The sequence below is a fragment of the Chitinophaga ginsengisoli genome (assembly GCF_003014595.1).
In the GTDB taxonomy this organism is placed as follows: Bacteria; Bacteroidota; Bacteroidia; order Chitinophagales; family Chitinophagaceae; genus Chitinophaga; species Chitinophaga ginsengisoli.
This window is the reverse complement of sequence record NZ_PYGK01000019.1, coordinates 98664-151209: the sequence shown is the minus strand read 5'-3', so window position 1 is coordinate 151209 and position 52546 is coordinate 98664. Positions and strand designations below refer to the sequence as shown.

Sequence of the window (52546 nt, the reverse complement as noted above, 5' to 3'; positions counted from 1 at the left end):
ACTATTTTGATGTGCCGCCGTATACGGACCCGTACGTACGGTGGCTGGAGGGGACGGCATGCGAAATAATCTCATGCCTCCTACTCACTTGTAGCGCGGGGTGCAACCCCGGGGAAACGGAATGGTGCAACCCCGGGGAAACGGAATGGTGTAACCCCGGGGGGACGGAATGGTGTAACCCCCGGAAAGCGTAATGCCGTCACGTGGATTTGATATTAAATAAAATTATCTATATCTTTGCCCCCGTTTATAAACAACGTATTTCAGCGCAAAGCACCTAAGATCCTTATACCCCCGTATCCCGGCTAAGACAACAGTATCAGCAGGCTCCTTGCAGGACTGGAAAACACGACAGGCAGTACTCCTGTTTAAAACTAAATTTATTACCAAAAAAACAATTTGACATGGCCTATATAATGGTTGATGTGGAAAGCGATGGGCCTATTCCCGGAGATTATTCAATGATCTCATTGGGCGCCATTAAGGTGGACAACGCCCTCGATAAAACGTTCTATGGCAGATTAAAGCCAATATCAGACAAATTTGTTCCGGAGGCACTGGCCGTATCCGGGCATTCCAGGGCGGAAACCCTTACATTCGGTGATCCCCGTAAAGTGATGGCTGATTTCAGACAGTGGATTGGCGACGTATGTACAGACAGACCTATTTTCATCAGTGACAATAATGGTTTTGACTGGATGTTCGTTTGCTGGTATTTCCATCATTTCCTGGGTGAAAATCCTTTCGGGTTCAGCTCTCAGAACCTGGGAAGCGTATATAAGGGAATGGAGAAAGATATGTTCAAAACCTTTAAGCACCTGCGCCGGTCAGCACATACCCATCATCCGGTAGATGATGCAAGGGGAAATGCCGAAGCCCTGCTGACTATGAAACAAACAATGGGTTTGAAACTGAAACTCTAGTTTTTATCTTTACATCAAATAAGGCTGACTGCAGTATATGTGCCATTAATGCTACATGTATGCAGTCATTTTTATTTAACAATAATTTCATGTCACTGGTAGTACGATAATATTTTAAATTGACTACCTCGCAGAAAATTTAAGGAGATGGGTATAATACGATCCTGCCTGCTGGTGGGCATTTTAATGACAGGCAGCCTGACAGCCGCAGCACAGTCTGAGGAAGAACCAACCGTATCGCTGATCCGCGGACCATATCTGCAGTCCGGATCAGCTCATAGTATGACTATACGCTGGCGTACCAATACCGCCACCAGGAGCAGGGTACAGTATGGGGAGACTAAAGAAAATACCGATCATACTGTCAACGATTCTACCCTGACGACAGAGCATATTGTACGACTGGAAGGATTGCAGCCACATACCCGTTATTACTATAAAATAGCCGATTTCACTACTATGTTGCAGGGAGACAGTGCCAATTACTTTTATACGCTGCCGGAACAGGGTAAAGAAGGAATGTACCGTATTGGTGTATTTGGCGATTGTGGAAATAATTCTGTTAATCAGCGTAATGTAAAACAGTCTGTCCTGAAGTACCTGGATGGAAACTATATGGATGCCTGGATACTGTTGGGTGACAATGCCTACAACAGCGGTACAGATGCTGAGTTCCAGGCCAAATTCTTTAATGTATATAAGGATGACCTGTTAAAACAATATCCTATGTTCCCGGCTCCGGGTAACCACGATTATAACGACAGGGACTTCCCGGGTGCAGTTGCGCAGGCACAGCGTACACACCAGACAGCCTACTATCAGAACTTTTCTATGCCCACACAGGGGGAATCCGGTGGTGTACCCTCCCATACACAGGCATTCTATTCCTTTGATATAGGCAATATCCATTTCTTGTCACTTGATTCCTACGGAAAGGAAGATCAGCAATATCGTCTGTATGATACGACCGGTCCGCAGGTACAGTGGGTAAAACGTGACCTGGAAGCGAATAAGAACAAACAGTGGGTAATAGCTTACTGGCACCATCCGCCTTATACGATGGGCTCCCACAACTCCGACAACGAAATGGAGCTGGTACATATCCGTGAGAATTTTATCCGTATACTGGAACGTTATGGTGTAGACATGGTGTTATGCGGTCATAGCCACGACTACGAGCGTACCCGTCTGATGAAAGGTCACTATGGTATGGAGGCTACTTACAGCGCTGCGCAACATAACCTGAGTCAGTCTTCCGGACTGTATGATGGTAGTGAAAACTCCTGTCCCTATGTAAAAGATAGTTCCAACCAGGGAACTGTCTATGTGTTGAGTGGTTCAGCAGGTAAGCTGGGCGGCACACAGCCTGGTTATCCGCACGATGCCATGCAGTATGCAAATGCAACGGACGGTGGCGCTACTATGCTCGAAGTACAGGGCAATCGCCTTGATCTGAAATGGATCTGCGCGGATGGTGTGATCAGAGATCATTTTACAGTGATGAAGGAAGTCAATAAACACACCGTGTTACATGTTAAAGCTAAGAGCAAAATAACGCTGACAGCCTCTTTTACTGGTAATTACAAGTGGAGTGAAAAAGGCCAGCAAACTAAAAGTATCACGGTAGTAGCCCGCTCAGGTAAAAAAGAATATACCGTGCAGGATAACGAAAGTTGTCTGAAAGATACATTTACGATCATTACTACAAAATAAAATAGATGCATTGGAGAATGGCGTTCCCCGGTCTTTGTGTATTGCTGTTGATAGCAGTGATATTTACATCCCAGGGGGAACGCCATGCTTCTTTGTCAGATGGAGTAGTCGCGTATTTTAAGCGACAGCAACCTGTTTTTGCAAAGAAGACATTACAGCTTCAGCAACGTATTGAACAGTTACATCCCGGCGACAGTATAGCTTTATCGGCTGCCAGACAGGCCCTGCGGGAATGCAGGATCAGTTACAAATCTATCGCCTTCTTTCTCGAATATTTCTTTGCAAGCGAAGCGTATGTTTTTAACGCACCTGCCAAATATGAAATAGAAGAGCCTTATATCGAATATGAAGAGCCTGTAGGTATGCAACAGATAGAAGCGCTGTTGTACGATCCACAGGTTTACAAGCATCAGCGGGAACTGGCAGCAGAGGCCACCGTGCTGGTACAGACGGCGCAGGACCTGCATGCGTTATTGTATCAATTTTCTGTTACCGAACCGCAGGTAATGGAAAGTATCCGCCAGGAGCTGATCAGGATCATGACGCTGTACATTACAGGATATGATGCACCGCTGTTAAAAAGTGGTATAGCAGAGGCTGCGGCCGCTATGAAAGCTATTGATACTATCCTGACGCCTTACCCCGATCTGGATAAAAAAGACAGCATTAAATATTATCTGCAACAGGGTATCCGCATGCTGACTACCCAGCCGGATTTTGACTCATTTGACCGGCTCTCTTTTCTTGTAAACAACGCTCTGCCTTTACAGCGTTTGTTACTGAACAGTGACCATGATCTTTTTAGTCCTTCAACACTGAAAAAAGATGTTTTTCCACATAATGGCATAACAGGTGATACTGCACTCGGCAGACGCTTATTCTTTGAAAGAGCACTGTCGGGAAATACTACCCGCAGCTGCGCCACCTGTCATCAGCCGGAGCGTTATTTTACGGATGGCCTGGTACGAAATAGGAGCCTTACGGGGAAAGAGGAGTTACCACGGCATACCCCCGGACTATTATACGCCGGCTACCAGTATTCGCAGTTCTGGGACGGTAGGGTGCAAAGCCTGGAAGAGCAGGTAAAAGCGGTGATGCATAGTCCGCAGGAGATGAATGCTAATGATGACACTGTGCTGTACAGGTTGCGCAATATGCCGGGTTACAGCGGCATTTCCCTCTCAAAGATACAGGCTGGGCTGGCTGCTTATCTGCGTACCCTGACGCCTTTCAATTCACCCTTTGATCGTTATATGGCGGGCAATAAGCAGGCATTAACTGGTGAGCAACGGGAGGGAGGGAACCTCTTCATGGGAAAGGGGCAGTGTGCTACCTGTCACTTTGCTCCCTTATTCAATGGTCTGATACCACCACTCTATAACAGAACAGAATTTGAAGTATTAGGCACACCGGCCAATGATGATCTTGCCCATCCACTGCCAGATGGAGATAGTGGTCGCCTCGCATTCTTCCCGATAGATTTTTACAAAGGTGCTTTCAAAACGCCCACCATACGTAATGCTGCAGTAACAGCACCTTACATGCATAATGGCGCTTTCAGGAATATGGAACAGGTGATTGATTTTTATGATAAAGGTGGTGGGAATGGCATCGGACTGTCCATGACAAATCAAACATTATCTGCTGTGCCGCTTCAGCTCACACCAAAGGAGAAGAAGGCGCTGATTGCTTTTATAGAAGCATTGACAGACAAAGATCCTATCGCGCATTAGAAAGTAAGTGTGATAACAGTCAACCACTACAACACTAATACTACAGATACGCTGACAAACAAGATATCGACGCGGTATATCTAGGCGTGATAACACTTATCAGCACAACCTGTTAATCTGTGCTAAAACGGTATAGATAAGGAGTCTCAGCTGTATGAATATTTTCATGATCCTATTTGTTGATGTAAATTTTCCTGCGTATAAATACGTAATACTTTTTTCCGTGATAATACGGTGCCACGCTGAAATGCTTGTCAGCAGATAGTTTCAAATAATGAACAGTGTTAGGCGATTATTCATGTTCATACGGAGAGGCAATAACGTCATAGCAGCTTTTGGGAAAATTCCTACCTTTAAAGGATGAGTGAGGTTTTGCGGTCTTATATTAATACCTATGCTTCAACTACTTTAACCGATGCGGAGTTCGAGATAGTCATGAAAGCATTTACATTTAAAAGGCTAAGGCGAAAGCAATATCTTTTGCAGGAGGGAGATGTCTGCAAATTTTTTGGCTTTATACTCAAGGGGGCGATGCGACAGTATAGTGTTGATAGCAAAGGAACAGAATATGTTATCAATCTGAGTCTGGAAGAGTGTTGGGTCGGCGACCGTGAAAGTTTTTTTATGTTGACGCCCAGTCGTTATAATATTGATGCATGGGAGGACACGGATCTTTTACTCATCACCAACGAAGATTTCCAGCGCCTACTGGACACTGTACCTGCCGTTGTTACAATGGTGCGGATCATGGACCAGCGTTACCATATCACCACACAACGCCGTCTGCACAGCAGTATTGCTTACACCGCCAGAGAACGTTATGAAGAGCTGGCGAACACAGACCCTGAACTTATACAACGTTTCCCACAGCAAATGATTGCTTCTTACCTGGGTATTTCCCCTGAGACATTAAGCCGTATCCGCAGGCAGAGTATTGAGAGATAGTGAGACTACTCTCCATCCGCTATTACCCCTCTTTTCCCCTCTTTTCTCCAACATTTTAATTATATCTTATTTTATAACACTTTGAAAGATTAACATTTAAGCATAAATTGCCTCCCATTATTATTTTAAATAATAGTATAAAGATTTACCAATAAGATAATTGGATACCAGTCGGCTGATTTAGAGGCTGTTAGTATCCATCAGTAACAGTATAGAAAATAACAACAAGATCTATGAACAGTTTTTCCTGGAAGAAGATCATCCCGCATGTGATTGCAATTGCTGTCTTTTTGATAGTTGCGATGGTTTATTGCAGCCCGGCGCTGGAAGGCAAGGTCTTACAACAGACCGATATTGTACACTGGAAAGGGATGGCGCAGGATGCTTTTAACTATAAGGCGACGCATGGTCATTTTCCCCTGTGGAATACCCACCTGTTCAGCGGTATGCCCAATTACCAGGTGACGATGGACACCAAATCCCTCCTGCCTGATTTTGGTCGTATGCTGCAGTTTTACCTGCCTAAACCGGCCAGCTACTTTTTTGTGGCCTGTTTATGTTTCTACATCCTGGGAATGGCCTATGGTGTGAATGTATTGGCCGCCGTATTGGGTAGTCTGGGTTTTGCCTACGCAACCTATGACCCTATCATTATTTCGGTGGGCCACGAGACTAAAATGATGGCTATCGCCTATATGCCAGGATTACTAGCCGGACTGGTACTGATCTACAGAAAGAAATATATACTCGGGCTGGCTGTGGCAGCATTGTTTGCCACACTGGAAATAGGAGCAGGCCATCCGCAGGTAACCTTTTATCTGTTGATCACTCTCGGTATTATGACCCTTGGCTATATCGTGATGTGGATAATGCAGAAAGAATATAAGCATATGCTTATCGCATTAGGGCTCGCCCTTATCGGCGGACTGATTGGAGTGGCCAATACTTCCCAGAGCTTGCTGACCACCTACGAGTATTCAAAATATACCATGCGTGGTGGTAAGACAGTAGACCTCTCAGAAGATGGCAAACTGACACAGACAAAAACCGAAGGACTGGACGAGAGCTATGCATTCTCCTATAGCCTGGGTATGAGTGAGGCATTTGTTTTGATGATGCCGAACGCTTTTGGTAGTGGTTCCGGAGAGCACCTGAACCCTGATTCAAAAGTTGTTGCAGCACTTGCACAACAGAATGTTCCCGAAGCACAGGCCAGCCAGGTAGCAGCTACCTTACCTAAATACTGGGGTGGTATTGCTCCGTTTACCGCCGGCCCTCCCTACAGTGGTGCATTGGTCTGCTTCCTCGCCATCATCGGCCTGGTGGTGCTCGTCGGAAATGGCAGTGGCAAGGTGGATATGGTGACCCGCTGGTGGATATTGGCTGCTACAGTTTTGATGATCTTCATTGCCTGGGGTAGTTATTTCGCCGGGTTTAACAGGATATTATTTAACCATGTGCCGCTGTTTAATAAGTTCAGAGCCCCTTCCATGGCGCTGATCATCCCTCAGTTACTACTGCCACTGATGGCCGTATTAACGCTGGACAGGGTATTCTTTGCTGCTGATGCAAAGGAGTTCCTGCAAAAGAACTTTAAGCAGATCCTGTATGTCAGTGGTGGTGTGATCGTGTTGGCAGGTCTGGTATATGTATTCAACGATTACAGAGGCAGCTACGATACCCAGATCCTGGATGGCTTTACACAACAGGCCAACTCCACCGTGGCCAACAGCATTCTGCAAGGTATGATTGCTGACAGAAAGGCCATGTTTGCCGCAGGTATCGGACACATCCTGTGGATATGGATACTGGTCATTATCGGATTGTATTGCTATATGAAGAATATCGCAAAGCCAGTGGTGATCCTTTCTGCATTCATATTCGTGAATACAATAGACCTGTTGGTTGTAGCTAAAAAATATCTCAACAGCGAAAGCTACCAGGATGAATCCAGCTATCAGGCAGGTAACTTTGCCCCTACACCTGCTGATCAGCAGATCCTCCAGGATACCGATCCGCATTACAGGGTATTAAATCTGTCTACAGGCGATCCTTTCAATGATGCCATCACCTCTTACTATCACCGTTCAGTGGGTGGTTACCATGCTGCCAAACTGCGTATGTACCAGGATATCATCGAAAACCAGTTTGCAAAAGCAGGTGGAGGTCTGAATATGGGCGTGCTGAATATGCTGGATACGCGTTATGTGATCACCCGTTCACAGGACCAGCAACAGCCGATGCCGGTAGTACAGCGTAATCCTGACGCATTAGGGGCTGCCTGGTTCGTTAAAAATATCCATTATGTAAATGGTCCGATTGAAGCCATTAAAGCCCTGGATCACCTGAATCCAAAAGATACAGTGATCATAGACAACGCATTCAAAGCAATTACCAGCCAGCCTGTTTTTGACTCTGCTGCTACTATCAAACTGGTAAGCTATGATAACGATGCTATCAAATATGCAACAAATGCAAAGAGTAACCAGTTTGCCGTATTGAGTGAAGTGTATTATCCGGAAGGATGGAATGCCTATATCGACGGCAAGGAAACAGGGTATGCAAATGTAAACTACATTCTGCGCGGTATTGCAGTACCAGCCGGTCAGCATACTATCGAGTTCAAATTTGAACCTGCTTCCTATTATACCGGTCAGAAGCTGGTATATATTGCAAACATCCTGCTGTGGTTAACAATTGCAGGTAGCATCTTTGTATTGTGGAAACAGAACAGGCCTAAAAAAGCATAAACGAAAGTATTTCAATAGCAAAGAGGGTATCTCGTTATTACATGAGATACCCTTTTTGTTTGGCTATATTTGCAACTATACATTTGAAAAGCACCCACCATGACACCATTCAATTTTTCAGATAACATCCGGTTAGAAGATGAGCGGGTATTACTCCGCCCTCTCACATTAGCTGATGATGAACACCTCATACCCTTTACACAGGAAGAACCTAATATCTGGCGTTATGCAGTTATACCGCCTAACAGCCCCGGTATTATGCGGGAATACATCCGCGCAGCTGTAGATGGCCGCAATGCAGGAAAAGAATATCCTTTTATCGTCTTTGATAAACAGACGCAGAAGTATGCCGGCAGCACGCGCTTTTATGATATCCAGCTGGCACATAGCATGTTACAATTGGGGTATACCTGGTACGGTAAAGATTTCCAGGGTACAGGATTGAACAAACACTGTAAGTACCTGCTGTTGCAATTTGCTTTTGAACGGATGGATATGGAACGTGTGGAATTCAGGGCTGCTCATACTAATGAGAGGAGTATAGCTGCTATGAAGAGCATCGGTTGTACTGTAGAAGGGATCATGCGGAGCTGTGCCGCCAATCCGGATGGCACCAGGAGAAGCACTATCATTTTAAGCATATTGAAAGAGGAGTGGTTCGCTACAGTAAAAGAAAATCTGCATAAACGCTTATGATCATGATAAGATATTATGAAGAAATATCAATTAAAAGTACCTTTGTAAACCGTTGATTGGTGTGAGAATGCAGGGAATTTCCCAACCCTTTTATATCTGACTGTAATAGTAATTGAAACACAATATCCTATGAATTTAAAAGCTGGGTATGACCGGCTGGTAACACTGTGCAGGTTACTTTTTCTATACTCCATTATAAGTGTTTTGATGATGCCAGCCAACCTTATGGCGCAGGACATAGGCATTCGCAATCCTTCACTGGAAGGGGTGCCTTCTCAGTATCGGGCGCCTGGCCAATGGCTGGTTGTTTCTTCAACGCCTGATATTCAGCCGGGAGTAACGGGCGTGTATAAACCGGCCTCTAACGGAAATACCTATTCCGCTTTCAGAGGTGGACCACACTGGCTGGAAGCAATTGCCCAGAAACTAAATACTGATTTGCTGCCAGACAAAACTTACAGGATTTCATTTGACCTCTATTTCGCCAGGGGATATGATTCTGCCACCTGCTACGGTGCACTGGCTATCTACGGCGCAACAACATTGACGGATACACTGGAATTGCTATGGCAGTCAGGCGCTTTCTATAATACGGAGTGGCAACGGTTCACCGCAGAATTTACGCCTCATGGTGAATACAGTTACATCGTATTCGGAGGAGATGTGCGTGTGGCCTGCGACAACGCCTATGGAATAGCATTGGCGATTGACAATCTTTCAGATACGCTCAGGGAGGTGCCTAAGATATCCTATGACATCATACCCAGTTGCAAAGGTGTGAGCACCGGCTCCGTCAGGCTTTCGGTAGAGGGGACCTATCCACCGTTTACCTACGAATGGAAGGATAACGGCAGTACCAGCAATGAAAGAGATAAACTTCCCTCCGGGGATTATATTGTAACCATACATGCAGGTAATGGAATAACTGTACAGGATACTATTACGGTGCCCGAAACTGAATTTGACGGCCATGCAGCCGTTACCCTTGCCGGTTGTACGGGGCAAAACCGGAATAAGATTCAGCTCAATACCACTGGTGGTATAGGTCCTTATGAATATTTTCTGAACGGGGACACACAAGCCAAATTATCACCAGAATTTGATAACTTGTATGCGGGCAAGTATGACATTATCATCAAAGATGCCAAAGGCTGTCTGGATACCCTTTATGACCTCTTAATAACAGACCCGCCGTTGTTTACTTTTCTGGGCAGTTCCCTGCAGGGAATGAGTTGTGCCGTTACCAACGACGCAGTGTTGACACTTGCAGCAACAGGCGGAGTACCGCCGTACATTTACAGTATTGCAGGTCTTGTTTCGCAATCAGATAGCATCTTCCGGAATCTGAGTGGGGGCAGTTATGCATATCATATTACGGATGCGCAGGACTGTGATATTTCCGGTAACGTTGATGTGTCAGTGGCGGCCAATAAATGTGCAGTCTTTGTGCCGAATGCATTCAGTCCGGATGGCGATGGTGTGAATGATGTATTCCGGGTAAAGGTGTTTGACAGGATCAGCGATTTCAGGATGTCTGTTTATAATCGCTGGGGACAATTGATATACGTAAATACAGATGTGAATGACGGATGGAGGGGCGATTTGAAAGGGCAACCTTTGCCTCCGGGTACTTATTTATGGACGATCACTTACCTGGATAATACACAGCAGGCCATACAGCAGCAGGGCAGTGTTGTCCTGATAAAATAACCGGCAGCCTTATAAGGCTACCGGCTACTGTTAATTTTATTCCAGTCCCCGGTGTTGTAACAAGTACTTTACATCGGGTTCTCTTTTACGGAAAGCGATATACAATTGCATAGGTTCTTCCGTACCTCCTTTTTCCAGGATATTCTTTCTGAAAGATGTAGCGATTGCCGGATCGAAGATGTTGCCCGCTTCCCTGAAAGCCGCAAAGGCATCGCTATCCAGTACTTCTGACCAGATATAACTGTAATATCCTGCTGAATAGCCACCAGAAAAAATATGCTGGAAGTAGGTACTGCGGTATCTGGGTGCAATCTCGGGGATTTGTCCGATCTTTTCCATTGCTTCTTTTTCAAATACCAGCGGTTCGATAGTCCTGTCTGGTGCAAGCGTATGATAACTCATATCCAGCAGGGAGGCTGCAAGGTATTCTACCGTAGCAAAGCCCTGGTTGAATTTGAATGCAGCTTTCATCTTTTCTACTAATGAAGCAGGAATGAGTTCTCCTGTTTCATAATGTTTTGCATACTGTTCCAGTACCTCCGGTTCAAAAGCCCAATGCTCCATCACCTGCGAAGGCAGTTCTACGAAATCGCGGGGAACAGCGGTGCCGGAAAGCATTTCATAGGTCACGTTGGACAACAGTCCATGCAACGCATGTCCTGCTTCATGGAAGAGGGTTTCTGCCTCATCCGGCGTCAGCAGGGACGGCTGTGTATTAGTAGGTCTGGAAAAGTTACAGACAATAGAGATGATGGGGGCCACACGTCCGTTTTCATCAATGGACTGTTTACGGTAAGAAGTCATCCAGGCACCGCCACGTTTGGAACTGCGGGGATGGAAGTCCAGGTACAACAAGCCTATCAACTGGTTTTTATCATCTTTTACTTCGTAGGCAGATACTTCTTCATGATATACAGGAATATCTTTTAACGGATGGAAGGTCAGCCCATACAGCTTTTTCGCTACAAAGAAAAGTCCTTCACGCACATTGTCCAGTTTGAAATAGGGGCGTAATGCCTCTGCATCGTAGTTATATTTTTCCTTTCTTACTTTATCTGCATAGTAGAACCAGTCCCAGGCTTCCAGTTGTTCACCTTTGCCAGCCCTGTCCATGAGCGCCTGCATTTCTTTCGCTTCCTGCTTCGCTACGGGCAGTGCAGCCGTCCACAGTTGCTGTAAGAGTTCATTTGCTTTTTCAGGCGTTTTCGCCATGTTTTCTTCCAGTACCAGATGCGCATGAGAGGCATATCCCAACAAGGCCGCCTTTTCTGCTCTTAAAGCTGCCAGCTGCGCTACGCTCTCTTTGTTGTCGCGTTCATCATTATGATTGCAACGGTTGATATAGGCAGTATAGATCTCTTTCCGCAGATGTCGCTGATCTGCATATTGCAAAAAGGGCATAATACTGGCATTGTGCAATGTGAAACGCCAACCCTCTTTACCAGCTTCCTTTGCTGATAGGGCCGCTGCTTCAACAAGAGAAGCAGGAAGTCCTGCAAGGTCTTGCTGGTCGGTAATCAGCAGTTCGTAATGATTGGTCTCCGCCAGCAGGTTCTGTCCGAAACGAACGGTAAGCAGGGAAAGATCTTTATTGATCTCCCGGAGCCGTTCCTGCTTGGCTGCGTCCAGATTAGCGCCGTTACGTACAAAATCTTTATAGAATTTCTCCAATAACTTGCTTTGTTCTCCTGTCAGTTGAAGCGCGTCCTGTCGGTCATATAACGCTTTTATCCTGGCAAACAGCGCTGCATTCAGGTAAATATCATCAGCATGTTTTGCCAGTACGGGCGCTATCTGGCGGGAGATCTCTTCCAGTTCGGGAGAAGTATTTGCGGAAGTGAGATTGAAGAATACACTGCTGACATTGCGAAGCAGTTTACCGCTTTTTTCAAGCGCTTCCACCGTATCTGTAAAAGAGGGTGGTGTTGTCAGGCTTGCGATCAGCTCAATATTTTTACACTGTTCCTTCATGCCCGCCTCAAAGGCTGGCAGATAATGTTCATGTGCAATCCTGCCAAACGGGGGAACATCAAAAGGTGTATTATAGGCCTGAAGTAGTGGATTAAGGATGATTGTCTGCTCCATATCTTCGTTGATTAAAATGTACTCCGGCAAAAATAACTATTCTAATCATTGTGAATGAATTTATTGTATTAATCTATCCGGTTAGATGTAAATAAGACGGATTGTATTATTTTAGTGGCTATGCATGCGACTTTTGTATTGTACATTGGCCTCATACTGGTAATCCTGCTACTGGTGATGCTGGCACAACGTCTGAAGATTTCTTATCCTATTGTGCTGGTATTAGGTGGTTTGGGAATCAGTTTCATTCCTGGTCTCCCGGTTATATCGATCGATCCGCAGCTTATTTTCCTGATCTTTCTGCCTCCTTTACTGTATGAAGCCGCTTGGTATACATCCTGGAAGGAGTTCTGGAAATGGCGCAGGGTAATCGGCTCTTTTGCTTTTGGGATCGTTCTGCTCACCTCTTGCGTGATAGCGATGGTGTCGGATTATCTGATCCCGGGTTTTACGCTGGCACTGGGCTTTTTACTGGGAGGTATTATTTCCCCGCCTGACGCAGTTTCTGCCAGTACTATCTTGAAGGGCGTGGATGCGCCCAAACGGCTTTCATCGATCGTAGAAGGGGAAAGCCTGATGAACGATGCATCCAGCTTGATCGTATACCGTTTTGCAATGGCGGCTGTCATTACCGGTTCCTTTTCCTTCCATGAAGCGGCTATCAGTTTTGTGGTGGTAATAGTCATGGGTATTGCAACAGGCATTGCCGTGGGATTGGTATTTTATGCCCTTCACCGCTGGCTGCCTACCACGCCCAGTATGGATACTGTACTGACATTGATAGCGCCCTATGTGATGTACATAACCGCAGAGTCTTTTCACTTCTCGGGTGTACTGGCAGTGGTGAGTGGAGGTCTTTTTATGACCAACAGGCGTAATTCCATTCTGAGTCATATGAGCCGCATACAAGGCGTCAATGTATGGGCGATGGTGGGATTTGTGCTGAATGGTATCGTGTTTATGCTGATAGGTCTTGAACTGCCTGTTGTGGTACACGAGTTAGGAGGAAGCTCGCTGACACAGGCCATCTGGTATGGACTGATCATTTCAGCGGTGGTAATTATTACCCGCATTCTCAGCACCCTGGGTGCTTCTGTATTTACAGTATTTATCAGCAGGTTTATTAAGACGGCGGATAGTCATCCGGGCTGGCGTATGCCGCTTGTGTTTGGCTGGGCAGGTATGCGCGGTGTGGTATCTCTGGCGGCAGCATTGTCTATTCCACTGATGGCTGGCAACCAGCCGTTCCCTCAACGTAATATGATCCTCTTCATCACTTTTGTAGTGATATTAGTAACGCTGGTATTGCAGGGACTTACACTACCCTGGCTGATCCGTAAACTTGAGCTGAAAGAGCCAGACTACCTTATGTCAGAACTTGAGCAGGAGATCCTTGTCAGGAAGAAACTGGCGTATGTAGCCCTGGATGCGCTCGATAATCAGTTTAAAGCTGATGTGGACGAGAACGTGTTATTGCAGCAGCTAAGATCGACCCTCGAGAATGAACATATCTTTTTACAAAGTTATGCCGAATCGCACGGTGTAGATGTAAACCGGCGACATGCTGTTAAACGCTACCGGACTGTTTATAATGCATTGCTGAAGGAACAACGCAAGATGCTAAAGCAGATAAACAGGAAATCGGAATTCAATGATGAGATCATCCGTAAACATTTTTCACAGCTTGACCTTGCAGAAGAGAAAATAAGGTTACAGTTTTAATAAAAGTGAAGGGCTGTCGCATCGCGGCAGCCCTTCACTTTTATTATTGTTCGCTCTGATCTATCAGTTGCAGAACAAATTTGTTGTATTCGTCTTTCATGGGTAATTCATCATTCACATAAAGCTGTCTTCTCTTTACCACAACAGGTTCCGCCGTTTTAGGATTAAAACCTGTTTTATCCATTTCTGCCCAATAAAAGCCAATCCCTCTTTTCTGCCAGTTGGGAAGCTCATTGAAGTTGACATTATAACTGAAGAGCAGCTCATTTTTATCTGCGGTGCTCATCTTTTCTATTTTCTGCGTAGCTGTCAGCCGGGTATGGTTATCTTTCCTTAGCTGCCAGTAACAGTGTGCATTGAGAGCGTTCCGGTGTGCATCTTCATTACGCCATCTGAAATAGTCGACCACCAGCTGTTTGTTAGGCAGCTCGCAGATTCGGCAGTCAAATGCAGCAAGACTACCCAGCTGCAATGAGAACTTGGCGCTGGCTTCTCCCGCGAGAATGGACGTATATTTCCGGTGTTTGCGGGCAAAGGCATTTTCCTCAAGATGAAAAAGCAGGGAGATCTCATCACTTTCAGTATAACCGTATACAACGTTAAAACCACTGCTCATCAGGTGTTTCACGGTTTCTACCATATAGTCTCTGAATACCGGATCGAATGGGGCTTCGAAAGGGTGTACCTCTTTGGTTAGCTTGGTAAAACCTCTGCCATCAATACGGGCTACCATGTACATGCCGGGAAGAACGCTTCTGTCATGGGCTGTTTCATATACCCGCATTTTGCTGTCTAATTCATCAAATTTCATGATTCCATGCTTTTATTGTAAAGCCGTCTGGGCCTAATTCGACATAGTGTAATTCATCAAATCCCTCACTGAACTGTGGTATTTCCAGGTGTTTATAAGTATTTAGAACACCTACTTTCGGGACCTGTGCCTTCCCGGTACGCTGACTGTTCCTTTCCAGTGCGTCTTTGAGAATGGATTGAAAGTAATATCCTATGACCTTGAATTTGTGCTGCTTCGCGAGTTGGATGTATTTCTCCCTGTCTGCCGCTCCCGGATTAGTATTATCCACCACAAAAGGCTGTGTTCCTTTGATGCATGCCCCCAGGAAGAGGTCTTCCCGGTATCGGCTTTTCAACAAGTCAAGGGAGATCCTGACGTGGGTCTGTAAAAAGTGTTCTTTGTAAAAACCAGTTTTTCCGGTAGCCTGTAATCCACAAAAAATGATCGCTTCCATGGTATGGGTGTTCGGGATGCAAAATAGAATAATAAAATAAAAACACAATTACCAGATCAACCTCACCACCGCCAGATCATCCCCCGGTTTCATCCCATATTGATGCTCCAGGCTTTTTAACTTCATATTCAGCATTTCATCTGTCTCAGAACGTCCCTGGTCAATCAGTAGAAAATGCAGCGGGTCTGTTGTTTCCGAAGATGGTTGCAGCGTGATAAACGATGTGATGCCATCCGTTGCAAGACTTATATCCTGTAAAGCATTCACCGGAATGCGCTGTTGCTTTTCATACCATGTATCAAAGTGCTCGGACAGATGATAACCAAGATAATCCGGCTTGTTTTCCTGATCAAATACAGTTGTGGCGCCATTGATATTGATCACTCCATCACCTACCACGAGTATAGCACCCTGATTAAGCCTGGTGTCGGTTACTATTAGCAGGAGAGTGGTGAGTAACTCATTCCTTTCCAGTTGCAGTTGATTTCGAAGGATGTTCAACTCATTAAAGAGCTGGTGCATAATATCTTTTAGCAATGTTGCCGGAGATAGGAAGGATGGTGTATAGAAGTCAGTGTAACTTTTTGCTTTGATGATCTTCCGTAATATTTTTCCTGTTAATGTAGAAATGAAATAGCTGTCCGTTCCCATTGTACAGCCATCCATGACGGCACAAACGGTAGTATGCGGGTTGATTTTATCAAGAAACAGGTAGTCTTCACAATGATGTAAGTGGTATTCCCCTTTTTGGAGCGTGGTATAGATCTTCATGTTATGGCTCAAAAATAACAAATAGATGACAATATTTCCCCATCTCATTCGTCCATCCCTAATATGAACGAGATCAAGGTATACGACCCACGTGCATTCACTTCCCGGTTCATGCCCTCCCGGGAACTGGAATCCCTCCTGAAGGGCAACCTGAATAAGTTCCTGATATGCAGGGTGGAAGACATGTATCAGCATGTAAAACAAGCGGTATCCGCTTCGCGGTCGCTGACCCATTCCTGCCTGTTCCTGACAGAAGGATCGGCAGTTATGAAGATCGGTAGTGAGGAGTATCGTATCCGGAAAGGAGAGATGTTATTCGTACCTGCCGGACAGGTCTTCTCTTTTGATATTCATGACAGGAACAAAGGTATTTTCTGCAATTTCCACGACGATATGCTATTGGGCAAGTACGGTAACAGTGAGTTGCTGAAAGAGTTTGAGTTCCTGAAAGTATGGGGCAAACCCCATATTGAGCTGGATAAAGATACTGCGGGGTTTGTAGGGCATCTTTTTGAACGAATGCTGCAGGAATACACGGAACATGGGTTAGAGCATATGAACATCTTACAGCCCTATCTGATAGCCTTATTCTGTGAGGTGAACAAGGGATATCAGCCTGTATTAGCCAATCAACAGACGAATGCTGTAAGTATCACCAACAGATTTCGGGAGCTGGTGTTCCAGAATATCCGGAACCGGCATATGGTAAGCGACTATGCCGCGATGCTGAACATCTCACCTAGTCATTTGAATAAACTGGTGAAGATGACCACACATAAGGCACCTACGAAATGGATTGATGAGACAATCGTACAGGAAGCAAAAGTATTACTGAGCCAGTCTGATTTCCCTATCAGTGAAGTGGCCATACAGGTGGGTTTCGAAGATCAGTCGTATTTCACCCGCCTGTTCAAACGCTATGAAGGAATGACACCTACAGAATTCCGTAGAATGATTAAAATGTCCTAAATAGTACTTTTTATGTCCTAACAATTTAGCGCATTTCGACAGAGCTTTGCGGAACAAAATATAGAGATGTATTTTTCATTGTTATTATTACATTCCTTTTTCAGATGGATGGTCGTATTAAGCCTGCTGTACGCCATATACCGTGGCATCCGGGGATGGACGGGAAAACGTTCTTTTACGCTTGCCGATGACCGGGTAAGGCATATAACAGCCACTATTACCCATATACAGCTGGCATTAGGATATGTGCTGTATTTCAATAGTCCACTGGTTGCCTGGTTCAGAGGAAACTACCATGAAGCCATTAAACAGTTTGATTTCTTGTTCTTCGGATTACTGCATGTGATCCTGATGACGATCGCCGTGATCGTTGTCACTATCGGCTCTTCTTCCGCCAAAAGATCAGTCACTAACCAGGGCAAGTTCAGGATAATGACCTTACTGTTCGCCCTGGGCCTGTTAATTATTTTCATTGCCATACCATGGTCTTTTTCGCCGCTGGCGAACAGGCCATACATCAGAACATTTTAGAAATGACACGTTTTCTCCGTACAAAAGTGGGCCGTTTAAGGCTGATCGGTTTTTTAGAAGGAATTTCTTTATTGGTGTTAATAGGAATAGCAGTGCCTATGAAATATGCTTCCGATGATCCGTCCCTGGTAAAGCTGATGGGACCTATACACGGTTTTTTCTTCGTGATCTTTGTCATCAATGCGCTAAGTGTCGGGATTGAGTACAAATGGAAATTCAGTCAGATCACCTGGAAAGTATTGTTGGCATGTATGATCCCATTCGGTACTTTTTATATTGATTACCGGATCTTACGACGGATGGAATAAGCGGGAATAAAGAGTATATTTGTTGCATACAGTGTTGCCCGGATGCATATCGAAAATTACATACCCGTAACCATCTTACAGCCCTTTATCAAATCTTTCATGATCATTGAAAGCGAATATGCTGTGCAGAACCAGATACTGCCGGATACCGCTGTTGTGATGGCTTTCCGCTTGCGGGGAACTGTATTGGAAAATAACCTGGGAATCTTGCCCGCAGCAGCGCTGGGAGGGCTCAGAAAGACTTACCGGTCGTTGAGTTATGCCGGTAATACCGCCAACCTGCTGATCGTTTTCCGGGAAGATGGCGCCGCTGCCTTTTTTAAGGAGCCCCTGCATGAATTGTTCGGGGTATCCGCTTCACTGGATAATTTCATCCGCAGGCAACAGCTGGATGATATTACAGAACAACTGGCTGCTGCTCCCGATAATCAGGCCTGTATAGACATTATACAACGCTTCCTGTTGGCTACCTGGAAACAGGCAAAACCTGACCTGCTGGTGCAGGAGGCGGTACGTAATATCAGGCAGGCAGGAGGGAATCTGCGGATAAAAGAGCTGTTACAGGAACTGCATATCAGCCAGGACGCTTTTGAGAAACGGTTCAGAAAGATAACAGGTGCCTCTCCGAAACAGTTTGCGTCTATTGTCCGTTTAAGAAACCTGATAGGCCGGGCAGATGGCAGTACGCTGACGGAACTGGCATATGAAGCGGGGTATTTTGATCAGGCGCATTTCATTAAAGACTTCAAATCATTCACCGGCAGAACACCGCGGGAATTTTATAAATCAGCAATTTATTGGTAAACCTGAAACATGTTTTATGGCAATCGTAAAACCAGTACTGCGCGTTTGACTACGCAAAAGTAATAGAGTTCTATGTTGACTGGCTGGGTTTCCAGGTCGACTGGGAACACCGGCCTGATAATACACCCTTTTACATACAGATCTCTATGGGTGATATTGTGCTGAATATTTCAGAACATCATGGCGATGCCAGTCCTGGCGCATGCGTGTGTGTAGATGATTTTAAAGATATCGAAGCTTATCAGAAGAAACTGATCGATAAACAATATAAATACAACCGCCCCGGCATAGAGGAGGCGTTCTATGATCCTACTATCCTGACAGTCACAGTAAACGACCCGTTTTATAACAAGATCATTTTTGCCGGAAAGAAGCAGTAAATTATTTATCCAATAACCTCCTGTGATAGTTGATCTGTCCGAGGTGATAGCCAAGGTGAGCAGAAAGATGGATCAGCATATAAGCCGTTGTTGTTTTACCATCAAAAACCACAATAGGGTATTCTTCTGTCAGTTTTTCTTCTGAAAGACCATTCAGCGTCTTATCAACCACACTGATCGTGTCATCTATTTTTTGCAGCAATTCCTCGCGGGAAACATCCTTGAGAGAAAATTCCAGCTCCCTGTGGCGGACATAACCGGAGTCACCCAGCTGTGCGCCAATGTAGGTGCTTAAATTGCCGACTAGATGTAAACAAAGATTACCGGCCGTGTTCGCAATATTGGCCTCGGTTATCCAAAGAGCAGGCTCATGCTGATATAAGGATATTTCTTTCTTTAGCTTATTCAGGTCCCGGTTGAATATTTCCTTGAGTGCTGTAAGTGTCGACATATATGCAAAGTTTCCTTTATGCAATATACGTCTTTTTCTACGGGGTGTAGCATTAAATGGACACGCTACGGTAGAAATATGCCCTCACTACTTCATCACTCTCATTCAGTACAGGTTTCTTAGTAGAAAAAAGTGCGCCTTCCACGGTCTTTTGCAGATACCGTTGGTTCCAGTGCATGATGGCCTCGTCGGGAGTATCTCCGCAGCCATAAATACCGTACTCAGGACTTTCACCCAGGATACAACAGTATTCGTGCCCGTCATTCAGGAGGACAGGTTTATACTTTGCAACCGCATCCGGCATCTCGTTTGAGTTGTAGTCAACAGGAATAATTTTAATCTCATGTGTCGTTTTCATAGCACTCTTTTTTTGGAAGAAAATAACCCAATAAATATGCCATGCCAAAGCATGAAAATGTTTACTTTTATTCCATCCAATTATATTGAGAATTTTATTAAGATAAATTAAGCAGTAAATGAACGGTGCGATTTATGTCCGGCATGTCTCAGTGAAAGATGCAGCGCAGGTAGCCGCTTTGTCGGCCGAATTAGGATACCCCTCAACAGTGAAAGACACGATCTCATACATTCAGGCAATCGATAAAAGTATTTGTGATGTGGCCTATGTTGCGGTGAACGGAGAAACTGTTCTTGGGTGGATCCATGTACTTTATACTATTCGTCTGGAATCAGGCCCTTTCTGTGAAATCGGCGGACTGGTAGTGGCACGTAATGCACAAGGCAGGGGTATCGGAGGCCTATTGGTTGACAAAGCAAAGAAATGGTCGGCTGAAAGGAATATCAGTACGCTACGTGTGCGCAGTAATGTAATCAGAGAAGGAGCACATGGCTTCTATACCAAGAATGGGTTTAAAGAGTTCAAACAACAGAAAGTATTTGATTATACGATCGGTGAAGAAAACTTATCTGAAAAGACTGCTGTTGAAAATACGAAAGTAAATGAATAAGAAAACGACGTAAATCAATGCGATTTGATCTTTAAACACTGCATCATCCTACGCGGTCATCCATATACACGTAATGCCGCTTTAAGAAAACGTCTTCTATAGTTTCTGCGACGTGAAAATTATTCCTTAATCATCATAGTGATAAAAGTTGCTTACCAGGAATTATAAAATTCCCGGTAAGCAATGCTATTTTAATACTTCCGTTTTTTGCGAAGCGCATTTATCTGTTTAGACAATTTGCCAAACTGTTGTTCCATTCGTTTTTTTTCCATTATGCTTGCCTGATAGTGATATTGTTCCCTGATCAGTTTCAGATAGTTGCGATATACTGTGGTGGACAGTGTTCCTTCTTCAACGGCGGCAATGACAGCGCAGCCGGGCTCCTGCTGATGTGTGCAATCACGGAAACGGCATTTTGCAGAGAGTTCTTCTATCTGCGGATGATGAAAGTTTACACCTTCATCTTCGTCTATGGTAAGGCCGAATTCACGCATGCCTGGAGAGTCGATGAGCATACTGCCATTAGGTAACATAACCAGGTGACGGGCGGTAGTCGTATGTTTACCTTTGCTATTGAATGTGCTCACGCTTCCTTCTTTTTGTATGTCTGTGCCTGACAATGCATTGAACAGTGTGCTTTTGCCTACGCCGGATGAACCTAATAAAGCAAATGTCTTTCGCGGTTGAAGATAATGGGAGGTCCAGTCACTCAGCTGTTGATGGTCTAACGCGTTGGTAAGTAATACCGGGCAGTTATATCCCAGCGCCAGTACCTGCTGGCGATAAACTTCCGGGTCATCTACAAGATCCTGTTTGTTCAAGACAATAACAGGCTGTATCCTGCATTGATAGATCTGCTGCAGGTAGCGTTGCAATCGCTGCAGGTTGAAGTCGCGATCGAGGCCCTGGATGATCAGCGCTGCATCGATATTGGCGGCGATCACCTGTTGCTGGCTGCTTTTACCGGGCAGTTTGCGGCTGATAGCATTTTGCCTGGGCAATACGTCAATAATGATGCATTGATCATCATAGGGTTTGAACACTACCCAGTCGCCTACTTTCGGCAGTTCCCAGGTTTCTTTGCTGTTTGTGAGCGTGCCAGCCAGCAAGGCTGCTGAAGGTCCGTTATTAGTAATAATTGTATGATTGAAACCGTTAATGGCAGTTACACGGCCAGCTTCCAAACCCTGATTAAAAAAGTGTGTATAGTGTTGCTCGAAATGGCTGTTCCAGCCATATTGTGATAATAAGGATGACATTGTTGAATAGATTGCAGCCGCTGTGCATGCGGACAATATGCAGTGTCCGGGCAACAGGGCATTAGTTCATAAAAAATATGAAATAGCGGAGTGGGGGAAACGCAGCGATTTTAAATTACCTGCTGCGTTACGCTGCAATCATTCCGGCGGAAGATGGGCGGTATGTGGTATTGATAGATGTCATACGTGGACAAAGGTAGAAATTTTTTATATAGAATGATACAAAAAGAAAACCGCCCCAATATTATTGAGACGGCTTGTTTCCATTTCTAACTCTATTCCTATCGTCGTTTTTATTGTCGTTTATCCTTCAATGACCATCCTGTTTTTAATCCTATAATAAATATAACAAGCAGCAATTCTCCTGTTGCCAGCAGTATATCACCAGGCACACGCAACCAGCGTAAGGTCTGCATAGTAGAGGTATGCATGAACTCAGCAGAACGCGCATACCAGTATCCATGTTGAATAGCGGCGATACCCTGCATAATGCCTATTGGCAGCATGCTGACAGTTACCATCACCAGCAATCCGATATTGATCATCCAGAAGGCAGTGCCGATCAGCTTCTCATTCCAGTGATGATTCGGATATAATCCTCTCAATACAAACAGCATCAGACCAATGCCGAGTATACCATATACACCGAACAATGCCGAATGCCCGTGTACTGCGGTAGTATTCAGGCCTTGTATGTAGTACAAGGCGATCGGTGGATTGATAGCAAATCCGAAGATACCAGCACCGAGGAAGTTCCAGAAGCAGATGGCAATAAAGCAGTAGATCGGCCACTTATATGCCTTGATCCATGGTGTGGATTTACTAAGCGTATAGTTGTGGTAAGCTTCATATCCTATCAATACCAGTGGTACTATTTCCAGTGCGCTGAAAGTAGCACCTAATGCCAGTACAGCAACCGGTGTAGCACTGAAGTAAAGGTGATGGAAAGTACCTAATATACCACCTGCCAGGAATACAATGGTAGAGAAAAGCACACTGATAGTGGCAGACTGCAGGCGTAATAATCCCAGCCTGCAGAACAGGAACGCAGATACTACCGTAGCAAATACTTCAAAGAAACCTTCTACCCACAGATGCACTACCCACCAGCGCCAGTATTCAGCAACAGCGAGATGTGACTGTCTGCCATACACCAGACCCGCTGCGTAAAATACAGCGATAGCCACAGATGCGATTACAAACAACATCAGCAGGTGACGGCTTTCGTCTTTCTTCTTTAATGCCGGCAGTAATGCACGCAGCATCAGCACTAACCAGAGCACCAATCCTACCAGCAGTAATATCTGCCAGATCCTTCCCAGCTCAATGTATTCATATCCCTGATGTCCCCAGAGGAAGTTGTCTACGAGTCCAAGCTTCTGCATCACGCCAAGCCACTGACCGGTTAAGGAGCCACCAACTACAATTATGAGCGCTATAAAAAGTACATTCACACCGAGTTTCTGATAACGAGGTTCATGGCCGGAAATGGCAGGTCCCATATAAAGACCGGTTGCCAGCCAGGAAGTAGCGATCCAGAAGATGGCCAGCTGTACGTGCCAGCTACGGGAAATAGACTGAGGCAGGAATTTATCCAGCGGAATGCCGTAAAAGCCTTGTCCTTCCACGCCATAGTGTGCTGTAATAATACCCGCCAGCATCTGTACGAGTATGAGTATACTTACTACCCAGATATATTTCAACACTGCCTTCATAGAAGGAGTGGGCTGCATATTCCGCAACGGATCTGTGGTTGGCAGATCAACATGTTCATCTTCCTTATTACGGACATGATACAATACCAGCAATGCAATACATCCGAGTAAGAGCAAGACGCTAAAGCCTGACCAGAGATGTAGGGAAGCAGAAGGCACGTTGCCTACCTGTTCATCATATGGCCAGTTGTTGGTGTATGTGACTTGTGTACCATCCGGCCTTTCACTGATACATACCCAGGTACTCCATGCAAAGAAAGTAGTCATCAGGCGCATGCGCTCAGGGTCTTTAATAGCACCCTCCTGTATCGCATACTGATTACGCAGTGTACTGAATGAAGGATCACTCATAAACAGTTTGGTGTAATACCCGGCCAGTTCATGAAAAACTTTTGCCCTGCTGGCAGAATAGGTAATGGTGTTTTCTGTGGCATTGAACGTGTTGGTCCTGAGGTCTCGCTTCATACGTTCTTTGTACACAAGCTGTTCTTCACCCGCCAGGCTGCTATATACCTTTCCATCTTTTGCTGCAAGCGCCGTCAGCATGGCCTGTGATTCACGATGCAGATAGTCGGCCGTCCAGTCAGGAGCAATATAAGCCCCATGTCCCCAAATGCTGCCTACTGTTTGTCCGCCGATAGATTGCCACACATTCTGGCCGTCTTTGATATCCTGCCCGGTGAACAAAACCTCACCGGTTTCACTGACCACCTTTGCAGGAATAGGTGGTGCTTTTCTATATATATCATTACCGAAGAAAATGAGCACGGCAAATGAGCTGGCCATTACCAGGGCCAGCGAAAGCCATAGTTTTTTTGTAGTCATGGTTATATGTTGTTGGTATGGACTAAGTGAAGACGATGTTACTACGACAACGTCTGCTCAAGCTGAGTTGCTTTCGGAAACAGGATGTTATTTTCAAGATGGATATGGTGCATCAGGTCTGCCTCGAATGCTTTCATTTTTTCAAAAAGCAATGTATAGGAATTACAGGCACCCTGCGGCAAGGTATAGTCATTAGTGAGTTTTCGGAAGGTACGGAGATCTTCGCCAGAAGTATCATGTTCAGCACGCATCACTTTTATCGCACTCACTATGAAACTTTTTGCAGGCGATACTTCTTTCGTCTGTAATTCTTCCAACTGAATGATAGCCGGAAATAATATGCGTTCTTCTTTTTCCAGATGCTGATATAGATCGTCCAGGAAGGCGATTGTACCTGTTTCAAGTTCTGCTAACTCCGGATGTTCCTTGCCATGCCTGCGGGCCACCTTAGTAGCCAGCTGCTCTATAATAGGCGCATTCTCTTTGACATATTGATGGTGAGTACCAACGATGTGACTGATCAGTACATGCAGGTCCTGGTTGATATAATCTTCAGATGGTTGCACTGCTTCTTTGGTCACATTCTCCAGTTCAGTAATAAGGATGGCTTCATCTATGCCATGCCGGCGGGCAGCTTCTTTCAGCGTAATATTACCACCACAGCAGAAGTCAATGCCATGTTTGGCAAATATGTCTGCCTTACGGTAATCGGCCGCTGCCATATCAGCTACGGTTACCTGATCCGGATCAGAAACCCTCTTTTTCACAAGTACACGCCACTGGGAAGGGCCATTCTCCAGGTAATCAAAGGTGACAATATTCCCCTTTTTACTGATCAGTTCATAATAAAGCGGTTTAGGATCATGATCATTATGTATGATAAACTCTTCACCGGGAAGTAGTGCGTCAAAAGCCTGGATAATGGTCTGGTGTTTTACAGCCGGTGCCAGGGAGGGCACATCTAAAATTCTTGTTGTATTCATCTCAAGCGTATTTAGTAAGTAATTATCATTTGTGGTACCTATGAATGGTAGTTGTTATATAGTAGATATTAATACCTTTTTATCTTCTATTGTTTCAAATTTTTTTAGTCTCTCCGTAAGAATGTCAGTTTTTTATCCAGTTGTTCCTGGAGATCGCCTACCTTGGTTTTATTCAGCATGTTGGTAATATCTTTTCTGATATTGATAAACTCATGGTGAAGAGGGCAGGGATGTTTATCTGAACATTGTTTGAGTCCGAGGCCGCAACCGGAAAAGATATCATCTCCGTCTACAGCTTTTACAATAGTGGCAAGCGTTGTTTTCCTTCCGCTGTTATCAAGATAAAATCCACCGGTAGGACCTTTCAGTGACTGTACAACACCTTTTCTGCCCAGATCCTGTAAGATCTTGGCAATGAAATGCTCGGGAGAATCTATTCCCTTTGCAATATCCTTGATACCCACTCTGCTTCCATCCTTCGATTGCTGTGCAATAAATATCATCGCCCGGATGGCATATTCACAAGTCTTTGAGAACATCCTTTCAATTTATGGAACAAATATAGTACAGATTTTCATTAAAAGACAAAAAAGTCTTTTAATTGCTAAAAAGCCATAACTTTGACGTTAGTAAGCGGGAGAGAATATGGTTTATTACATCGCTGCTTATATTATAAACAGGTAAGATTACAATTATGACAGATATTGAGTTAAAGCAGCCCCTGGCGGATATTCAGACGGAAGAGGATGTGACAAGACTGGTATATACATTCTATGATAAGGTGAGAGCAGATGAATTGCTGGGACCTGTATTTGACAAAGCGATTGCCGACTGGAGCCCGCATCTGGAGATTATGTGTAATTTCTGGAGTACGATGTTGTTATATTCCGGAAGGTACAAAGGTGATCCGATGAGTAAACATTTTTCCCTGCCGATAGACCCCAGTCATTTCAGTCAATGGTTGTTACTTTTCAAAGGTACGGTGGACGCGCTGTTCCAGGGAGAGGTGGCTGATAATGCCAAAGCGCGTGCAAAGAATATAGCAAGGATCATGCAGTCAATGCTGGGATTGACGCCCAATAATAATAACTAACCGGGGCATAGAACACAATCATCTGCGGAAGCAGATAAAATATCCTATACTCCGGTATTGTATCAAATGGCGAAAGGAGAAGACAGGTGTTGGCATTGGTCCGGCCGGTATTTTGGAATTATCACGTCATCCGTCAGCACTTCTCCCTCGAAACCGCTTTTCTTCAGCAGATTGATCACTGTTGATGGATTAACGGTCCCTGATATACACTCCACACGTAGTATCCTGTCACAGTCTTCCAGATCGAAATTTGCCTTGTAATCAGCGTATATCCTATGCATCTGTGTAAGGAACATATGGGCATGCTCCCGTCTGTTAACGTTGGTTTTAAATACTTCTACCATATACACAAAAGTTTCAGGTTGCAGGTTTTAATCGGACCCGGCCATAAGATCCCTTTTTATGGAACCTTATGGTTGCAAAAATATGTGAAACCTTTTGGTTGCCTGGGTCGTAAAAACGACATAATAGGGGGGAGAATGGGACATTTTAGGTTTTAGGTAAGGGTAAGGGTTTGGTAGAGATATAGTGGAGGCTATATCCTATAGGTACATTATTCCAGCATTACAGGCACTTTCTATAGCGACGGCTATACAATAGTGCCTGTAATGTAGGAGTAGAGAGCCTGTAGGATATAGCCTCCACGATAGGTGAAGTATAGGTCAACCTTATCTGAAGGGAAGAGGAAGGCTCTTATGAGCCGAAAAAGGGCTCTTATGTGTTAATTTGGGCCTCTCGTATAGTTTTTTTTGAACCCCTTTTGATAGTGTGCTAATTTTGCTTGTAATAGCAACCAGCAAACAATTGGACGGTAGTTTTGGAAGGAAATAATGAGGGCTTCATGTCGCGATTTCGCCTGCTCGCGACGCAATTTCGCCTGCTCATGCACTTTCTTTAAAACCGCTTTGTTTCTACGCTTAATATTGCAATTATAATTTCATTCATCACCAAAACAATTTTATTATGGCCAAAGTAACTCGCAACATTTTAACCAGTGGTCTGTCGGGAACAATCGGGAATCTGAATTTTTGTACCCGTTTAGGAACGCCTATTGTAAGACAGGCAAGAACCAAAGAAAATTCGAAATTTACCGCAGAGCAGATCGCCTTGCAGCTTAGGTTCGAGCGTGCATCCTGTTTTGCAACGGAAGCGCTCGCAGATCCGGATCTGAAATTTTATTACAAGTCGCTCGCGACAGGAGCGCAGAACGCACGAAACATGGCATTAAAAGACGCCATGAGCGCACCTGAGATCTCTGACATTGATGTTGTCGCTTATAACGGGTATCCAGGTGAGAAAATCATCATACGGGCAAGAAACTTTTTCCGGGTTTACCGGATCTATGTAAAGATCTTCAATGAAAGTGGAACATTGATAGAAGAAGGTTGTGCAACAGAGGACAGGGCACCTACGGTCTGGACTTATCAGGCAACAAAAGAACTGGATACCCACAATGCAAGAGTGGAGGTAACGGCGGAGAACATTCCTGGTAATGAGACAACTGTAGTGAAGATGATCAAGGTATGATCAACCGGTCATTACGGCCTGATGAAACCAAGCCCCAACGCAGTTCCTGCCCCCAACAGCGCGCCTGCAGTAACGTCAGAAGGATAGTGTACTCCCAGGTACATCCGCGAATAACCTACCGCACCTGACCATAGGAAAGCCGGAGCAATCACATACCACTTAGGATAAGCCCTTACCAATGCAGTCGCAGAACTGAAGGCAGACGACGTATGTCCCGAAGGGAAGGAAGTGGAAGAAGGCTGATAAACCGCAGTAAGATGAGCATTTTGTATAAAGGGGCGCGGACGTTTGACCAGTTTCTTGATAAGTGTATTCAGCAGGAAAGTAGTAGCAGTGCTGGTAGCAACATACAGGGCATCCTGGCGCATATCGGGATTGTGGTCGATGATGCCAGCGACGAGCAGTCCCGCAGGAATGGCCACATTCACATAGTCGTTCGTGTTGGAAATGAGCAGCCAGGCTTTGGTTTGTCCCGGTGTACGGTGGGCTTCCAGATATTCCAGTGTCCTATCGTCGAAACGTTGCAGCCCGGATTGGGCAATGGTAAAGGGAGTAGCTGTTGTCAGCAGTAATAGTGTCAGATATAGCCGGGTGATATTTTTCATGTCCTGTCTTTAATGAACGCCTGGTCAACGGTTCTAGCAGATCAATTTACTAAATAAAGGCGGAATGGGGTAATATCATGGCGAGCTTTACCAAAAATTAGCGAGTAGACGGGGAATGTCCGGAATTACCCCGTAGACTGTCCGAATCACACATTACATACCTTGGAAAATGCCGATATGTTTGCATCATAAAACAGACAATTATGAAAACGAACAAGATCAGAATTTTCTACTGGGTATCAACAGGCATTTTTGCATTACTGATGCTGATGGATAGTATAGGAGGGATCACACATGAAGCAACAGGTGTGGCTATTATAAAGCATCTTGGATACCCCGAGTATGCACTGACTATTTTCGGTGTAGCTAAGTTATTGGGCGCTTTGGCTATTCTGCAGCCTAAATTCAGGACCCTCAAAGAATGGGCATTTGCAGGTTTTGCCATCAACTTTATCGGGGCATTCTGCTCCCGTATGGCAGTAGGTGATCCAATCGGAGAACTGATCGCACCGATAGTTGCGATATTAATTATGCTGGTGCCTTATTATGCCTGGAAACGTTTTGAAGCAGCAAAAGGAACCGCATCATTAGCTGTGATCTGATCTGGATAAATAAACCAGTTACCGGGATATACGTTTGTCATCCGGCGGCCTTCAAATATGATAACAAGTATCAGGGCCTTGCAGGGAAGTGTATATCCTGGTAGCTTTGTGAGCTACATTTGAATATCATTTTCTCACGCAGGAATAATCAGCAGCGGAACATTACTCTGCCACGCCAGTTGCTTCGAAACGCTTTTCTGAAATATCGTAGCCAGCAGGCTTTTCTTTTCATGTATAGCGATGATTAATGAAATGTCGTGCCGATCTGCAAATTCATTGATGCTGTTAACTACATTCTTATCCTCTATATAATTGAAAGAAGGATGATACCTGTCTAATAACTGGTGGACGTGTTTAATATCTTCTTTTGTCTCATCAGAGTAACCCTCATCGCTGGCAACATTGACCACAAATAGTTCGACGTGTAAATTGTTGAGAATTTCAACCAGCCTGGGTAATGACTTCCCACGCCTGAGCATGTCAAAATCTACCGCGAGCAGTACTTTTTCAAGTGGTGTTATCTTCGCATCTTCAGGAACGATCACCAACGGATAATCACCGTTTTCCATTACCCGTATACTGTGACTGCCTACCAGAAATTTCTCCAGGTTGGATTTATCGGCAAGGCCTGCTACTACCAGGTCTACATGTTCTTTGCTGATCAGCTTTTTGACAGCTTCTTCAAGAATATCATCATCTGACATTGTATCGATAATGATACCAGGAGCCGTAGGTTCCAGCAGACTGTGAAGGTTATCCAGCTGCATTGTACTTTCTTTATACAACTCATCCGGATTGGCCTGTATAACAGGTAACTCCGGTGTGACCGGTACATTGGCGACAGGCGACAGGCTTTGGTATGCATTCAATAGAATGATGCGTTTGCTATGTAGCTGGTTTGCCAGATGAATAGCGTAATTAGCCGCCCGCAACGCTACATTGGAAAAGTCTGTAAGTACGAGGATGGTTTGCATGAGACAAGGTGTTTTAATAAATATGGGAAAAAATCAGGCCATTGTTTTTATAACGGCAGCAGAGACCTTATCTTTCCAACCGTATCACCATACCCTCATCCCCATCCAGGCTGATAGTATCATTTACGATGCTGCCTTCCGTTTCGGGGAAGGTAGCCACTTCGATGCGGCCACGAAAGGGGAAATTGGCCGGCCTGAAATAACAGGGCAAATGTGTCAGATTTAACACGATCAGAAAGCTGGAATGCCCTTCGTGTTGCCGCATAAAAGCCAGGATCTGGTTATCTGAGAAAACAGGACTGTAGTCGCCTGTTGTCAGCGAAGGTTCCCGTCTACGTAAGGCAATGAGTTGTCTGTAGAGTGAGAGCATGGAATAGGAGTCCGCCTTTTGTGCGCTCACATTGACCCTTTGGTATGTCTTTGACAGGCGCAGCCAGGGTTTGCCTGTGGTAAATCCTGCATTAACACTGTTATCCCATTGCATAGGTGTACGGGAAGGATCCCTGCTGAGGTTCTTGTCCGGCATGTTCAGTCCTTGTGGATCCTGTACTTCATCAAAGGGAATGGCAACATTGCGCATGCCTATTTCATCGCCATAATAGATCGTAGGTGTACCTCGAAGCGTAAGCAGTAACATAGCAGCCACCCTTGCCTGTTGTTGCCCTACACGGCTGGCAATACGATGCTGGTCATGATTGCTCAATACCCAGTTAGGCCATCCCTGGGCGGGAAGAGCACCCTCATATTGATCAATGGCTACAGCAATGGAAGAGGCATTCCATGGAAGTGACAGCAGCTGGAAATTAAAAGGCAGGTGAGCGCCTTTGTTGTCTGCACCATAATAGGGCATTAATTGCTGGATAGGCAGGTATATTTCTCCTATCATCACGCGGTCGCCGTCAAACTCTTCCATCACACGCCTCATTTTATGCACTACTTCGTGTACTTCCGGCTGATCTGTTGAGTAAACAGGCAACTGCTGCGAATAGGTGGCCATATGTGGTTCATAGTCCGGATTAACAGGATTATTACGCAGTTGTTTGTCTTTGATCATATGCCACATCACATCTACCCGAAAACCATCCACGCCTTTTGTCAGCCAGTAACGCATGACGTCGAACATAGCTTCCTGTACGGCAGGATTTCGCCAGTTAAGGTCGGGTTGTTCTTTAAGGAATGCGTGGTAGTAATACTGTTGTGTAGCAGCGTCCCATTCCCATGCCTCGCCGCCGAAAACGCTCAGCCAGTTATTAGGGGCACCGCCATCAGGCAGGGGATCATGCCAGATGTACCAGTCACGTTTTGGATTATCGCGGGAAGAGCGGGATTCCAGGAACCAGGGATGCTGATTGGATGTATGATTGGGCACCAGGTCGAGCAACAGCTTCATGTCTCTCCTGTGTACTTCGTTCAACAGCGTATCGAAATCCTGCATGGAGCCAAACAAAGAATATATGCCCGTATAGTCGGCAATGTCATAACCAAAATCAGCCATCGGCGATGGATAGATGGGGGAGAGCCAGACAGCGTCTATGCCCAGCCACTGAAGATGGTCCAACCTGCCTGTGATGCCCCGGAGATCGCCGATGCCATCGCCATTGCTATCCTGGAATGAGCGGGGATATACCTGGTATATAACACCTGTCTGCCACCATTTATCGAAGATCGTTGCCATACTGATGAGGTATTTAATGATACGCATTGTGTTCACAACATTTCTGCCAGAATTAACAGGCAAGATCAGCAATAGTTCCGGCCTGAAGGTTGTGGGAATCTGGAAAACATCACACTATGGCAAGACCCAGAACAAAGAAGCACACTGTTGGGAAAGCGGGAAGAAAAAGATCCGGCAGGAAATGGTCTGGCCGGGTATCCCGGACAAGCGACGCATTGGACCTGAAGGGAGGGATCTTTAAAAGCAATAATCCGGAGGAAATAGCACGTTCCCTGAAAAGGTCTGCCACCAGGAGCAGGCGTAAAAAGGGTACGCCCTATCAATCAGCTATGTCAATGTTGAATTTTTACATTAACAGGGCTGGAAAAAATCTGCCTGAAAAACAGCAGCATGTACTGGAAGATGCAAAGGAGGAATTGAAGAAGGTATTTGGAAGGGAAGAATAGACATTGATGATACCTATATCGCAGTCAGGTGAAAAACAACTGAATTTTGCGCACAATGATTATATTGGTGGTCAATTTAACATTTCACGTTATAACACCAGCAGTATATAGCCACATTAAATTACACAGCATGCGCAAAACTATTATTTTCATCTGCTGCCTTTTCCTGTGGAAAATGGCCGGAGCCCAGGAATTGACATCACCGGATAAAAACCTGCACTTGCAGTTCTCCATACAGCAAAAGGGGATTCCGACCTACACACTGACCTATAAGGGGAAGGACGTGATCAAACCCAGTCGTCTTGGCCTGGAGCTGAAGGCAGATGCTTCCTTTATAGACAGCTTTGAAGTAGCCGGTGCTAAAACGGTTGCTTTTGACGAAACCTGGCAGCCGGTATGGGGGGAGGTAAAAGAGATCCGCAATCAGTATAATGAACTGGAAGTGAATTTACACCAGGTATCTACAGACCGTACCCTGATCATCCGTTTCAGGTTGTTCAATGACGGACTGGGATTCCGCTATGAGTTTCCGCAACAGCGGCACCTGGCGTATTTCGTGATCAAAGAAGAGCGGACAGAGTTTGCACTGGCTGGCGATCATAAAGCCTTCTGGCTGCCCGGAGACTACGATACCCAGGAATATAGTACGGTTACTTCCAATCTATCCGAAGTAAGGGGAAAGATGAAAGAAGCCATTACACCAAATGCGTCACAGACCGTCTTTTCTCCCACCGGGCTGCAGACGCCACTGATGATGAAGAGTAAGGACGGCCTGTATATTAACATCCACGAAGCGGCGTTGATAGAATATGCGGCTTTATCGCTGGAACTGGATGACAGGAATTTTGTCCTGAGATCTTTCCTGACACCTGATGCGGTAGGTGATAAAGGTTACCTCCAGGCGCCATGTAAATCGCCCTGGAGAACTGTGATCGTGAGTGATAAGGCAGGTGATATCCTGTCCTCTAAACTGATCTATAATCTGAACGAGCCTACGAAATATAAAGATCCTGCTTCCTGGATCAAGCCAGTGAAATATGTGGGTGTATGGTGGGAGATGATCACCGGAAAGAGCACCTGGGCCTATACGGATATCGAGAATGTACAGTTAGGCGTTACAGACTATTCCAAAACAAAGCCAAACGGCAGACATGGGGCCAATAATGCTCATGTGAAGGAATACATTGATTTTGCGGCTGAAAATGGATTTGACGCTGTGCTGGTAGAAGGTTGGAACCAGGGTTGGGAAGACTGGTTTGGTAAAACGAAAGATTATGTATTCGACTTTCTGACGCCGTATCCTGATTTCGATGTACAGGAGTTACACCGTTATGCTGCCAGCAAGGGCGTGAAGATTATCATGCATCATGAAACATCCTCTTCTGTTCGTAACTACGAGCGTCATATGGACACTGCTTACAGGTTTATGGTCGCCAACGGCTATAATGCTGTGAAGAGCGGTTATGTGGGTAATATCATTCCAAGAGGAGAACACCACTACGGACAATGGCTGGTCAATCATTATCTATATGCTGTTACCAAGGCCGCAGAATACCATATCATGGTGGATGCACATGAATCCGTACACATGACTGGTCTTTCCCGTACCTATCCTAACCTGATAGGACAGGAGTCTGCCAGGGGAACGGAATATGAGGCCTTCGGCGGCAATAATCCTGATCATACCACGATCCTTCCATTTACACGTCTGATGGGAGGACCGATGGATTACACGCCGGGTATTTTCCAGATGAAGGTAAGCGCCTATAATCCGGAAAACACTTCCTGGGTGCACAGTACGCTGGCCCGTCAGCTGGCACTGTATGTAACGATGTATAGCCCTTTGCAGATGGCGGCAGACTTCCCGGAAACTTACAGGAAATATATGGATGCCTTTCAGTTTATCAAAGATGTAGCCATCGACTGGGATGATACGAAGATATTAGAAGCAGAACCTGGAGACTATATCACAATTGCACGTAAGTCGAAAGGAAAGAGCAGTTGGTTCATCGGTAGCACCTGCGATGAAAACGGGCGAGTATCGAAGATCAGCTTTGATTACCTGGATGCCGGTAAAAAATATATCGCTACTATTTATAGTGATAAAAAAGATGCGCATTATGAGAAGAATCCCCAGGCATATGAGATCAGGAAAATGGTTGTGACGAATAAGTCGACCCTGGCACAGCAGTGTGCACCAGGAGGGGGATATGCTATCAGCGTGGTAGAAGCAGATGATGCCGCAATTAAGGCCTTGAAGAAATGATAAGATTTTTATACATAAAAAGCCTCGCAGAAATGCGGGGCTTTTGTGTTTAATGTATATACCCTACGAAAATGTGTCAAACTGACAAAAAAATCTCCCGGAGCTATCCAATATTCAGAATATTTTCTTAGATTAGGATGACAAATAGCCAATGAATGCCAGTGTGAACCCGAAGACTTTCCTGAAATTTATTCCGTCACTCCGTTTGTAAACTAGTATTCCATGTTAAGAAGAGTCGTTATGGAGACAATACGTCTCTCATTCATTCTATTGTTCGTTTATACAGCCGTGAGCAAGTTCATTGATTATGAAAATTTCCGGGCCGTTATAGGCCAATCTCCTCTTATCACGCGCTTTGCGCCTGTACTGGCCATTGTGGTTCCCGTAGCTGAAATAGTGATCGCTTTGCTCCTCGTTATCCCACGCTACAGGCGTGCCGGGCTCTATGCATCTTTTGCTATCATGACACTTTTCACCGTCTACATTGTAGTGCTGCTGACTTTATCTGAAAAAATTCCTTGCTCCTGCGGAGGCGTGATCTCTCAAATGAGCTGGACACAGCATCTTTATTTCAACATTGTTTTTATGCTGCTTGCACTGCTGGGTATGTGGCTTTATACAAAGCAGCCGGACGATCATCCGTCATCATCTAAACTGATCCACGTTTAACTGAACCAACAATGATGCAACAACCCTTTCGATTTGCCGCACTTTGTGTGATGGTCTGTATTGTGCTTGTACTGATCCTGTACGCGTTTGCAGATAAACCAAATGACAGGAAGAACGGCTTTAGCCGTAAGGTGTTGCCAGCGGCAACACTCAAAAGTTCGCTTGAATTAAAGTACCCCGCCTACTATATTGCGGGTCATACTGATGCACATATTTACCTGGGCAACTATTCTGCTTCCCAGCATTTACTTGCAGTAGATCAGCATTTAAAGGACACACAGCAATTAACGTTGAAGCTCACGCCAGGTGAACGTTATGCCTGGAAGCTGGCAAGGATAATAGTAGATTCTCCTGTGGTATATATGGCAGAGGGAAGCACACCTACGCTCTACAGGGGAAGACTGGATGATCTGCATATGAGCCGGTTCCTGCAGCAAAGCTGCTTCTTTAATATGCTGCAAAATGTCTCTGCTACTTCTTTTATATCGCGTAGCATTCATCGGGATTCTTCAGGGAACAGCCGGAACATACTGACAAAGATAAAAACAGATTCACCTTATGTAACCCTGGGAAAGGATATCATCAAAAAGCAGGTAGATGGCATCTTCTGTACAGATGGCACACTGGATTATGATAAACAGACGGGGAAACTGGTGTATGTATATCACTACCGGAACGAGTTTGTCGCGTTGGATACCAACCTGCACGCACTCTATACCGGTCATACCCTGGATACCAATACGATGGCTAAAATACAGGTAGCCAGGCTATCTACCGGCGGCAGTAAGTTCTCTGCGCCACCTGCTTATGTAAACAGCCTGGCGAGGGTGGCCGACAACAGGATCTATATACTTTCTACCCTGGTGGCTGACAATGAGCACTGGCAGGCCAGGCGTGATACGGAGATCATCGATGTGTATTCACTGGACAATGGCACGTACATTTATACACTACACATTCCGCTTCAAGGGAAGGAACGTATTACTGACTTTATTGTAAAAGGAGATCAGCTGCTGGCTTTGTGCGACCACACATTGAATGCATACACTATCGCAAGACAATAACATTATTTCTATTGCAATTCTATTGCAATAGAACAGGCGGAGCCGAACACCTGTAGAAAATAGTAGGCATGTATCTGAATTCAACGTTTTACTGTATGAATTTTAAAAAAATCGGATTATCAGTAGCAGTATTTGCGCTTGCCATTGCAGGTGCTTTTGCCACCAATGCCGGCAGGTCGCCAGGAAGTGGGTATACGAATCTGCAGCAGGTGCCCAGCCAGGGCTCCCCATGTGTGTACAGGGGATACTGTGCGGGTGGGTTCACCACCTGCTATGTACTGATTGGAGGGCAGCCAGTACAGCTTTTAAACCTGGAGTCTAACGGAACATGCAGCAGCTTTGTGCTTTCTCAGCCCTGATGGAAATGATATTGTGAAAAGTTGCCGGCCCGGAAAGATATTACCTTTCCGGGCCTTTTCCTGTTATACATGTCATCCAACCCTAAGGCAGGGGAAACCATGGATGACAGCTACTTTTTATTTACGGCTTATCTCCCGCTTTACACCGGGAATTTCCATAATCAGATCTGGCCCATAAGCACTGGCGGGTGTTTGATACCCCGGTTTATATTCACCGTTTATAATTTTCTTTGAGATAACAAGTATTGTATAGGCTGTCAGTGAATATGCCTCTGGTGTCTCCATATTGGCCTCTACGGACGCTCCTTTTGCGTTTGTAACCTTACCCCAGATATGACTCACTGCTTTATCGCGTATCGCCTGATTTGGGCCGGCAGATTGTAGTTTAAAAAGACCCATCAGCATGCCTCGCAGAAAGGAAGTTTTTAACAGCCAGTTGAATAAAGGCTGGGCTTTCAGGAAATACCAGGCTGCTTTATTAATGGCAGTGTAGGTTGTGATGTTGGGAATATGGGTGGAGAAATAGGCTGTGCTGATATCTCCCCAGGGAATACTCATCACGAATACAGGCTGTTGATGGCCGGGAAATTTGACAGACATGCCTCTCTTTCCCATAGGTTCATAAGAAATCTGTCCATTTTTACGGGTGGCGCCGGGAGTGCCCAGTTTATGTAAAGTGCTGATAGATGTACCCCGTGATAAGGCACTGCCGATAACAGCGAAAGCGATTGTTAGATGGCCTGCATCCGGCAGCTGCTGTTTTAACGATAGTGCCAGGCAGTCTGTTGGAACTACGTCAAAACCAGCGCCGGGCAATATCATGATATCTTTCGCTTTAGCCTGCTGATCATAGCCCTGTAGCAACTCAAATACATCGAGGTCACCGTTCAGATCAATGTAATGCGTATTAGTTGCTAAGCAGGCATCTATCATAGGCTGAGCCGTGATATGATAAGGGCCTGCAGCCTGTATCACCAGTGATATATCTTCCAGGGCGGCTTTTAAGCCGGCACTGTCATCCAGTTCGATAATGCGGAAATCCAGGTTGAGCTCTTTGGCAAGGGCTTCGATAGCAGTCTTCTTTCTGCCGGCAAGGATAGGTGTTAAGCCATATTGACCAGCATACCGGGCTATCAGTTCCCCGGTATAACCATTGGCTCCATAGAGTAGGATTCTGTTACGTTGCATGCAGGAAAAATACAAGATACGCGGGAAACTACAAATTATAGTTTGTAGTGATTCCGCGATGCCACCCCGGGTTAACCCCGGGGCAACAAACACGGCGCTCCTACCCGAGCATTGATATTGCAGTATGGCCGTGCCGTATTCACAGCACCCGTTCCATCTGTATATTACAGCGTTCATAAGGGGTAGGCCGTCCTACCACTTTTTCAAACCCTAATTTATGATACAGGTTTATAGCAGGCTTCAGCACAGTATTGCTTTCGAGATAAACTTTCTTCGCACCCAGTGATCTCGCTTTTTCAAGAATGGCATTGCCTAACAGCCAGCCGATGCTTTTTCCCTGGGCTGCCGGAGATACCGCCATTTTAGCCAGTTCGTAGTCGTATTCAGGATCTTTCATTTTAATAAGGGCGCATACACCCATTGGCATATCATTATACAGCGCAACAAGGATATGGCCACCGTTGTCCAATATATATTCCTGCGGATGGTCCAGCGCTTTATAGTCAGCCTCCTCCATCTTGAAATAGGCAGAGATCCATTCTACGTTCAGGTCTTTGAATGCCTGCTGATAAGCAGGTTGATATGCAACGATCTTCACTTTCCGGCTTTCCCTTTCCTTTTTCTGTTCCTGTACCCAGCGCAGAAGGCTCTTCTGTTCCAGCAGGAATTCCCATTCGGCTATAGCATTCCAGAGGTCGTGCCTGGTATTGGCAGAAATGGCTTCTATGGCGTTTCTTACATCCGTGTATTGCTCTTCTATTTTACCGGTGATCTCTTTGCCTTTGGCAGACAGGCTGACCATATTCCTGCGGCCATCTGTTTTATCTTTTTTCTCCTTCACCAGGCCTTTATCCACCATTTCGCTAATGATCTTACTCACGGAAGGGTGGGAGTGCCCGATCTCTTTGGCAATGGCAGTAATGGTCATGGCTTCGCCCCGTGACAGTACATAGAATACAGGGAACCATTTAGGGTTCATATCGATGCCATACATATTGTAGATCTGAGTGGCATCTTCTGTTATTTTTTCCGTTAATAAACGTAACCGGCTCCCTACGGCGAACTTGCCCACTGTATCAAAAAAGCTCATAGTTGACAATTTGTGTAATTAATTATGTAACTGGTTACGTAAATATAGGAATATTGTTTGGAAAAGCAGTGCTATTTTTAGTTTCAGGGAAAATTATACAAAAAAACCTGCCCTTATACTTTCGCATGAGGCAGGCTTTATAACTAAACAAGAGAAACAACGGTCAGTTATTTCAGGTTATCGATGCTCCATTTATATTTATTAATGGATCCCAGCAGTGCGGCTGCTCCCGCGGTTGTCCACACAGAATAGGATAATGGCGGTTTAACGCCCATGGCAACCGTCATGCTTAATGCAAAGATCACCATCAGCAGGAAGGTACCCCATGCCGCTATTCTGGTCTTATAACCTATCAGGAACATTACTCCAAAGACAACCTCCAGCACAGTAGCCAGGATAGCAAGGACGTTACCCATCTGGGGAGAAACATAAAAGTTCAGTGTATTGGAATAGGCCAGGAAATGTTCCCAGTCGCCCCAGGATACATTCGTTGCTCCCGGAGGTCCCCATATACCCAGCCTGTCCGCCACAGCAGATAAAAGTGATGCGGCTAACGCAAGCCTCAGAAATATCTGGGAGAAATTAATGGAATTAGTATTCATCGTGTTAAACAATTTGAAGGATTAAAGGTCGATGTTATTACAACTTAAAATCTTATTCTGGATTAAGAAATAATTCCTATGATACGCGGATACTCACTCCAGGGCAGGTACTTTTTTAACATTCACCAGCGCACGGAAAGCTTTGTTAATAAATGGCCCTGTGATCACCAGTAGCAGTACGGTTACCGAAACAATGAACATCAGTTTGAATACATACATATTGGTCATCAACTGGGACTGTACTGTAAGCGCTCTGTTAATATTGGTATTGGCCAGTGCATTTGCCTGATCAACACTGAATCCTTTGGAGCGGAACAATTGTACAAATTGATTAAACCTTTGTGAGAAGTTCTCATCCACATTGGTGATGTGACGCAGGAATTTTTCCCTGTTCAACTGGTTAAAGTACAATTGCAGGGTGTAAAATCCGGCGGCGCTATTAAGACCGGTGATAAACCTTGAGATGGCAGCAAGGCTGATGCCGGTAAAACCTGTGGACGCCGGCAAGCCAGAAACCGCGTAAACAATAACAGGTACAAAAAGAAAACCTGATGCCGCGCCCTGAAAGAAGACAGGCCAGGCGAGATCGGAGAATGCTATGTCCGGCGTAAAGGTGAGATACATCCAGCTATGATAAATAGCCAGGGACGTTAATCCCAGTATAAATAGCACACGGAACGGAATTTTCCTGCTAAGCATTAATAATGCTATGATGGTAGAGATGAGTATAGCTGAAAAGTTAAACGCTGCCAGCCACATGATACTATAGGTATCCCATCTCAGCACCGTTGCACAATATCCGTAAATCAGGTTAATGCTGTCTTTTGCTCCAAAGTAAACTACCAGTATCAGAATCCCGGTAATGAACCGTTTTGATGTAAGTACTGATGGATCAAGATATGGTCGCTTTAACGTTGTCTGGCGGTAATACAGTATGCCGATACTGATCGTTGCAACGAAGGCGGACAATATTATACGCGTGTCTGTAAACCAGTAGTATTTAGGTCCGTAGATAAAGAGATATGCCAGGCTGATACCGATAGATAGCATTGCCACAAACCCGAACCAGTCTATCTGGTACAAGGGATATCTTTTCATACCGCTTCCGGGATTCAGTAACAGCAATACAATGAGCAGCGTAAAAACCTGGAAGGCTATCAGGTATTTGTAGATATAGGGCCAGTCATAATTATCAGTAACCCAGGCGCTCAATATGCCTATTATGACCGTATTTGCCAGAATGGTAGTATAAAATATCGTCGAACCTATCGCAGTAGCTTTGGCAGGAGGCAGGCTGGAAAAATACAGTGTCAATACGGACGCTGCAATACAGGCTACTACCACACCTATCATCAGCCGGAGGCCCATAAAGACAAATATATCTGTTGTGTACAGACAGGCGATGCTGAGCAGAATGCCGGCAATAATAATGAAGAGCATATAGGATCTTCTTTCAAAGTACCGCAGAAACCTGAACTGGATGGGCAGGATGGCCAGAATGCCTACATAGGTCAGCTGCAGGGATAGGCTGACGTCTTCCGGCTGTGCGCCAAAGTGGCTTACCACATAATTCTGGTTAAGTGCATAGAGCCCGAATTGGACAATACCGGAGAGGAGAATAAGAAAGAGGCCTATCCAGATAAGCCCTTTTCTTTTTTGTACCCACGGTTTGAAAAAGTCCGGTGCGTTCATGATGCTATTTTTTTACGATGATGACTGCATTCATACCAACTTTGACAGCAGCAAGAGTAGTGTCAACAAATGCTATTTTTACAGGGATGCGTTGAGCGATCTTTACGAAGTTACCCGTTGAATTATCCGGAGGTAACAGCGAAAATTTAGCACCTGTACTGGGGGAAATAGATGTTATTCTGCCCTTGAACACCCTACCCGGAATGGCATCAATCGTTATATCCACAGGCTTGCCTTCCTGCATGGCCGACATCTGTGTCTCCTTAAAGTTGGCGGTTATCCATTTACTCTTTTCATTCACGATAGAGACCAGTGGTTGTCCTGCCTGTATCTGTTGTCCTTCCTGGATCACCTTTCTGCCCAGGCGTCCGCTGTATGGGGCAATGATTACTGTATACCCAAGGTTGATGCGTGCAAAGTCCAGTTGTGTTTGTTTTCTTTTCAGGTCTGCCGTCAACAGGCTTTTCCTGCTTCTCAGTTCTTCAATTTTTGAATAGCTGGTTTTGAGTGTATTATTGGCGGCATTCAGTTCGCTCTTCGCTACATCATAGCGTGCCTTTACCTGCTCGTACTCCTGTCCGGTAGCAGCTTCTTCCTTCACCAGGTTCTCATATCTTTTGATATCCTGCTGCTGTTGCCATAGTCTGGCCTGAGCAGAGGAGATCTGGTCCTGGTTGATATGAGTGCCTGATTCTGCTGCCGAGATACTGGCATCCAGCACCAGTTCCTGCGCGTGTGAATCCTGTAATGCGGCCTCCGCCTCCTGTACTTTGTTCCTGTATTCACGGTCGTCCAGTATCACGAGGGTGTCGCCCTTGTTTACCCATTGGTTTTCTTCAAACAATATCTGCTGAATATAACCCGCGGCTCTTGCTGATACCGGGTTGATATATGCTTCTACCTGTGCATCGTTGGTTTCTTCAAAGTGCCGTGTTCTGTTGAACATTTTGTAGAAATAGATAACAGCGATCAGGATAATGATAACTGCTATACTGGTCATTATTATCTGGCTGATCCGGGCGCTCGTTTTATTGTGTGTTTGTGACATATCGGGAAGGTTTAAGAATTGAACAAATTGATGTTGATCAGAGTTTACCGCTTGTGTACAGTATTCTGTAATAAAAGGCCAGTGCGTCTGTCTGCGATTTAATAAGATTATATTTTGATTCCAGGTAAAGATTATCTGCATCCAGCAGGTCGGTCAGTAATGCGAGCTGATTAAAGTATTTGGCACTGACGATCTTATAGTTGGCGCTCGCCTGTTCTATGGAAGATTCGGCAACAGTGATCCTGTTAAGTGATTCGTTGTACTTGATATACAGGGCGCTGGCTTCCTGGTCCACATTATCTTTGATGGACGATTCCTGGATCTGTAATGCAGTCAGGCGAAGTTTCGCGGCTTTTTCCTTGTTCCTGTTATGATATAATGAAGAGAGATTGTATTGTGCCCTCACACCTATGAATCCAACTGAATATGCCTGATCAACCGGAGGAAACACCAGGTTGTTGGGATAGTTCACCCCATAGGCAGAGAATGCCTGTAAAGTAGGCAGATAGGCCCCTTTGATTGCTTTGAGCCGGTTCTCCTGCAATTTCAATTGCTGCCGGGATCTTAGTACTGAATAGGACGTTTCCCGGGCATTATCGACAAGTGTGGTAAGTGAGGCCGTTGCCGGTTTTTCGCCATTCACAGAATCTGTTGGAATAATTTGTGTATGCGGCGGAAGATCCAGTAATACATTCAACCTGGAGATAGCTATCGCCAGATCATTTTCATTCTGCTCGCGGCCTAATTTCTGATTATCCAGGATGAGTTTTGCCCTCAGCAGGTCGCTTCTTGTCACTCGCTGATTGCGGAACAGTGCTTCTATATTTTTATAGCGTGTTTCCGCGCGTCTTATCTGTTCAATGATCACGGTATCCTGTTCCTGCAGGCGTATGATATTGAGGTAGGCAGATATTGCCTGGAGGAATATATTACCGGACATGTCGAGCGTATTCAGGGATGCAAGATCTTTCCTGATCTCCTGTTCCCTGATAGCTGCATTCTGTCTGCCACCTGCAAAGAGGGTGACAGCAGCATCCATTCCCAGGGCCGCGCTGTTAGGTGTTGGCGGGCGGGTGATACTATGTCCGTCAGACAGGCCACCATCATAAAGTGTCACTTTACTGAAGCGCTGATAACTACCATTGATATTTACCTGGGGAAGTTTACTGAGTTGTGCATCCCTGAGTTCTGCACTCACGGCATCTTCTTCCGTTTGTGAAATGCTGATCTGTTTGTTTTTTTGTTTCGCCAGCTGTAATACATCCTGCAGGGATATTCTATAAATAGAATCCTGCGCGGACGAAGGCAAAGACAAAAGGATCGCTGCCAGGGCCGTAAGCGCCTGTTTAATGATACTTTTCATGGTAATTGATGCTTTTTTTATGGCTGTTGTTACATGGATGTGCAGATAGACAGAGTTGATGACAGATAAAGTTGGTGATACGGCTGGTGATCTGTTCTTCCGTTATCTCTTCCAGGTTGAGCAGTTCGCTGGCAAGGGGAGACCCGCCGATGATCTGGTGCAACAGATGGAATAATGTCATCAGAAAAAGGTCTGTATCAATATGGCGGAATTCGTTCCCGGCAACGCCAGTTCTTATGACGTCCCTGAATATGTCGGAGCAGGCTTTGGCATTCTCCAGGATGGTAGCCTTGAAGGAGTTGTTCCGGAAAGAGAACAATTCGCAGTTCAGAATACGGTAGAAGTAAAAATTGTCCCTGATACCAGCCATGTAAACGGCTATATAACCAGTCAGTTTTTCAAAGCTGCTGGCTGTTGTACTTACCGGCAATGCTTTGAGTGCATCCGTCAGCAGGCGAAGCCTCAGTTCAAAGATAGATTTGTACAAATGTTCTTTGGACTCAAAATGATAATATATAAGGGCAGGATTGATCCCTGCTTTGGCAGCGATATCTCTGACAGTTGTTCCCTCATAACCATTTTCCGCAAACATCACTTCCGCTGTGTCGAGGAGTAAGTCTTTAATACGATTTTTCTGCTCTTTCATGATCTTCGATTATCATGACAAAGGTCATACAGAACAAGGCACAGGGAAAGGGCAGAAAGACGGAGTTATTCGTCGTTTTTACCGGTGAAGGGACAGATTGGTTGTTTTTTCCGTTATTATGGTCTGATAGGGGCTATACTGGTTACGTAAGAGCATTCCGGTAGGTGAGGGGAGACATGCCGGTATTTACTTTAAAGAACTTACCGAATACCGATTGGTCAGAGAAATGGAGGAGATCGCTTATCTGCGAAATGGTCAGGTCTTTTCGCTGGAGCAATACTTTGGCTTCGAGGACGAGGGTTTGATCTATCCATTCTCCTGCCGTCCTGCCGGTTTGTTCCTTGATCACCTCAGAGAGGTATTTAGGCGTTACATTCAGGTGGGATGCATAGAATCTGACAGAGTGTTGCTGTAAGACCTCTTTCGACAACAGGTGCTTAAAATTGACCAGTAAGGGGTGTGTGCTGGCAGAGGGCCCGGGTTGGGACTCTTTTAAGCGGGCAGCAGCGGCATCGGTCTCACAGAGCAGGATGTTCAGGTAACTTCTGATGATATCGTTTGTGTGAGGATGCCCTTCGCGGATGGTAGCACGCAAGAGGTCATAGATGGCAGAAAACCGCTGCACATTTTCTTCCGAAAGGGGGAGTACATGTGAGTCTTCATTTTCAAAGAAGCCATACTTCAGGAGGTAATAAATATTGGACTGGTTTTCCAGGAAGAAGCTCTCCTTGAAAAAGATCAGGTCCACACGGGGAGCGTTTTCCACCTTGTGGATACTACGTATTACATAAGGCCCGATCGTCAGCAGGGAAGGAGCGGTAACGACGCCCGTAGTCAACCCGGCGGTGACACCTATTTGTCCCTGTTTCAGAAAGGCAATGGCATATGTATCTGTTCTGAAAGGTTCTTCGATAGAAGGCGTGTAATCTTCTTCTCCGATAAAAAGAAAGTCACCATGGCTATCTGCCTGTGAAAAGATACCTGATAGTTTCGAAATGTTATATGTAGAAATAGCCTTCATTCCCGGTATATGGTGAATGAGGCAAGTTAACTAAAAATGTCGTTTTATAAGGCTTATCGGCCTAATGAGCTGCTATCAGGGCTGCGACAAGCGCGCCTATCACGGCACCGCCGATACCGAATTTCAGGGCCCTGGAATTACGTTTCCTGCGTTCCTCCTCCAGCATTTTACGGGAATCTGCCAGCAATTTCTGCGTTTCTACCAGGCTGGTAGTGGCTTTGTCCAGGGATGCCGAGATGCCCTGCAGGCTTGTACTGGTTTTATCCATGAAAGCGAGGGAGTTGCCGGACAGTGAGTCGAACTGCTGTTTCAGTTGCTGGTAATAGAACTCTTTCTGTTTCAGCATGGTATCCTGCTGGTGTATCATACTCTCATAGCTATCCATGATGCCTTTGAAAGAGGTGTTGCCCTGACGGGCTTTATCGTAGAAATTCTTGTAGATGCGGAAGGTGGGCCTGTTCAATATAAATGCTGTATCGCATTGAATGAGCAGGGTATCGCCCCGGTAAATGCTATACAGGCTGATGCCGGAGCTATCTTTAAATGTTTTGAGGCGGTCCTGCGAATACCCCTGAGTGGCGGCAAGGCAGAACGATATCGCAAGCAGCAGCTTGGGTAATGTTAATGGTTTCATATGTGAATGTCAGTTTACAGGGGTTTTACTTCAATTGGGGGAAGACTGTCTGTGGCCTTCAGGTCTTCTTTAAAGTTCTTCACTTTTTCATTCAGTTCTCCTAGTGTCTCTTTTAGTTTGGCATTCGACTTAGCTTCCTCTATCTCTTTTTTAGTGTTTAAAATGGAAACGTTGGTCTGGATGTTCTTGATGTAATACTTGAACTTGTCAACGTCTCCCTGCAAAGAATCCAGCCTTGCGCGGGAGGCATTGATGTAATTAAGCGCGGTGTCAATATTTCTCTGAGAGGCTTCGATATTCTTCTGGATCTGTTTTAACTGGCTTTTCTCAAAGAAAGTAATGAGTGCGTTGATACCCGTGAGGCCGAGTACGATGTAGATGATAATACGGAGTGACTTGTCCATTGGAAAACCGGGGTTTGGGGCTATTAATAATAGTATATATACACAGCTGGCAGGAAAGCTGGCTAATAAAGTTAAAAATAATATTCAAATGATAAAAATTTAATTTATTAGCCTGAAAAGCCCGCCAGCTGTGCTATTAAGGGTGTTATACTGCTTTCCGCGCGCCGTAGATATTGATCTTTTCCAGTAGCTCTACTATTGAGTTGATTTCCAGTTTTTTAAAAATACGGGTCTTGTAAGTGCTGACTGTAGTCAGCTGCAATTCCATTGTTGCCGCAATTTTCAGTAAGGGAAGCCCCTTTATCAGGAGATTCATGACCTCTATCTCCCGGGAAGAAAGTTGCGCTAAAGGATTGGCAGATGAGGGGACGTACAGGGGCATGTCCTTCTCTTCCTTCAGGAGGGAAGAGAGGGTCAGTTGTATTTCGGCTTCTGTCGAATTTTTACTGAGACAGGCATCTGCTTCCTGGTATAAGGAATCAATGATCACAGCTTTCTCACTATGGGAAGAAAAGAGCAATATCCTGGTGGCAGGAGACTGTTTTCTGATCACATCCATCATCGACAGGGTATCAATACCCGGAAAATACCTGCTCAGGATAAGCAGGTTAAAAGTCTGTTTTTTCATAGCTGCCATGATATCATCTGCAGTTTCTACCATTAGTACCGTAACGGGTGCGGGTAACATGGTTATGACCGGAGAAAGTCCATCGCGGGCGACGGAGGGTTCATGGGCAATAAGGATATAGTTCATTCATCAACGTATAATAGGTATATGGTTACGTGGCCTTCAAGGCATATAAAGCAAAGTTATAATATTTTATTATGTAATATTAATCGACAGCTTGTAGTAATTGTACTACAAGTATGTCAAATATCTACTATGCATGAACGAGAGATAGTTAGCTACTTTTGTGGCGCAAAATCATACTACTTCGTATAGGTGTTTTGTTTAGTTGTTGAAGATACTATAAGAGATACTATAAGATACTATGTTGTTGATTAAGAGATCCTGAAAAAAGACCCGAAACCGTGATTATGGACCCTGTGAATTAATGAGAAAAAAGATACTGTAACATGTAAAGGAAACCGCCAGGTACCCTATGGGGCACTTCATGCTATTTCTATCACAACACATTATTCTTACGAACATATTTGCATGACAACCACACTTGTCGTGCCGGGACGATTATGTCCGTGCGGGAAGCTCTTTCCGCCGGGATATTTATTACTTATTCAATACTTATGAATAGACTTTACAAAGCAACGTTTTCCCTTTTATTCCTCATGTCCGGCCTGCTGGCAGGCCACCGGGGCTATGCAGAAGGTTCGAAAGACCTGTACCCCAGCGGCATAGCAGGTGGTCGTGCGTTCCTGGTTTCCACAACGGCAACCAAAACCGGATGGACCCTGACCAACAAAGGGGTACATTATGCTTATCTTAAAGTGGGTGAAACCCTGGGAGCCGCCAGCAGCGCACAGGGAATAGGATCCGGACAGATTATCCTGACGGCGCCTGATGGTTCCGTATATTCTTCCACGGTAGGTAGCACTACAACAGGTCAGATAGCCAGCCGTACCCAGGAACTACAGGGACCGTGGGTAGGTTATACCCCTTTTTCACGGGTAGTTGGCGCAGGACAGGCGGGATTGTGGAAGATAGAACTGGTATCTACCAATCCTCCGGGAACCATTGCCGAAGGTACGGGCGCTAATGCGGCGGCAGATGCCGCATGGACACAAAATACTGCGAGCAGCGCCATTGCTGCCTGGGATGTTTCCGTGAGAAGTGCAGGTGGAACTATTATACCAGGAAGGGTATATACGAATGTGCTGAATATGTATGTCAGCTTTGGTAACTACAGAGGCGTTATTTATGTGTTGACAAAAGACGGTTATGTTTATAAAGTAAATAATAACGGATCAAGTGGTATCGGCTTTGTGGCCTTCGTAAACAACAAAGGGCTTACAACCAATGCTACGGATGCCGGTGAACCTATTTATAAAAGTGTTGCCGGGACTAACCCGGGAACGGATTTCAATACATGGGACCCCAGGTCAGATGATGGAGCATCCAGTATAACACACAAGATGTTCTATAATATACCGGCTACAGACATGCCGGCTTCTTCTATCATGCCCGGAGGTAAAACAACCTGGCTGAGAGGTGCAAAGATTATACCTTCAGTAGCCAATATCAGTGTGGATGGTGTGGAAGGTACTTCCGGACAGGTAAGTAAGAAGGGCGCTTATATTAAGTTTACTGCGAGCGTAGGTGGTACTTACCGTATCTCTTTGGTGGGAAGTGGTTCTTTTGTGACCAGGAAGATGACCGGAACTGCCGTTGCCGGCAATAACAGTATCTTCTGGGATGGCAAAGATGGAGCAGGTGTAGCGCCGGCACTTGGTACAGCTTCTGTTACCGCCAATATACAGCTGCAGGGAGCGGAGATACATTTTCCCTTTATTGATGTGGAAGATAACCCTAACGGCCTTATCATAGAACAACTAAACGACGATAATAGCGTAAAGAGTGATATCGTTTACTGGGATGATGTGTCTTTTGCCAATGCGACCGGGTCCAGTAACCCAAGGTCCAATGGGAACAGTGGCAGCGGTATTTCCAGTAATACAAACGGGCACAAATGGAGTACCAACTTCGGAGATATGAGAACTATGGATACCTGGACCTATATCCTTGGTGACATGGTATCTCAGAATACCACGCTGAACATCGTGGAAGCAGATCTTGCTATTCAAAGTGTAGCCCCGGCCACACCTACCACCCAGGTAGCTGTGGGTAAGCCTGTTACCTATAAAGTGGTTGTTGTTAATAACGGTCCAAGCGATGTAACCGGTGCGCCCTTTACTATTAAAGTGCCTGCCGGGTTTACGATTGCGGACCTTTCTGCTATTACTGCAAGTACAAGTTGCGGCACCGTGAAGAATGCAGCGCTGGATGCTTCGGGTAACTATACCGCCTTGCTTGATCTGCCAAATGGTTGCATCATTACCTTCAACCTGACAGGTACAGCAGGTCCTTCTCTGGTGGGAGGCAACATCAACATAGAAACCAGCATCATGCGTCCAAAAGACGTGACTGATCCTGATGCAACGAATCCTGATGCAGCTGTACCGCCTACAGATCCACACCTGGAATGTAAGAATGGTGGTACTACCGAGACCTGTAATAACATAAAATATAATAGTGGCGTAGCGGTTGTGGCGAGTGCAGATATTGTGGTTGTAAAGACAATACAGAATGCTGCAAAGACAACCTATAGCCCCGGTGAAACGGTGAACTATGTGTTCACTGTAACCAATAATGGTCCCAGCACGGCTACAAATGTGAATGTAACTGATGTGGCGCCGGCAGGTACTTCTATAACTGCCTGGACGGCTACTGCTGCTGGTCCCGTTGCTTTGCCGCATACCAGTGGTGTTGGCAATATTAATGAGACAATTGCCAGCATACCGGCAGGAGAGGTGGTAACTTATGTAGTACAGGTAACATTACCTGCTGCTTATAACAGTGCCCTGAGTAATACTGCTTCGGCATCCAGTCCCGTACTGGACGAAACGCCTGGTAACAACAGCAGTACCACTACACCTATCACGCTGGAACAGGGAGCAGACATCGCTACTGTGAAGGTGGTACAGGATGCTGCAAAGACCACCTATGCACCCGGAGAGGATGTGATCTATACCATCACTGTTACCAATAATGGTCCCGGTGATGCGAAAGACGTGAACATTAAGGATGTGGCTCCTGTGGGTACTACTATTAAAGATTGGTCTGCCAGCGTAGTTGCAGGTACAGTATCTCCATTGACGGCTAATGGTATGGGCGATATTGACCAGATCATCACCAGTATGTCAAATGGAGCGGTAGTAAAATATGTGGTGACTGTCAGCGTACCTGCTGATCACACCGGTAATCTGAGCAATACAGCTACAGTAACTACCGGCAGTCGTGATGATGTACCCGGAAATAATAACAGTACTTCAGGTGTATTGACACCAGCTCCTAAAGCTGATATAGCTGTAGTGAAAACTACTGCAGCAACGGCTTATACACCTGGTGAAGAGGTGACTTATACTATTGTTGTATCTAACAATGGTCCAAGTGATGCACAGAATGTAAGGGTGCAGGATACCGCACCGACAGGTACGACTATCAGTGCATGGACAGCAGCTGTGACCAGTGGTACTGTAACATTGCCTGCTACCAGTGGTATTGGTGATCTGGACGAGATGATTGCCACCCTGCCGAATGGTGCAGCTGTAACATATACAATTACTATTGCAACACAGGCAAGCCTTACCGGTGCATTAAGCAATACTGCTACTGCGACAAGTCCGGTAACTGACAATACGCCTGGTAATAATACCAGTACTACAACAGGTATCAACCCATCACCTAAAGCCGATGTATCTGTAGTGAAGACAACCACAGCTACCAGCTTTACACCGGGTCAGGACGTAGTATATACCATCACTGTGACCAACAACGGTCCAAGTGACGCGAAGACTGTAAATGTGAGCGACGTAGCACCTGCGGGAACAACGATCAGTGCGTGGAGTGCAGCTGTGACAACAGGAACTGTGACCCTGCCTGGTACCAGCGGTACCGGTAACCTGAACGAAACCATTGCTACTTTACCAAATGGTGCTGTAGTGACCTATACGGTGACTGTAAGCGTACCAGCTTCTTTCACGGCTAACTTGAGCAACGCCGCCAATGTAACGTCTACTACTCCGGATAACGATCCGACAGATAATAGCAGCACAACACCGGGTATCCCCCCTGCAGCTATTGCTGATATCGTTACTGTGAAGCAGTTAAAAGATCCGAGCCAGACAACCTTTGTTCCTGGTCAGGACGTAGTATATGTTATCACCGTAACCAACAATGGTCCGAGTGATGCGAAGACTGTAAATGTGAACGACGTAGCACCAGCTGGTACCACTATCAGTGCATGGACTGCTGCTGTAACAAATGGAACTGTTACCCTGCCTAATACCAGCGGTACCGGTAACCTGAATGAGACCATAGCCACCTTCCCTGATGGCGCCGTAGTTAGCTATGAAGTAACAGTGAAAACACCTGCTTCCTTCTCTGGTAACCTGAGCAACACAGCGGTGGTGACAAGTGGTACAACAGACCCAACACCGGGTAATAACAATAACACTTCTTCTTCTACAACCCCAGCGCCAAAAGCCGATGTAGCCATAGTGAAGACAACAACAGCTACTGACTATACGCCTGGACAGGATGTCGTATATACCATTACTGTGACTAACAACGGTCCAAGTGATGCTAAAAATGTAAATGTGAGTGATATCGCGCCGGCTGGTACAACTATCAGCGCGTGGGCAGCAACCGTAACAACAGGAACAGTAACCCTGCCTAATACCAGCGGTACCGGTAACCTGAATGAGACGATTGGAACCCTACCAAATGGCGCTGTAGTGACTTACGCAGTGACTGTAGACATGCCAGCTTCTTCCAGCGCTACAATAAGCAATACCGCCAGTGTATCGTCTACCACTCCTGATGATGACCTGACAGATAACAGCAGCACTTCGTCTGCTATCGCAGCATCACCAAAAGCAGATGTATCTGTAGTGAAGACAACGACAGCTACCAGCTTTACACCGGGTCAGGATGTAGTATATATCATCACTGTGACCAACAACGGTCCAAGTGACGCGAAGACTGTAAATGTGAGCGACGTAGCACCTGCGGGAACAATTATCAGTGCGTGGAGTGCAGCTGTAACAACAGGAACTGTTACCCTGCCTAATACCAGCGGTACCGGTAACCTGAATGAAACTATTGCCACTTTACCAAATGGCGCTGTAGTGACATATACAGTGACTGTAAGCGTACCAGCTTCTTTCACGGCTAACTTGAGCAACGCCGCCAATGTAACGTCTACTACTCCGGATAACGATCCGACAGATAATAGCAGCACAACACCGGGTATCCCCCCTGCAGCTATTGCTGATATCGTTACTGTGAAGCAGTTAAAAGATCCGAGCCAGACAACCTTTGTTCCTGGTCAGGACGTAGTATATGTTATCACC

The 52546-nt window shown here is 45.4% G+C and carries 48 protein-coding genes; 23 read left to right on the top strand and 25 right to left on the bottom strand.

What is annotated here, in order from left to right:
- The first annotated feature begins 404 nt into the window (after window positions 1–404).
- From CLV42_RS30240 to CLV42_RS30210, 7 genes are all read left to right on the top strand, one after another.
- A complete protein-coding gene (locus tag CLV42_RS30240; protein WP_106605678.1) occupies window positions 405–923 on the top strand; it encodes an exonuclease domain-containing protein in 519 nt (172 codons plus the stop codon).
- A 147-nt stretch (window positions 924–1070) separates the two neighbouring features.
- Window positions 1071–2636, top strand: a complete 1566-nt coding sequence (locus tag CLV42_RS30235; protein WP_106605677.1) for a purple acid phosphatase family protein — start codon at window positions 1071–1073, stop codon at window positions 2634–2636.
- A 5-nt stretch (window positions 2637–2641) separates the two neighbouring features.
- Entirely contained in the window at window positions 2642–4369 is a 1728-nt protein-coding gene (locus CLV42_RS30230) for a cytochrome-c peroxidase (protein WP_211303554.1), read from the top strand.
- A gap of 360 nt (window positions 4370–4729) precedes the next feature.
- Window positions 4730–5314 (top strand): Crp/Fnr family transcriptional regulator, encoded by a 585-nt coding sequence (locus tag CLV42_RS30225; RefSeq protein WP_106605676.1) that lies wholly within the window; start codon window positions 4730–4732, stop codon window positions 5312–5314.
- A gap of 233 nt (window positions 5315–5547) precedes the next feature.
- A complete protein-coding gene (locus CLV42_RS30220) occupies window positions 5548–8064 on the top strand; it encodes a YfhO family protein (RefSeq protein ID WP_106605675.1) in 2517 nt (838 codons plus the stop codon).
- A gap of 99 nt (window positions 8065–8163) precedes the next feature.
- Entirely contained in the window at window positions 8164–8760 is a 597-nt protein-coding gene (locus CLV42_RS30215) for a GNAT family N-acetyltransferase (RefSeq protein ID WP_106605674.1), read from the top strand.
- 129 nt (window positions 8761–8889) lie between these two features.
- Window positions 8890–10470 (top strand): T9SS type B sorting domain-containing protein, encoded by a 1581-nt coding sequence (locus CLV42_RS30210; protein WP_106605673.1) that lies wholly within the window; start codon window positions 8890–8892, stop codon window positions 10468–10470.
- A gap of 36 nt (window positions 10471–10506) precedes the next feature.
- Here the strand turns inward: CLV42_RS30210 and CLV42_RS30205 are convergent, their stop codons facing one another.
- Entirely contained in the window at window positions 10507–12555 is a 2049-nt protein-coding gene (locus CLV42_RS30205) for a M3 family metallopeptidase (protein ID WP_106605672.1), read from the bottom strand.
- A gap of 120 nt (window positions 12556–12675) precedes the next feature.
- Between CLV42_RS30205 and CLV42_RS30200 the strand changes: the two genes are divergently transcribed.
- Complete coding sequence (locus CLV42_RS30200; RefSeq protein WP_106605671.1) at window positions 12676–14277, top strand: Na+/H+ antiporter; 1602 nt, start codon at window positions 12676–12678, stop codon at window positions 14275–14277.
- A gap of 43 nt (window positions 14278–14320) precedes the next feature.
- Here CLV42_RS30200 and CLV42_RS30195 read toward each other — a convergent pair whose 3' ends face one another.
- From CLV42_RS30195 to CLV42_RS30185, 3 genes are read right to left on the bottom strand one after another with little or no spacing between them, the layout of a single operon-like run.
- Complete coding sequence (locus CLV42_RS30195; protein ID WP_106605670.1) at window positions 14321–15088, bottom strand: tRNA(His) guanylyltransferase Thg1 family protein; 768 nt, start codon at window positions 15086–15088, stop codon at window positions 14321–14323.
- Window positions 15078–15524 carry an AAA family ATPase gene (locus tag CLV42_RS30190; protein WP_106605669.1) on the bottom strand — a complete coding sequence of 149 codons (447 nt, stop codon included), beginning with the start codon at window positions 15522–15524 and terminating at the stop codon, window positions 15078–15080. The genes CLV42_RS30195 and CLV42_RS30190 overlap by 11 nt, the downstream gene beginning before the upstream one ends.
- 48 nt (window positions 15525–15572) lie before the next feature.
- A complete protein-coding gene (locus CLV42_RS30185; protein WP_170117711.1) occupies window positions 15573–16295 on the bottom strand; it encodes a protein phosphatase 2C domain-containing protein in 723 nt (240 codons plus the stop codon).
- Between the two features lie 63 nt (window positions 16296–16358).
- Here CLV42_RS30185 and CLV42_RS30180 point away from each other — a divergent pair, with 63 nt between their 5' ends.
- From CLV42_RS30180 to CLV42_RS30160, 5 genes are all read left to right on the top strand, one after another.
- Complete coding sequence (locus CLV42_RS30180) at window positions 16359–17264, top strand: AraC family transcriptional regulator (protein ID WP_106605668.1); 906 nt, start codon at window positions 16359–16361, stop codon at window positions 17262–17264.
- A 66-nt stretch (window positions 17265–17330) separates the two neighbouring features.
- Entirely contained in the window at window positions 17331–17795 is a 465-nt protein-coding gene (locus CLV42_RS30175) for a hypothetical protein (RefSeq protein WP_106605667.1), read from the top strand.
- Window positions 17796–17797: 2 nt separating this feature from the next.
- Entirely contained in the window at window positions 17798–18103 is a 306-nt protein-coding gene (locus tag CLV42_RS30170) for a DUF3817 domain-containing protein (protein WP_106605666.1), read from the top strand.
- A gap of 42 nt (window positions 18104–18145) precedes the next feature.
- Window positions 18146–18907, top strand: a complete 762-nt coding sequence (locus CLV42_RS30165) for a helix-turn-helix transcriptional regulator (RefSeq protein WP_106605665.1) — start codon at window positions 18146–18148, stop codon at window positions 18905–18907.
- Window positions 18908–18969: 62 nt separating this feature from the next.
- Window positions 18970–19287, top strand: a complete 318-nt coding sequence (locus tag CLV42_RS30160; protein WP_317048022.1) for a glyoxalase superfamily protein — start codon at window positions 18970–18972, stop codon at window positions 19285–19287.
- Window position 19288: 1 nt separating this feature from the next.
- Here CLV42_RS30160 and CLV42_RS30155 read toward each other — a convergent pair whose 3' ends face one another.
- Both CLV42_RS30155 and CLV42_RS30150 read right to left on the bottom strand, forming a co-directional pair.
- Window positions 19289–19738, bottom strand: coding sequence for a DinB family protein (locus CLV42_RS30155; RefSeq protein ID WP_106605664.1), 450 nt, complete (start codon window positions 19736–19738; stop codon window positions 19289–19291).
- A gap of 52 nt (window positions 19739–19790) precedes the next feature.
- Window positions 19791–20096, bottom strand: coding sequence for a hypothetical protein (locus CLV42_RS30150; protein ID WP_106605663.1), 306 nt, complete (start codon window positions 20094–20096; stop codon window positions 19791–19793).
- A gap of 118 nt (window positions 20097–20214) precedes the next feature.
- Here CLV42_RS30150 and CLV42_RS30145 point away from each other — a divergent pair, with 118 nt between their 5' ends.
- Window positions 20215–20706: a GNAT family N-acetyltransferase gene (locus tag CLV42_RS30145; protein WP_106605662.1), complete on the top strand. Its 492-nt coding sequence runs from the start codon at window positions 20215–20217 to the stop codon at window positions 20704–20706.
- Between the two features lie 191 nt (window positions 20707–20897).
- Here the strand turns inward: CLV42_RS30145 and rsgA are convergent, their stop codons facing one another.
- From rsgA to CLV42_RS30125, 4 genes are all read right to left on the bottom strand, one after another.
- A complete protein-coding gene (rsgA, locus tag CLV42_RS30140; protein WP_106605661.1) occupies window positions 20898–21965 on the bottom strand; it encodes a ribosome small subunit-dependent GTPase A in 1068 nt (355 codons plus the stop codon).
- Window positions 21966–22258: 293 nt separating this feature from the next.
- Window positions 22259–24505 (bottom strand): nitric-oxide reductase large subunit, encoded by a 2247-nt coding sequence (locus tag CLV42_RS30135; protein WP_106605660.1) that lies wholly within the window; start codon window positions 24503–24505, stop codon window positions 22259–22261.
- A gap of 41 nt (window positions 24506–24546) precedes the next feature.
- Window positions 24547–25488 carry an iron-sulfur cluster repair di-iron protein gene (gene ric / locus CLV42_RS30130; RefSeq protein ID WP_106605659.1) on the bottom strand — a complete coding sequence of 314 codons (942 nt, stop codon included), beginning with the start codon at window positions 25486–25488 and terminating at the stop codon, window positions 24547–24549.
- A 104-nt stretch (window positions 25489–25592) separates the two neighbouring features.
- Window positions 25593–26027, bottom strand: coding sequence for an RrF2 family transcriptional regulator (locus CLV42_RS30125; RefSeq protein ID WP_106605658.1), 435 nt, complete (start codon window positions 26025–26027; stop codon window positions 25593–25595).
- Between the two features lie 155 nt (window positions 26028–26182).
- Here CLV42_RS30125 and CLV42_RS30120 point away from each other — a divergent pair, with 155 nt between their 5' ends.
- Complete coding sequence (locus tag CLV42_RS30120; RefSeq protein WP_106605657.1) at window positions 26183–26581, top strand: group III truncated hemoglobin; 399 nt, start codon at window positions 26183–26185, stop codon at window positions 26579–26581.
- Window positions 26582–26643: 62 nt separating this feature from the next.
- On the opposite strand, the gene CLV42_RS30115 is transcribed toward CLV42_RS30120, so the two are convergent.
- Window positions 26644–26925, bottom strand: a complete 282-nt coding sequence (locus CLV42_RS30115; protein ID WP_106605656.1) for a hypothetical protein — start codon at window positions 26923–26925, stop codon at window positions 26644–26646.
- 619 nt (window positions 26926–27544) lie between these two features.
- On the opposite strand from CLV42_RS30115, the gene CLV42_RS30110 reads away from it, so the two are divergent.
- Window positions 27545–28108, top strand: a complete 564-nt coding sequence (locus CLV42_RS30110; RefSeq protein WP_106605655.1) for a hypothetical protein — start codon at window positions 27545–27547, stop codon at window positions 28106–28108.
- Between the two features lie 11 nt (window positions 28109–28119).
- Here CLV42_RS30110 and CLV42_RS30105 read toward each other — a convergent pair whose 3' ends face one another.
- Entirely contained in the window at window positions 28120–28713 is a 594-nt protein-coding gene (locus CLV42_RS30105; RefSeq protein ID WP_106605654.1) for a phosphatase PAP2 family protein, read from the bottom strand.
- 203 nt (window positions 28714–28916) lie between these two features.
- Here CLV42_RS30105 and CLV42_RS30100 point away from each other — a divergent pair, with 203 nt between their 5' ends.
- Window positions 28917–29315: a DoxX family protein gene (locus tag CLV42_RS30100; RefSeq protein ID WP_106605653.1), complete on the top strand. Its 399-nt coding sequence runs from the start codon at window positions 28917–28919 to the stop codon at window positions 29313–29315.
- A 134-nt stretch (window positions 29316–29449) separates the two neighbouring features.
- Here the strand turns inward: CLV42_RS30100 and CLV42_RS30095 are convergent, their stop codons facing one another.
- Complete coding sequence (locus tag CLV42_RS30095) at window positions 29450–30289, bottom strand: universal stress protein (RefSeq protein ID WP_106605652.1); 840 nt, start codon at window positions 30287–30289, stop codon at window positions 29450–29452.
- A gap of 67 nt (window positions 30290–30356) precedes the next feature.
- Complete coding sequence (locus tag CLV42_RS30090) at window positions 30357–31991, bottom strand: alpha-amylase family glycosyl hydrolase (protein WP_245901768.1); 1635 nt, start codon at window positions 31989–31991, stop codon at window positions 30357–30359.
- An 89-nt stretch (window positions 31992–32080) separates the two neighbouring features.
- Between CLV42_RS30090 and CLV42_RS30085 the strand changes: the two genes are divergently transcribed.
- The 5 genes from CLV42_RS30085 to CLV42_RS30060 all read left to right on the top strand — a co-directional run bounded on the left by CLV42_RS30085 (window position 32081) and on the right by CLV42_RS30060 (window position 36768).
- A complete protein-coding gene (locus tag CLV42_RS30085; RefSeq protein WP_106605651.1) occupies window positions 32081–32410 on the top strand; it encodes a DUF3175 domain-containing protein in 330 nt (109 codons plus the stop codon).
- A gap of 130 nt (window positions 32411–32540) precedes the next feature.
- Window positions 32541–34676, top strand: coding sequence for a glycoside hydrolase family 97 protein (locus CLV42_RS30080; protein ID WP_106605650.1), 2136 nt, complete (start codon window positions 32541–32543; stop codon window positions 34674–34676).
- Window positions 34677–34898: 222 nt separating this feature from the next.
- A complete protein-coding gene (locus CLV42_RS30075; protein WP_106605649.1) occupies window positions 34899–35345 on the top strand; it encodes a MauE/DoxX family redox-associated membrane protein in 447 nt (148 codons plus the stop codon).
- An 11-nt stretch (window positions 35346–35356) separates the two neighbouring features.
- Window positions 35357–36409 (top strand): hypothetical protein, encoded by a 1053-nt coding sequence (locus tag CLV42_RS30070; protein WP_146154527.1) that lies wholly within the window; start codon window positions 35357–35359, stop codon window positions 36407–36409.
- A gap of 95 nt (window positions 36410–36504) precedes the next feature.
- Window positions 36505–36768 carry a DUF6520 family protein gene (locus CLV42_RS30060; RefSeq protein WP_146154526.1) on the top strand — a complete coding sequence of 88 codons (264 nt, stop codon included), beginning with the start codon at window positions 36505–36507 and terminating at the stop codon, window positions 36766–36768.
- Between the two features lie 117 nt (window positions 36769–36885).
- Here CLV42_RS30060 and CLV42_RS30055 read toward each other — a convergent pair whose 3' ends face one another.
- The 11 genes from CLV42_RS30055 to CLV42_RS30005 all read right to left on the bottom strand — a co-directional run bounded on the left by CLV42_RS30055 (window position 36886) and on the right by CLV42_RS30005 (window position 47210).
- Complete coding sequence (locus CLV42_RS30055; protein WP_170117710.1) at window positions 36886–37956, bottom strand: saccharopine dehydrogenase family protein; 1071 nt, start codon at window positions 37954–37956, stop codon at window positions 36886–36888.
- Between the two features lie 139 nt (window positions 37957–38095).
- Window positions 38096–39046 (bottom strand): bifunctional helix-turn-helix transcriptional regulator/GNAT family N-acetyltransferase, encoded by a 951-nt coding sequence (locus tag CLV42_RS30050; protein ID WP_106605645.1) that lies wholly within the window; start codon window positions 39044–39046, stop codon window positions 38096–38098.
- A gap of 167 nt (window positions 39047–39213) precedes the next feature.
- On the bottom strand, window positions 39214–39648 hold the full coding sequence (locus CLV42_RS30045) for a DoxX family protein (RefSeq protein WP_106605644.1): 435 nt from the start codon (window positions 39646–39648) through the stop codon (window positions 39214–39216).
- Window positions 39649–39741: 93 nt separating this feature from the next.
- Complete coding sequence (locus tag CLV42_RS30040) at window positions 39742–41340, bottom strand: efflux MFS transporter permease (RefSeq protein ID WP_106605643.1); 1599 nt, start codon at window positions 41338–41340, stop codon at window positions 39742–39744.
- A 4-nt stretch (window positions 41341–41344) separates the two neighbouring features.
- Complete coding sequence (locus CLV42_RS30035) at window positions 41345–42388, bottom strand: HlyD family secretion protein (protein ID WP_106605642.1); 1044 nt, start codon at window positions 42386–42388, stop codon at window positions 41345–41347.
- 37 nt (window positions 42389–42425) lie between these two features.
- Window positions 42426–43751, bottom strand: coding sequence for a TolC family protein (locus CLV42_RS30030; protein WP_106605641.1), 1326 nt, complete (start codon window positions 43749–43751; stop codon window positions 42426–42428).
- On the bottom strand, window positions 43735–44397 hold the full coding sequence (locus tag CLV42_RS30025) for a TetR/AcrR family transcriptional regulator (protein WP_106605640.1): 663 nt from the start codon (window positions 44395–44397) through the stop codon (window positions 43735–43737). Before CLV42_RS30025 ends, CLV42_RS30030 begins: the two co-directional genes overlap by 17 nt.
- Before the next feature lie 142 nt (window positions 44398–44539).
- Window positions 44540–45418, bottom strand: coding sequence for a helix-turn-helix domain-containing protein (locus CLV42_RS30020; RefSeq protein WP_106605639.1), 879 nt, complete (start codon window positions 45416–45418; stop codon window positions 44540–44542).
- A 61-nt stretch (window positions 45419–45479) separates the two neighbouring features.
- Entirely contained in the window at window positions 45480–46052 is a 573-nt protein-coding gene (locus CLV42_RS30015; protein ID WP_106605638.1) for a hypothetical protein, read from the bottom strand.
- Window positions 46053–46066: 14 nt separating this feature from the next.
- Window positions 46067–46456, bottom strand: coding sequence for a hypothetical protein (locus CLV42_RS30010; protein WP_106605637.1), 390 nt, complete (start codon window positions 46454–46456; stop codon window positions 46067–46069).
- 145 nt (window positions 46457–46601) lie between these two features.
- Window positions 46602–47210: a response regulator transcription factor gene (locus CLV42_RS30005; protein WP_106605636.1), complete on the bottom strand. Its 609-nt coding sequence runs from the start codon at window positions 47208–47210 to the stop codon at window positions 46602–46604.
- Window positions 47211–47701: 491 nt separating this feature from the next.
- Here CLV42_RS30005 and CLV42_RS34065 point away from each other — a divergent pair.
- The coding region (locus CLV42_RS34065) for a beta strand repeat-containing protein (RefSeq protein WP_170117709.1) at window positions 47702–52546 on the top strand (4845 nt) is incomplete at its 3' end.

What these genes read in the sequence shown, in the direction of transcription:
- CLV42_RS30030 (WP_106605641.1), bottom strand. Translation starts at nt 43,751, where the DNA reads ATGAAAAGTATCATTAAACAGGCGCTTACGGCCCTGGCAGCGATCCTT.
- CLV42_RS30220 (WP_106605675.1), top strand. Translation starts at nt 5,548, where the DNA reads ATGAACAGTTTTTCCTGGAAGAAGATCATCCCGCATGTGATTGCAATT.
- CLV42_RS30120 (WP_106605657.1), top strand. Translation starts at nt 26,183, where the DNA reads ATGACAGATATTGAGTTAAAGCAGCCCCTGGCGGATATTCAGACGGAA.
- CLV42_RS30170 (WP_106605666.1), top strand. Translation starts at nt 17,798, where the DNA reads ATGACACGTTTTCTCCGTACAAAAGTGGGCCGTTTAAGGCTGATCGGT.
- CLV42_RS30200 (WP_106605671.1), top strand. Translation starts at nt 12,676, where the DNA reads ATGCATGCGACTTTTGTATTGTACATTGGCCTCATACTGGTAATCCTG.
- CLV42_RS30215 (WP_106605674.1), top strand. Translation starts at nt 8,164, where the DNA reads ATGACACCATTCAATTTTTCAGATAACATCCGGTTAGAAGATGAGCGG.
- CLV42_RS30100 (WP_106605653.1), top strand. Translation starts at nt 28,917, where the DNA reads ATGAAAACGAACAAGATCAGAATTTTCTACTGGGTATCAACAGGCATT.
- CLV42_RS30110 (WP_106605655.1), top strand. Translation starts at nt 27,545, where the DNA reads ATGGCCAAAGTAACTCGCAACATTTTAACCAGTGGTCTGTCGGGAACA.
- CLV42_RS30235 (WP_106605677.1), top strand. Translation starts at nt 1,071, where the DNA reads ATGGGTATAATACGATCCTGCCTGCTGGTGGGCATTTTAATGACAGGC.
- rsgA (WP_106605661.1), bottom strand. Translation starts at nt 21,965, where the DNA reads ATGTCATCCTTATTATCACAATATGGCTGGAACAGCCATTTCGAGCAA.
- CLV42_RS30125 (WP_106605658.1), bottom strand. Translation starts at nt 26,027, where the DNA reads ATGTTCTCAAAGACTTGTGAATATGCCATCCGGGCGATGATATTTATT.
- CLV42_RS30090 (WP_245901768.1), bottom strand. Translation starts at nt 31,991, where the DNA reads ATGCGTATCATTAAATACCTCATCAGTATGGCAACGATCTTCGATAAA.
- CLV42_RS30190 (WP_106605669.1), bottom strand. Translation starts at nt 15,524, where the DNA reads ATGGAAGCGATCATTTTTTGTGGATTACAGGCTACCGGAAAAACTGGT.
- CLV42_RS30165 (WP_106605665.1), top strand. Translation starts at nt 18,146, where the DNA reads ATGCATATCGAAAATTACATACCCGTAACCATCTTACAGCCCTTTATC.
- CLV42_RS30085 (WP_106605651.1), top strand. Translation starts at nt 32,081, where the DNA reads ATGGCAAGACCCAGAACAAAGAAGCACACTGTTGGGAAAGCGGGAAGA.
- CLV42_RS30040 (WP_106605643.1), bottom strand. Translation starts at nt 41,340, where the DNA reads ATGAACGCACCGGACTTTTTCAAACCGTGGGTACAAAAAAGAAAAGGG.
- CLV42_RS30025 (WP_106605640.1), bottom strand. Translation starts at nt 44,397, where the DNA reads ATGAAAGAGCAGAAAAATCGTATTAAAGACTTACTCCTCGACACAGCG.
- CLV42_RS30240 (WP_106605678.1), top strand. Translation starts at nt 405, where the DNA reads ATGGCCTATATAATGGTTGATGTGGAAAGCGATGGGCCTATTCCCGGA.
- CLV42_RS30075 (WP_106605649.1), top strand. Translation starts at nt 34,899, where the DNA reads ATGTTAAGAAGAGTCGTTATGGAGACAATACGTCTCTCATTCATTCTA.
- CLV42_RS30195 (WP_106605670.1), bottom strand. Translation starts at nt 15,088, where the DNA reads ATGAAATTTGATGAATTAGACAGCAAAATGCGGGTATATGAAACAGCC.
- CLV42_RS30020 (WP_106605639.1), bottom strand. Translation starts at nt 45,418, where the DNA reads ATGAAGGCTATTTCTACATATAACATTTCGAAACTATCAGGTATCTTT.
- CLV42_RS30010 (WP_106605637.1), bottom strand. Translation starts at nt 46,456, where the DNA reads ATGGACAAGTCACTCCGTATTATCATCTACATCGTACTCGGCCTCACG.
- CLV42_RS30115 (WP_106605656.1), bottom strand. Translation starts at nt 26,925, where the DNA reads ATGGTAGAAGTATTTAAAACCAACGTTAACAGACGGGAGCATGCCCAT.
- CLV42_RS30185 (WP_170117711.1), bottom strand. Translation starts at nt 16,295, where the DNA reads ATGAAGATCTATACCACGCTCCAAAAAGGGGAATACCACTTACATCAT.
- ric (WP_106605659.1), bottom strand. Translation starts at nt 25,488, where the DNA reads ATGAATACAACAAGAATTTTAGATGTGCCCTCCCTGGCACCGGCTGTA.
- CLV42_RS30045 (WP_106605644.1), bottom strand. Translation starts at nt 39,648, where the DNA reads ATGAATACTAATTCCATTAATTTCTCCCAGATATTTCTGAGGCTTGCG.
- CLV42_RS30155 (WP_106605664.1), bottom strand. Translation starts at nt 19,738, where the DNA reads ATGTCGACACTTACAGCACTCAAGGAAATATTCAACCGGGACCTGAAT.
- CLV42_RS30205 (WP_106605672.1), bottom strand. Translation starts at nt 12,555, where the DNA reads ATGGAGCAGACAATCATCCTTAATCCACTACTTCAGGCCTATAATACA.
- CLV42_RS30095 (WP_106605652.1), bottom strand. Translation starts at nt 30,289, where the DNA reads ATGCAAACCATCCTCGTACTTACAGACTTTTCCAATGTAGCGTTGCGG.
- CLV42_RS30015 (WP_106605638.1), bottom strand. Translation starts at nt 46,052, where the DNA reads ATGAAACCATTAACATTACCCAAGCTGCTGCTTGCGATATCGTTCTGC.
- CLV42_RS30070 (WP_146154527.1), top strand. Translation starts at nt 35,357, where the DNA reads ATGATGCAACAACCCTTTCGATTTGCCGCACTTTGTGTGATGGTCTGT.
- CLV42_RS30225 (WP_106605676.1), top strand. Translation starts at nt 4,730, where the DNA reads ATGAGTGAGGTTTTGCGGTCTTATATTAATACCTATGCTTCAACTACT.
- CLV42_RS30210 (WP_106605673.1), top strand. Translation starts at nt 8,890, where the DNA reads ATGAATTTAAAAGCTGGGTATGACCGGCTGGTAACACTGTGCAGGTTA.
- CLV42_RS30230 (WP_211303554.1), top strand. Translation starts at nt 2,642, where the DNA reads ATGCATTGGAGAATGGCGTTCCCCGGTCTTTGTGTATTGCTGTTGATA.
- CLV42_RS30035 (WP_106605642.1), bottom strand. Translation starts at nt 42,388, where the DNA reads ATGTCACAAACACACAATAAAACGAGCGCCCGGATCAGCCAGATAATA.
- CLV42_RS30105 (WP_106605654.1), bottom strand. Translation starts at nt 28,713, where the DNA reads ATGAAAAATATCACCCGGCTATATCTGACACTATTACTGCTGACAACA.
- CLV42_RS30175 (WP_106605667.1), top strand. Translation starts at nt 17,331, where the DNA reads ATGTATTTTTCATTGTTATTATTACATTCCTTTTTCAGATGGATGGTC.
- CLV42_RS30135 (WP_106605660.1), bottom strand. Translation starts at nt 24,505, where the DNA reads ATGACTACAAAAAAACTATGGCTTTCGCTGGCCCTGGTAATGGCCAGC.
- CLV42_RS30060 (WP_146154526.1), top strand. Translation starts at nt 36,505, where the DNA reads ATGAATTTTAAAAAAATCGGATTATCAGTAGCAGTATTTGCGCTTGCC.
- CLV42_RS30180 (WP_106605668.1), top strand. Translation starts at nt 16,359, where the DNA reads ATGAACGAGATCAAGGTATACGACCCACGTGCATTCACTTCCCGGTTC.
- CLV42_RS30080 (WP_106605650.1), top strand. Translation starts at nt 32,541, where the DNA reads ATGCGCAAAACTATTATTTTCATCTGCTGCCTTTTCCTGTGGAAAATG.
- CLV42_RS30055 (WP_170117710.1), bottom strand. Translation starts at nt 37,956, where the DNA reads ATGCAACGTAACAGAATCCTACTCTATGGAGCCAATGGTTATACCGGG.
- CLV42_RS30050 (WP_106605645.1), bottom strand. Translation starts at nt 39,046, where the DNA reads ATGAGCTTTTTTGATACAGTGGGCAAGTTCGCCGTAGGGAGCCGGTTA.
- CLV42_RS30005 (WP_106605636.1), bottom strand. Translation starts at nt 47,210, where the DNA reads ATGAACTATATCCTTATTGCCCATGAACCCTCCGTCGCCCGCGATGGA.
- CLV42_RS30150 (WP_106605663.1), bottom strand. Translation starts at nt 20,096, where the DNA reads ATGAAAACGACACATGAGATTAAAATTATTCCTGTTGACTACAACTCA.
- CLV42_RS30145 (WP_106605662.1), top strand. Translation starts at nt 20,215, where the DNA reads ATGAACGGTGCGATTTATGTCCGGCATGTCTCAGTGAAAGATGCAGCG.